Consider the following 43,707-nt stretch of genomic DNA (forward strand, 5'->3'; position numbering starts at 1 on the left):
CAGCAATCGTTTGGGGGTTTTGTGTTGCCGAATCTATCTTCCTTTCTCTCTGCTTAAATATCTGCGGAATGTGGGTTGTAAGTATTTCTCCTCGTTTAACGCCTAGTCTTTATTCAAAGAAAAGCCCTGATTTTATCAGGGCTTCCAATGAGTAGAAGGGCTAAAAAGGCTTAACCAGCTTGCGGTTGCCACTTACCACGCTCTGCTAAGGCAATAGTAATGATGTTGTAGCAACCACGATAAGCAGCTTCCTTGCGTCCAACCTCCGCAGGTTTTCCCTTATTATCGGAATACTCCTGTTTAACAACAGCAGCTAGCTCCTTACCGTACTCTTTCAACAAACTCTCTGGATCTTCAAGCCATTCAAATTGTCCATTTTTCCATGCTTCAGGACAAACATTTGCCCTGAAAGATGCAACAAGGGGGTACGTAAATCCCAAAGGCAGTTCTGCTAATTCCCCTGAGATGAAATAGCCGTCTCGCTTGTTGATCTCGGAACCAATCCGCTTGTCCTTCGGGCGATTGCTTTTTTTGATTCTGCCCAAGTCTGGAGCCAAAAACTGTTGTACCCGTTCAGAAAATGCCAGAATCTCATGCAGTTTGGGCAAAATCCTCCCAAATGCAGAATCAGAACTGTTAATGTCATCTAGAAAGGTATCAAGAACTGCCTTTCGATGTCCAAACAACCCATAAGGATGTGTGCGTCGGTTAGGATACTTGTTGAGATTGAACAAACTGCACAGAGTCAGGACTTCAACAACATCTACATTGCCAGTATGACCTTGTTGATATGCGATTTGATCGGCCCCGCGCTTATCCTTCAAGACTTCCTTGATCTGATCAAAGGAGCCTTTCAGGTTTTCTAGGCTAGGATCGTCAACTTGAAGGCTGCGGTTTAACCCCTCTGCCATGTCTGCAATCATGTCAATATCAACTTCATCTTTAAGCTGATAGATATGAAGGCGTACATAGGCAGCACTTGCAGAGGAACTGCTGTCTCGCGCTTCGCTCGCTTCGAGGATAGCCCTGAGAGTGTGTCCTCCATTTATGACCCCGTGGCGCTTCTTATCAGTCAGAATTAGAGTCAATAGCCCATTGCCACCAGGCTGCTTTTGGTGTATAGCCGAATCCACACTGATATAGATTCCTTGATTCTTTAGGGCAAACCTCTCAGGTTCTTCTTGCAGCGTCTTGACAATCGCTTTAGCTACAGTTCCGGCTAGCTTGTTTTTGCTGGTAAACTTTGGAATCCTTGGATTAACCTCAAGCCATTCCCGCAATTCACCAGGAAGAGAATTAACATCAACGAAACAGTCTGAAAGCACAACAGCCTTCCTGTCAAGACCTTGAACAGGAACGGGCTGCGAACGAAACTCTTCTAGCGGAAGAGAGAATTCAAAAGTCTCTTTCATTTTTTTACTTGTGTAGTGGGCACAACCCGCTACCTAAAAAACCGGCGCTGAACGTCTGCTCAGAACCTTATGTAGGGGTATAGCACAATCTCAGCAAAGATGTCAAGCACTCATTGTCCTCCCCTAGAAAGCCTAGCCTGTGCTAATCCAGACTGCGTTCTCTACACTCAAGTCGGTCAATCCAACCTCACCGACCTGGAAATTTACTCTCGACTCTTAGACTGGGAGAAACGCCCCATCCTCATTTTCTACGAAAACGCGATCGCCGCTACCCAAGGTTTTAGCCAAACTTTTCTGGATGCCCTCACACGCTTTGACGCTACAATCTGCCTCATCACCGACTCACCCCATCCCATCATTCCCACTTTCTCAACTCAACACCCCCACCCGATCCAATCTATACTTACCTGGCTGCAACGCACCATATTACAAAACTAGCCGATAAAAGTTACTCTTCAGATTTGATATTACTCCCAGTAATTTGCCCAATCCTCCTTAAAAGCTTCCCGTAATCTCTGCATATACGCATCAGTCTTAATCTTCACCATCCACAGATTATTAGAAGTGCGGCCTCCCTTGCACACAACACCTTCATCCACACCGTATTTCCCCTTGCGAAGGTCATCCATAAACTTGCCCGTCAGTTTGCCGCGATAAATCACTCGCGCAATATTTAATTTACCAAAATCCTGAATAAATCGATCGGGAACAACCATACCGCCCTCAGTTTCCACATCAAAAAGCACCAGTTGTTTGCGATCGCCCTTTTTGTGCATTCCGGCCAACGAATTAGCACCCAAAAACTCTGTAAACACAGTAATTTCAGCACAGTCATACTGTTCGTTCTCTCGAAATTTTGAAGGGGTAAAAAGTTAAGCTTTTAAACTTAACTTTTTACTGACTGATATCTAAGCAACCTCTACGAACACACCGCTGCGAGCAAACTCCTCTTCTTCAGGACTAAAGACTGGAGCTTGATCCACAAGGTCAGGGTCAAAGTAATATGTCTCTTGTAGGAATTGTCCGGTGACGATCGCCTCCTCCAACTCCTTGATGTAATCTTGGGCAACTAAGCACGCCTCCTTGATGCCTTCCTCATCCCTCTTATCCAACAGCTTTTGCAATGTTGCTCTCACCCCTGTCAGTCGTGCCGCGGGCTTGAGCATACCGTAGAGGCGGTACATCCGATCGGTGGCAATGCTAATGTGTTTGAGGGCTTTGGCTCGTGCTAGCTCAGAGTCAATGCTGGGCCAATAACGAGTGGTATAAAATGCTTTCTCATCCTTGTGATACCACTCCTCCGATCGCGCAATTGATGAGGAGACAGTATTGTGCAGCTTCCAGAAGAATAAGCGCAAGGAAGCGCCATCTACTACGGTGGACAACTTCGCCTCCATTGATACCTCAAAGTTATTCAGACGCGGATCGCGCCCAAGCACGAGGTACTCCACAGGGTACATTTCCACCTCTTTATTCTGCACCACGTAGGCGTTGAGGTGGTGGCGGCAGTAGGGGCAGGGATACATAGTGGCAAACAGCTTGAAGAAGTCCTTGAAGACGGCCACCAGACTTTTTTGCTGTTGGGAGGTCTTGGTAGAGACGATTTCAGCCGTAGTGTGGAAGAAACGCCACACCGCAGGGCCAATATAGTAAGGGAAGCTGACGCGCATTTGTGAATTCTTTATTTCACTGCGATCAATATAAACGTCAATGAACGATACATATTGCGAGAGTTCGCCAGACTCGCGCCCAAACTCCAAGCGTTCCCGCCGTTTCTGTACCCCATTCAGGTAGTTGTGCGTCAAGCGCCATGCCTGTTGAAGCATCAACTTCTGTTTTGGAGCGCATTTGGGAAAGCCTTCTGCAACATCCGCCCCATAGCGCCCAAATTCCCCTGACGCCTTGGTGGCTTCGTACCACTGGTTTAAAGCCGCTTCGTCAGGCACCGTGTTGAAGGGGATGTCTGCTGCTGTGCTGACGCTGAAGGCAGCTAGCAGCTTCGGCATAAAGTCTTCATACCAATAGGCGACTGGCATCATCGCACCATCGATTTCTTCTGAGGCATCCGAGAGGATGACGCGGTTCCACTTCTTCAGGTACTCTTTGGGATCTCCCTCAGATTTGGCTGGTGGCGGTGCCATTTCCTCACTCAGTTCCATTTTTCTCAATCGGTTGAGTTCGTTGATGGCAAGCACACCCTCGGCGATGTCACGCAAGTTGAGACTTTTCTTCTTGATGGTGATGGCAAACTCGACTCCTGCGGCAAACTTTTCCTTGGCAGTTGCAGACTTACCCCGCGCCTCCAACATGGCTTTTTGTTCTGCCAACATTTCTGGAGTTTTTTCTATAGTCTTCCAGTTTTTGATGCGATCTTGCAGTCGGGCATATTCATCTTCGAGCGATTTAACTACTGCATCCAGTACAGGGTTGCACGCCGACTCTACTACACCCAATCCTTTATAAAGCCCGATCGCACATCTGACAAATTGCACAAAATCAGCGATTCTGTATGGCAAGTTTCTCACGCGCAGGTGAGTCTCGTGGTTGGCCGAGAAACTCTCGCGGAAGCAGCGGTAGGCTGCTCCCTGGATCAGACGAAACAAACCAATCTGCATCTGCAAGCGGGACGTACCGCGCTTCTTCTCAGCTTGTGGGTGTTGGGCGAGTAGTTCTTTTAGGCGCGCTATTTCTGGATTGCTATCGGTGGGTGCTTCTTCTAGATTAGGTTCAATAGTGGCAGAAGCTGCCTCATTGATAGCAGTTGCTGTAGTTGCGATCGCAGCCGCTGTACTGTCTGAAATCTCCGTTGTCTGTGTACTGACAACCGGAACCGGCGAGTCTTGATATCCTGTTGCGATCTCGGACTCATCCGGTACCAGTTTGCAGAATTCCTTAAAGTCAATTGAGGCATCGCCGTCATGGTCTACCTCTTTGATGATCTCATCGAGTTCTTGGTCTGTCAGCCCAAATTGGCTCATCACGCCGTGCAGCTCGTCTCTGGTGATTTGACCGCTACCGTTTTCATCAAATACACTAAATGCCAGTTTGAGACGACTCTGGCGATCGCCCTGCTGGGACACCATCAGCATTTTGAATTCATCAAAATCGATACTGCCCGACAAGTCTACGTCCACTTCTTTGATCATGTCGCGCAGCTCGGTTTCGTTAGGACTCTGGCCTAGCGATCGCATCACTTGACCCAGTTCTTCTGATGAAATAGCACCGCTCCCGTCCGCGTCAAATACTTTGAAGGCTTCCCATAACTTTGCCACATCTTCTTCAGTCATGGCTTTTTTTTCAAGCTGCACAGATGTCATAACTAAATTTTCCTTGAGTTTTTTATTGGCTGTCTATTGATATGACCAATATACTTTAATTCCTCATGACTTACGCAACGGTATTGTCAACCCAAGGGGATTGCCGATATCTTCCACTTTGGCTTGTGACAGTTGATCTATAAGTTTGATATTACTCCCAGTATTTTTCCCAATCATCCTTAAAAGCTTCCTGCAATCTCTGCATATATGCATCAGTCTTAATCTTCACCATCCACAGATTATTACCATTGCTGCCTCCCTTGCACACAACACCTTCATCCACACCGTATTTCCCCTGGCGAATATCATCCATAAACTTCCCCGTCAGTTTGCCGCGATAAATCACTCGCGCAATATTTAATTTACCAAAATCTTGAATAAACCGATCGGGAACAACCATACCGCCCTCGGTTTCCACATCAAAAATCACCAGTTGTTTGCGATCGTCCTTTTGGTGCATTCCGGCAAACGAGTTAGCACCAAAAAACTCTGTAAACACAGTAATTTCAGCGCAGTGATACTGTTCGTTCTCTCGAAATATAGACTCTAAGGGACTAGCCAAGTCTCTTTTAAATATTTCCGGTGCTGCTTCTAAACCTGGATGTGCAGCATTAAATTCTGCAATTCCCATCTCATCCAAATCAAATCTATTGCGGCGCGTACCAAAAGCATACCAACCAAGTTCAACTTCCCAAACCCAATGCAAATTATTGCCATCGTATTTCTCAAAAGCTATACATTGTTCATTAGGGCAATTTTTACTATCGGGAATTTTGGGATAGGCAAGTTGAACACGTGTCATATAAATCACCAATAATAAAACTGGTTTGTAGTGAGGATTTTAGTCGCTATTAAGCTGTGCTTTAAATTGCATGGTAAAAGAGTTTTTTACTCTTGTGAGGTGGGCAGGAGAGCCCGCACTCAACATACAATTTAATTGCACAAAAGCTTACCTAAAAATATTAAGATTTGACTAAAATCCTCACTACAAACTTTATGTGGTTTTTAACAGTTTCCCCCCTTCCCCTTCACTTTTAAAAATCCATAAGTTGAGCAGTTTGAACGGCTACTTCTTTAATCTGGGAACCGCGGCGCACTTTCAGTTTCAGAATTTGACCGATTTCGCTGTTGTCCACCAAACTTTGCAACTGTTCGGCCTCAGTCACTCCCTCACCGTCAATTTGAACTATCACATCGCCTTTGCGAAGGCCTGCTTTCTCAGCAGGGGTGTTGGGCACAACTCGCATTACTAACACTCCCTTAACTTCCGGGACAATCAAAGGAGCATTGGGGTCAGAATTATTCTCTCTGGCCATTTCAGGAGTCAAAGCAATCATCTGAATTCCCAAAAACGGATGGCTGACTTGTTCTCCCTTGGCTAACTGCGCGTAGATGGCCTTAGCTTTGTCGATCGGAATCGCAAAGCCTATACCCATTGCATCAGCTCGAATCGCCGTGTTGATGCCAATCACTTCTCCTCTGCTGTTTAACAGCGGGCCGCCGGAATTGCCGGGATTGATGGCGGCGTCGGTTTGAATGAAATCGAGCCGCTTGTCGGGAATGCCGACGGCTGCACTGGAGCGTTTGAGGGTGCTGATAATGCCCAAGGTGACGGTGTTGTCAAATCCCAGGGGGTTCCCCACGGCGATCGCCCAATCTCCCACTTTCACCGCGTCGGAATCTCCCAAGGTGGCAGTCGGCAAGTCTAATTGCTTAGTATTAATTTTGACAACAGCCAAATCTGTTACTTCGTCAGTACCTTGCACTTCTCCTGGAAATGTCCTGCCGTCGTTTAAGGTGACAGTCACTCGATCGGCTTTGTCAACTACGTGAGCGTTGGTTAAAACAATCCCGCTTTTGTCAATGATGAAGCCGGAACCTTGACCGCGTAAGTGTTCTTGTCTGGGGGTCATGCTGCGTAAATCTTCTCCCAAAAATCTACGGAAGAAGGGGTCTTCCATTAAGGGGTCAAGGTTGCGACTGACAGTGCGCTCGGTATCAATGCGGACAACTGCCGGCCCAACTCGATCGACAGCCGCCGTCACAAAACTGCCGGTATCCCCTGGGAGTTCAGGACTCCGCAGCGCTAACAGTTGCGGATTCGCAGCGGTGGCTGTGGAATTCTGGAACTGTAAGTTGGGCGGATTGCTGCCATCAACGGCGGCAGCGGGTGCAGCATTGATTGTTAAAGCACTCAGGGCGATCGTCATTCCTAAAATTAGTGCGAACCAACGAGCACCAGTTCGAGGTGCGGGGCGAAAAAACTTAAATAGTCGCATAGCGTCAATCTTTGTTAGTCTGGGTTAGTCTGGTAAACGTGTGCGATCGTGTGGACTCAATAATCTGCCACTATGAAGATCCTAAATATATTTTGACAGTTACAATACATGAGTCACCAGCCCGCACCAACTCAACATATTCTGAATTCTAACTTTTAAATTTCCTTCGTAACCCCAATGATTCTATCTGATACTTCTACTGACAAATCCTTGCCCTCAAATTCCCACCACCATCACGACGATAAATCAGCCCACCCTCACCATCACGATGAAGAATCGATGCGGCGGCTGGTAAATCGCTTGTCTCGGATTGAGGGACACGTCCGCGGCATTAAAACAATGGTACAAGAAAACCGTCCCTGTCCAGAAGTTCTCGTGCAAGTTGCTGCGGTTCGAGGCGCGCTCGATCGCGTGGCGAGAATCATTCTTGACGAACATTTAACTGAGTGCATTGCCAGAGCTGCTAAAGAAGGCAATATCGATACGGAAATCGAAGAGTTGAAAGCGGCTTTGGATCGGTTTTTACCTTAGCCTCTGCCAATTTTTACATCCATATAACAAAACCTGCAAATTAGACAAAAGTTGCAAGCTATGATTTATGCCTCCTTTTTTAAGCTAAGCATCTTTCAAAAACGTGGGAAAAAAATCAAATTTTCTCCCCCTCATCCTCATTGCCACAACACATAATTTAGATGCTCTGCAGTTTATGAGAGCGAGTTTTGTTAAAAAAGAATGAGTCTGGTTGGTCGTGACTGCGCAAGTCCTCCAAATCTTCAAAGGCTGATTGCAAACCATTAGATGAGCGGTGATTAATCCGACGTGTTATGAACTGTCTAGACTTTCGTCAGCTTGGCTTTGAGGTGGTATCTGACTGTTGCATAAACCGCTTTATAAGAAGCTTCAATGCTGTATTCCTGCTGCAACCATTCTTGAATTTCTCCATAGCTTTTAAAGCCTTTCTGGGGATCGCTGAGGCGCATTGCCAAACTAGCGCGGGCCAGAGGAGGAATGGCCGGCTTGCGGCCGCCGCTGTGCTTTGTTTCGAGGAGTCCTTCGAGTCCGTCAGAGCGGTACTTTCTCAGCCACCGCTGCACTGTAATTCGATTGACCCCGATTGTCATTGCCAATTCTTTAACTGTTTTAACATGACAAATTTTGAACAGGTAAAGTGCTTGAATTTTTTGAAAGCCGCTTGCCGTTTTTTGTTCAGTTAACAGGTTTTTTAGCTCTTCACTTGTCTCTGTGATGCTAAGTTTACATACTCCAGCCATATCAATTACCTCACGATTCGCGTTCTACAATACATTTTTTTGACAAGGGAGCAAAAGCTGCTCCTATCCTAAATGCTGACCTTTTGTTTGCCCTGAAGCAATACAAAAGTGATCGTTCTCATTAAACTTTTTCCTTCCTGGAGGCACTGGGACGCTCAGAAACCGGATTATTTTAACCTGGAGCAAGGTTGCAACGATTTTTTTTGTAAAAAACCCGGTTTCTGGGTCAGTTTTGTATTTGATGGACAAGCGTCATTGCTAATACTGATAGCCGTTAACCGATCGACAACATTAGCGGCAGTAGGTGACTCTTAAGGAATACCATTTATTCTCTTATTGTTAAACATCTATCATGGTTTTCCTGGTATTTATTGGTATTTTTTGCGAACGTATGAGCGATTTTTAGTCATTAGGTGCTAGCAAACAAGCGAATGTCTGTACACCAGCGATCGCATTTTTATACAGACATTCCCCTATTCCCCGAAGTGCATTTTTGGCATTCGCTTTGCGAAAAATCCTTAGATATCAGCACTCTCATCGGTCAGAGCGGGTAGCGCCGAGTGACGTTGCCACCGACTTTCTTGCGGCGGGCAAGTATCTGTGAAACTACTGGCTTTATCGCCAATTGAGTAAAACACGACGAGAGTGGCATTGTCAATTTCTCAGCATTACAGTATAAGTATCGGCTATTTTTGCCCGCCTGCTGTGATCGAAAGGGTGGTTTCTATGTGATCGTACTAACAGTGCCTTGTGATCTTGGTCACATTGCTACTCAGTAAGCTCAACTACCCACAAAAAGTTATGGGTTTGAGCGGAGTTTCCACGTAGAATCTTGGGGATTTAGTTACGAAGTGCGCTCAAACTTGCTGTTAAAATTTTTAAATATTATTTTTTTCCCAATGGGAAAAATAATGCAGCTTTGTGCTTCACCCTCACCAAACCATCTAATTTGTACTCAAACCTTGCATATTGAGGGAAGTTTCAGGCTGGGTGTGAATATTTCAGAATCTAAAATTGCAGAACATCCGGTGCAACCAGCTTGCTGACAGTATTCTTCATTTAAAAGGTGTAGAGAAGCCACAATGAACGTTGACGAACTGCTCAAGCTATACGCAATAGGAGAAAGAAATTTTAGCGGGGTCTACCTGCACGAGGTCTACCTCTACGAAGCAGAATTGATTGGAGCCAATCTGTATGAAGCCGACCTGATTGGAGCCAATCTCAGCAAAGCGAAACTCAACAGAGTCAACTTTGGCAAAGCCAATTTGTGCAAAATTAATTTGAGAAGAGCAGACTTAGGTGGAGCGGACCTCACAGAAGCACTTTTAGTTGAAGCTAACCTGAATCGAGCTGAGTTGATGGGAGCAAACCTCAGCAAAGCAGACTTGAGCGGAGCTTCCCTGATCCAAGCAACTTTAATTGGAGCCAACATATCTCGCGCCACACTTAGCCGTGCAGACTTGCACGGAGTAAATCTTTACGGGGTAAACTTGCGTAGGGCGGTGCTCACAGAATGCGATTTAATTGGCGCAAACTTGAGCAAAGTAGACCTTAGCGGAGCCGACTTAATGGGGGCGAGTTTAATTAGGGCAGACTTGACTGAAGCGATTTTAAGTGCGTCAGACTTAAGCGGAGCAAACCTGTTGGGAGCAAACCTTACAAAAGTTAACCTGAGCGGAGTATATCTTAAGGGTACAACGATGCCCGACGGCACGATTCACGACTAATTTATTTGTTAATTTTTATGGTTGCCGAGAACAGCGGCTAAAGGGTAATGAAGTTTTCATTACCCTAATTTATTGGCAGCGAAGTGTTTATTTGACACTCAGGTAAGGCCGAGAACTTCAATGTAGGGTGCTGATGGCGTACAGAACTCCTAGATAGGGCGAGTCAAAAGATTTGTTGGGTGAACTTGTGTTATGGTGATTTTCAATTGCTTCGAGAAAAGCTATTTTAGATTTAATATTTTGGATTTTGGACGGTTAAAATGAAACTCAGAATCCTCGCTGCTGTAACGCTGCTGAGCTCGATCGCCCCGATCGCTCCTGCACCCGCCGAGAACATCCAACACACGCAACAATTACTCGCCACCCGACAGTGCCCCAACTGCGAACTCAGCAGTGCAGGCTTGGTTTTAGCCAATTTAACAGGAGCCAATCTCAAAGGTGCTGACTTGAGGTTGGCTAACCTCAGCCGAGCCAACCTGACCGGGGCTGACCTCAGCGGTGCGAACCTCAGCGGCACCAGCCTGTTTGGCGTCAACCTGACAGGGGCAAACCTCAGCGGAGCTAACCTCAGCGGTGCTGACTTGAGAAGTGCCTATCTCAGCGACGCCAATTTGCAAGGCGCCAATTTAAATAACGCGCAACTGCTCGGAGTTAGAGGAATGCCAACCAATATAGGCACCGCTGAAGACTTCTACCGCTTGGGAGTGCTGGAAGCTCAAGCAGGAAACTACAGAAACGCCATTGATTATTACAATCAAGCGCTGAATCTGAAATCGGATTTAGCAGCCGTTTATTTTGCGCGCAGTATGTCTCGCGCTGACTTGGGAGACTTCACCGGCGCGACTCAAGACGCCGATCGAGCAAACAAACTCTTTGCAGCTCAAGGAAATCCCCAAGGTCAGGATTTGTCAAAGCAGTTAGCCGAAGCCATTGTTGCGCGTCAAAAGCCTACGGAACCCCGCACGGGCGGCGGTGGCAACTTTATGAGTCTTCTCGGCTCGATCGGTTCTGTGCTGGTGAAGCTAATCTTGCCTTAAAGGCTTGTGAACGACATCGGTCTGCTCCAACGACTTTTCATGCTGCGTCAACCCAAGGGATGCAGACCGTTTCATACACCCATCTGGCTTTACTAAACCTCTAAAGTATCTAAGGCAGATATACTTAGCCTAGTCTCAATATATGTGTCTAGGCTAGTTTCACTATTTAAGGACAGAATATGAATAGATTTGAAAATATATCAGTAAGGGGTTTTCGGCGTCTTCAAAATATTGAGCTTGAGATGAGAAATCTCATCGTCATGATTGGTGCAAACGGAGCCGGAAAAACTTCTTTTTTAGATGTTCTTTCAATACTAGCCGCTTCAGCAAGTGGAAATTTACAGAATTTATTGCAACTTAAAGGTGGCTTAAATGAAATTTTGACCAGAGGTAAAGTACAAGAACTTGAAATTGAAATTTCAATGCAAGTGCCAAAGGAACAACCTTTGAAGTACAGCTTAACATTGTCACCTAAAGGTTTATCTTATGAAGTTAGAGACGAATCTTTAACACAGCAGAGAAATCCCCACAGAGCTGAACCATTCAAGTATATTGAATCACAAGGTTTGGATATTAAATATTCTCAAGAAGAAAGCAGAGGATTTGTGAGACCGAGTTGGGATCACAATCCTCTTGAAACATCCCTTTCTCAAGTTCCTAAAATGTATCGCGAACCAGAGAACCTGAGAAAGAGCCTTGCTTCTTGCACATATTATGGAGCACTCGATGTTTCAGAGAAAAGTCCAATTCGTCTACCTCAAGCAATGCGCCCTGCAAAGTTGCCTGGAGCAAGCGGTGAAAACCTGGTTTCCTGTCTTTATGACCTTCGGGAAACCGATCGAGACAGTTTTGAAATGGTTGAAAATATCATTTCTGCTGCCTTTCCAGATTTCGAGCGATTAAACTTTCCTCCGGTTGCCGCAGGAACTATGTCTATGACTTGGACAGATAGGAATTTTCCTCAGCCTTTCTATGTCCATGAGCTATCAGAAGGAACGCTGCGCTTCCTCTGGTTAGTTGCGCTCCTGCAAAGTCAAACTTTAACAACTATTACGTTGCTAGATGAACCCGAAGTTAGCCTACACCCGGAACTCTTAAGACACTTAGTTTATCTAATGAGAGAAGCTTCAAAACACACTCAACTGATAGTTGCCACACACTCAGATAGACTCATCAGATTTCTCGATCCAAGCGAGATTTTGGTCTGCGATTTGGAAGAAGGGGAGGCAAAAATGAGGTGGGGTGACACTTTTAACCTGGATAAATGGTTAGAAGATTACAGTCTTGACCAGGTTTGGGAAATGAATGTGATGGGTGGCCGTCCATGAGAATTGCTATTTTGGTTGAAGGTGCTACTGAAATGGCATTTAGAAAGAAGCTTCATGAGTTTCTGCAAAGTCGTTTAGAGCAAAAAATGCCCAGACTAGACTTTAAACCACAACATGGTGGAATTCCCAAGGAAGGGAAACTCAAGAAAATAGTTGAAACTCTCCTCGATAATGATGGCTATGATGCTGTAATTGCACTTACAGACGTTTATACCGGAAAACCGGACTTTAAAGACGCCAATGATGCTAAAGAGAAAATGAGGACATGGGTAGGTAAAAACCCAAAATTCTATCCTCACACAGCATCACATGATTTTGAAGCATGGCTTCTTCCCTACTGGACAACTATCCAGAAGCTAGCGAAACACAACCTTTCTGCTCCTAGCGGTTCGCCTGAAACAGTGAATCATCAAAAGCCACCTTACTATTGGATTAAGGAGATTTTTAGCTCTGGAAAACGCGGAAAAGACTATAACAAAGTGATTGATGGAATGGCTATTTTGAAAAACAACGATCTGATGATTGCGATTCAAGCTTGTCCAGAGCTAAAAGCTTTTGTGAATCGAATTATCTCTCTCTGCGATGAAGAGAAAATAATTTCTTGATGCCCGATGTTATAGTCCCGACTTATTAAAGAAGTCGGGACTCTGGGTGGTGAGTTTTTTAGGTTGTTCTACCTAATTCAGGGGAATCTCGATCCAGAACTCTGTACCATGACCGGGTACAGAAACACACTTTAGTACGCCTTGGTGTTTCTCAACTACAATTTGGTAACTGATAGACAGTCCTAAACCCGTGCCCCGACCTACGGGTTTAGTAGTAAAAAACGGATTAAATATGTGAGAGATTAACTCTTGTGGGATGCCGTGACCATTGTCGGCAATGCAAATTCCTACCGTTTTTTCATTGATTAATTCAGTGCGAATCCGGATGCAAGGGGATGGAAAATCAGGAATCAAACACTCGGTGGTCGCATTTATATCTCCTGACTCGATAGGCAGTATTTGTGAGCTTAAATGTGTTGCCGCTGCACTTGTCGCTTTCAAGGGAAGATTCATCCCTAGATCTTTTTTTCCCATTTCTAGGGCGTCAAGGGCATTACCGATCAGATTCATAAATACTTGATTGAGCGAGCTGGCATAGCATTCTATTAAGGGTAAATTGGCGTATTCTTTAATAATTTCTACGGTGTTGCGATCGGAATTGGCTTTGATCCGGTGCTGCAAAATCAACAGGGTACTGTCGATGCCCTCGTGAATGTCAACGGCTTTTTTCTCGGCTTGATCCGTCCTGGAAAAATTACGCAAAGATACAACTAACTGGCGGATTCGCTCAACTCCGACTGTCATGGAACCCAAAATTTTTGGCAAATCTTCGGCAAGAAATTCGATGTCGATTGCTTCGGAGCACTCGCTAATTTCTGGGTTGGGATTGGGGTAGTGCTGGCGGTAGAGTTCCACCAAGCAGAGCAAATCTTTGGTGTATTCGCTGGCGTGGGACAGATTGCCGTAGATAAAGTTAACGGGGTTATTGATTTCGTGGGCGACTCCGGCCAGAAGTTGTCCGAGACTGGACATTTTTTCGGTTTGAATCAGTTGGGCTTGGGTATTGTGCAGTTCTGTGACTGTTTTAGCTAGCTGTTCGGCTTTTAATCGATCGGCAGTTGCTGCATTGAGACTTTGTTGATAAAGTTCTGCTTGGTGAATGGCTATCGCAGCTTGAGCAGCTAAATGTTGCACCAATTCCTGTTCTGCTGTTTGCCAAACTCTCGGCCCCGAACACTGATGGGCAATCAACAACCCCCACAATTGGGAATCTTTGCCTCTCATCGGCACAATTAAACTTCCTCTCACCTGCAACTCTTCCAAAAATTCGCGGTGACAGGGTGTTAAATCCTCAGTATAAATATCATTAATTGCTCGCACCCGTCCGGCTCCATAAAAGCAGTCTGAGCCTTCGGGAAAGCATTCTTGTGGAGATGTGATACCTAAAATCGACCGCCACTGGCCGCAAACAGCTTCGACAACTACCTCGCCCTGTTTATCTGCTGCAAATTGGTAGATTACCGTGCGATCGGTATCCAACAAAACTCTGACTTCTCGCACAATAGTTTGCAGTATGATTTTTAAATCTAAGGTGCTGCGAATCTGGTCTCTAACTCGCGTCAATACTTTGGCAAAGTCCAAGGATTGTTGCAATTGAGCGGTGCGTTCTTGAACTTGGCGCTCCAAGTTGGCATTCAGGGTTTGCACTTCTTTATAAAGAACGTACTGCCCAATTGCCGAACAAAATTGGCTGCCTATAGCTAAAGCTTGCTCAATTTCATCGTACTTCCACTCGGGCGACTGACCTTTTTTTATTTCTCGCCAGAGTTCAAAGGATTGTCTGGGAAGGGTTTGTGCCACGCTGCTGTCAAACCGCCCCGCCCACATCTTTTCGGTATCTATTGCATTGCGAAAAATGGTCAAACAGCCGACTACTTGTTGTTGATAGTGGAGGGGAATTACCAGCAAACCCCTAATTTTCGTAGATTGGAAAGCGGGAATTAAAACTCTAAATAGAGGTTCTTTGTATAAGTCAATAATTATCAAAACTGGGAATTGACCCTTAGTAAAAGTTGAAATTTTGGGAAGTTCTTCACTATTTTTAAATCCTTTGGTTAGCCATTCCTGCCAGAGGGGATGAGCTTCGATAGCCTTAACTTTTTCCCAATTGGGAAGTGTCGGTTGTTCTCCTGTGGTGAACAGTTCAAACGTAGCATTACTGTGGGCGGGAGCAGTTGGCAATCCTCCCTCAATCTGGGGAGCGGATAACTTTTCACCGTTGATTTTCGGCAGGTTGAGATAGAGTCTGCCACCGCTGCCACCCAAAGCGGTGACGGTGGCTTCTAAACCTTGCTGCAGTTGAATGTTGACGTGACCGTACAACAGGCCTGCTATGCGGCTCACGGTAGCTTCGCGGGCGGCTTGAGAGCGGGTTTGCTGCAGGAGGAGCGCGTGGGCTATAGCGCTAGACAATTGATCTGATACGAGCTGAACTACTTCTAAATCTGCTGGTGAAATATTGAGGGTCGCAGAGTGGTGAGACACTAAAAGTCCCCACAGTTCGATGTGAATTTTTTGATTATTTCCTGGTTCGTATCGAGTCAGACACGTAGCCGCCTCGCAAATATCTGTTTTGCTGTTTTCCGACGCGATCCTGCGGTGCAAAATCGGCACGACTAAAGAAGATTGCACTCCCATTGCCATCAGGTAAGCTGTGTGGCAAGGATCGAGCGATCGGTAGTGCATCTCTTCCTTTACTAAAGGTTGACCGGTCTCTGCAGCATCTAGGGGACTCGTGACGATCGTTCCTGAGTTAACATCTATTATTGTCCGCTGGCGCAAAGCGACATACATCTCCCTGGCGCTCGCGGGAATGTCGTCTGCTGGAAAGTGCAGTCCTTTCAATGAAGGGAGACGGTTGTTATTAATTGACTCAGCGACAACTTCTCCACTTCCGTCGGCACTAAACCTATAAATCATAATGCGATCTGTTTTCAAAAAAGACCGCACTTCTGCTACCGTACTGGTTAAAATATCTTCTAATTCTAGAGATTGGCGAATGCGTTCTGTTATTCGCCGTATCAAAACTTCTCTGTCTAATTTATAATGTAATTCTTGCGTATTTTCTCTGAGTTGCATAAATCTCCTTTTGTACTTAATACAATGATCGTAAGAAGTTTTGAGGTGCTGCGGTCGCGAGCAAACTCAAATGCCTCACCCTGAGTTTTTGAGTCAACCGATCTGTACAATTAATGGGTAGCGCACTGTTGAGAGGCGACGGTGTATCGCCTCTGGCGCACTGGCGTAAGTAAAATCTGCGATCGCACCGGTTTAATCCTTGCCTTCAACAGGCAGAGCGAGTTAAGCAAATAATAATTATTATTTTAAGGCTCTTATAAATTTCTCGCAATCTTAAACTCTCACTATAAGAATTATTCATTGTTAGGATAACTTGACATTTGTTGTATAACTTCATATAATGATAATTAACGAAAGAATTTGACTCTCTATCAGCGCGCAAGGCGCTGACTAATTTCTTGGCGCACGCTCATCAGAATTTTACCCAAATTATTTTGACCGGTTCGATCGCAGCCACACCCCCAGTAGTAATCCGTTGGCGAATCCTCAACAATCACTCGATCCCCTGTGGCGAGGAGAATCGCTTGAATGTCTGTATGAGTGAGAAACTTAGTTAAAACTGCTTCGCGCATAATGGGAATTTTCACGGCTTCCCAATCAGCGCGAATCCGGTGGTTGGGATCGCGACCTAATTTAGCGGCTTCTTGAGGAGTTGCTACGGCTTGAATCGCCGCCACTAATCTTTTATCAGTGCTGACAAATTTTTGAGCTTGATAGTAATGTTCCACAGTCAACCAATATTGACCGTGCAGAGAAATGTCGTGTAGTGAAAAATTAGAAAAGCAGCCGTAAGGCTCCTCTACTTTATAAAAATAAATTATCATTAGATTTGAGATTTTATATTTTACAGGATGTAAGTAGAATGTAATTATTTAAGCTCGGCCTCAAGCACCTTACCGCGCTCTTAGTAACGTGTAAAACCACTTTTTGCCTCCAAGAGTATTTGAGATTGATTCTATAAGCAGCGCGGGGCTTGTATTAACAAATCCTCGTATCGACTTTATTTAAAATAGCATTTACGCTTTTGAAGCGAGTTTATTGGAAAAAATCGGGTTAAGGAACGAAAAATCTAGGAATCAACTGGCTTTCTGACGAATAGTGCGTAATGCCTATTTTTAAGTTAACGATTAAGAATTGGAAATCAAGAACAAGCAATGGGGATGTAAGAATATTTATTATTCCCTCTTCCTTCCTTCCAACACGGCATCAGCTTTTTAAAAGCGCGGTTAGCGAGAGCGGCATCAAGCAGTTCGCCACAGAAAGTTTTGCTCATCAACTGAGTAGGCCTCGGAAATTGGACGCCCGCTCTATAAGCAGCTCCTGTAAACTGATAAAAGGCTCTGGCCAAGCGACTGACCCAAACCATATCAGTGTTGCATTCTTGGGCGATCGATTGAGTGTACGGCTCCTTAGCGTTGTCGGCACCTGCCCGAGCTAGATCGAGCGCCTCAGCAGCCTTAAATCCGCTAACAATGGCAGGACAAATTACCTCACCGGACAGGGGGTCGGCGAGAGTGGCTGTGTCTCCGGCCAGCAGAGAATTTTGCTACAGAACGTCCCTGCTTTGCTAGGCGATAAGCTGCTGTGCTTCCTGCCGGGTCTGCACCGACAATAATGCAATCAAACATTTTGGGTAATGGGTAGCTGGTAATGGGTGATTGGTCATGGGACAGGAGGAATTGGTAAGTTAATGAGTGTTAAATCTTGAGTTTTTAACTCAGAACTCACAAATCATTAAGCGTCTGCTCGTTGTTCGCGGCCGGTTCTCGGCAACCTCAAAACTATTCCTATTCCCCCTGCCAAATTTCCGATTCCCTAAACAGTCGTGATATCTTTCTCTTTCGCTGCCAGAACTTCTTCTATTTTGCCAATGTACTTGTCCGTCAGCTTTTGAATTTTATCTTGCAAGTCCCGGGATTCATCTTTAGAGATATCGCTGCTTTTTTCCTGCTTGCGAATTGAGTCAACGGCATCGCGGCGGATATTGCGAATTGCAACTTTACCTTCTTCAGCAAACTTCCCGGCCATCTTGACAAATTCTTGGCGTCTGTCGCTCGTCAGCGGCGGAATGTTCAAGCGAATAACTGAACCGTCGTTGTTGGGAACGAGTCCTACATCGGACAGGGAAATTGCTTTTTCGATCGAGTTGAGCGCTGTACGATCGAACGGTTGAATGGTAATCGTAGTCGCATCCGGGGTGCCGATGTTGGCAAGGGATTTGATCGGAGTTGGAGAGCCGTAGTAGTCTACCATGACTCGATCGAGGAGAGAGGCGTTGGCCCGTCCCGTCCGAATAGTATTAAAAGACCGTTGAGTAGCCTCAACTGCCTTTTGCATATGATCTTCTGCGTCAGCTAACTTCACAAAAACCTCCGACAAGAGTTCCAATAGATTCTCCCATTACAGCTCGGTAGATGTTGCCCGACACCGAGAGGTCAAATACCATAATAGGAATATTATTTTCTTTGCAAAGGGCGATCGCCGTACTGTCCATCACCCGCAAATCTTGATTCAAGACGTGGGCATAGGTGAGGGTTTGATACCTGCGCGCGTTGGGGTTGAGGTGGGGGTCGGAATCGTACACCCCATCTACCTTAGTAGCTTTAAAAATCACCTCTGCATCAATTTCAGCCGCCCGCAAAGCGGCTGTAGTATCAGTAGTAAAAAAAGGGTTGCCAGAACCGGCACCAAAAATCACTACTCGTTTTTTTTCGAGGTGGCGAATTGCCCGCCGCCGGATGTAGGGTTCAGCTACTTCTTGCATGGCGATCGCCGATTGCACCCTCGTTGGCACTCCTGCTTGTTCCAGGGCATCCTGCAAAGTGATAGCATTCATCACCGTAGCAATCATGCCCACATAATCAGCCGTTGCCCGATCCATCCCTGCCGAAGCAGCTTTCACCCCGCGAAAAATGTTGCCGCCACCGACAACAATCGCGATTTGAATGCCTTGGGACACGACTTTGGCCACTTCCTGGGCGATCGACTGAACGACTACCGGATCGATGCCGTAGCCCAAGCTGCCCATCAGCGCTTCACCGCTGAGCTTCAGCAAAACTCGCTGATAAACCATCCCCATGCCGCCACTATTTTTTTACTCTTTTTGCCTCCACCATAAGATAGCAGTACGGGTGCATTTTGAACATCAATTACCCAGAACAGACCCAAAAGCCTGTTCCAGAACACTTGACTGAGAACGGTAGACTAAATTTAATCTTTGGGGACGAAATTAAGAGCTGCAGAATTCATGCAGTAACGTTGACCAGTAGGTTTGGGCCCGTCGTTAAATACGTGACCGAGATGAGCGTCGCAAACAGCGCACAGTACCTCTGTTCGGCGCATGAACAAGGTGTTATCCGACTCGCACTTGACATTTTCTTCGCTAACGGGAGCGTAGAAACTCGGCCAACCGGTACCGGAATCGTACTTTGTTTCTGATTTAAATAGCTCAGTGCCGCAGCAAATACACTTATAAGTTCCTGGTTTTTTGTTGTCGTGATATTCGCCGCTAAAAGCTCTTTCTGTTCCTTTTTTGCGGGTGACTTTAAACTGTTCTGGCGTGAGTTGTTGTTGCCATTCAGCGTCGGTTTTTTTAACTTTTTCAGTCATGATTAGAGGTGGGGTTAAGATGTATTTAGCTGTTGAGTGTTGACGGTTAACTGTTGAGTGTTGACGGTTAACGGTATATAGCTAGTTAACTCAGGCTTCCATTAATATTAACCTAATTGGCTCGAAATGAACATACCAGGGAAAAGGATTGTCCTTAATAGCCCTCCACTTTTCCTTGAAAACTTCGGCTTGTAAGTGATAATCTTGGGAATCATTGGGAGGCGAGTGCAATTTGAGATATAATGTCACCCGGTGCGGAGTTTCAACAGTTGAGGCCATCCAACAAGCAAAAGTATTTTCTCGATCGCACCCGCTAACAAAACTCAGTTGATGAGCCCGAATTCCCACAGAAACTAGAGATTTGGGAATTGGTTCGACTACAGTCAGAGTACAGCCCCAGTCGATCGCCTCCACGAGAGTTACGGAGATCGGTTTAGCTGCTGAGAAATTCTTGCAGCCCGTCAACTGGGCGACAGTGAAATTGCCAGGGCGATCGAAAATGTTCTGTTTTGTATCAAAGGCGATCGGTCTTCCCTCGGCCAACACCAACAGATTTTTGCACACCCGGTAAACTTCCTCTAAATTGTGGCTGACAAACAAAGTAATGCCGCGATAATTAGCCAGAGTCTGCATTAACTCGCGTTCCAGTTGACTGCGTAAGTGAGTATCCAAAGCAGAAAACGGTTCGTCTAACAGCAGCAAATCGGGAGAAGGGGCGATCGCCCTCGCCAAAGCCACCCGCTGCTGTTGGCCCCCCGAAAGTTCGTGCGGGTAGCGGTTTTCCAGTCCCGACATTTGCACCGAAATTAGTTGTTCTTTTACCCGAAGTTTTTGCTCGCTTTCAGATAAATGCTGCAAACCAAACGCAATATTTTGAGCAACAGTCAGGTGAGGAAATAAAGCATAGTTTTGAAACAAAAAACCGATGCGGCGGTCTTTAGAAGGTACATTAATGGCTTGTGCTGAGTCAAATAAAACCCTGCCATTGACTGCAATTTTACCGCTCCTGGGAGTTTCCAAACCAGCGATGCAGCGCAGAGTCATGCTTTTGCCGGAACCCGACGCGCCCAAAATTCCCAGCACTTCCGGGCCGATATCGAAGCCGACATCCAAGGCAAAGCTGGAGAGAGGTTTAAAAATGCTTAAACAAAGTCCGCGTTTCGGTTGTTGTTTTTGGGGTTTTGTGGTGAAAGTAGACGCGACTTTAGGAAGATTTGATTGCAGTCTTTGGCTCGAATTCGGTTTGGGCGATCTCTTTTGTAAATCAGTCCAAAAATTAACAGCAGTTAGCACGCTCAAAGAAAGACTAAGAATAATCAAAACCCAAATAGCAGCTTGCCTCATATCCCCTGCTTCCACAGCAAAATAAATTGCCATCGGGATAGTTTGAGTTTGTCCGGGAATATTCCCCGCTAACATCAACGTCGCGCCAAATTCACCCAAAGCGCGAGCAAATGCGAGAATAGTTCCTGCTAAAATTCCCGGCCATGCTAGCGGCAACATAATGCGCCAAAAAACTTGCCACTCCGATGCTCCCAAAGTGCGGGCTGCATTGAGAAGATTGGCATCAATTTGCTCAAAAGCTCCCAAAGCAGTTTTGTACATGAGGGGAAAGGATACAACTGTGGCAGTAATGGCGGCGGCTTGCCAAGTGAAAATTATAGTTAAGTCGAATTGTAGCAAAAATTGCCCGATCGGCCCATTTCTCCCAAACAGCAGCAGCAGCAAAAATCCCACTACTGTCGGCGGCAAAACTAAGGGAGAAATGAAAATGCCTTCAATCAAAGCTTTACTTCTGATGCGAGTTGAAAGCATCCACCGGGCGGCGGCTATTCCCATGAAAAAGGTGATAAATGTCGCAATAGCGGAGGATTTTAGAGATATCCAGAGCGGAGAAATATCAAATTCCATCTATAAATACATCCGCGTTAATCAGCGCTTATCTGCTTTCATCAGCGGTAAAAAATCCCGAATTAGTTAGTTATCGAACTATGCCAAATCCATATTTCTGAAATACTATTTTAGCCCGATCGCCCGCCAAAAAGTCAACAAACGCTTTCGCAGCAGCCGGATTGCGGCTGTTTCTGATAACTGCCAGCGGATAAACAATGGGCGAGTGTAAATTTTCAGCAGCCGTTAGCCGCACAGTTACTTTGTCCGATGCTTTGGCATCAGTCGTGTAAACTATACCAGCCTCAACGTTACCGCTTTCAACAAATGTCAGCACTTGGCGGACGTTATTTCCTAGCACTAATTTTGGCTGGAGTTGCTGCCACAATCCAAGCTTAGTTAGCATTTCTTGAGCGTATTGCCCCACAGGTACGCTTTTCGGTTCGCCGATCGCAATTTTCTTGATTCTGGCATCTGTCAACTCTTTAAAATCGCTCAAAGCAACACCGTTGTTGGGAGTAATCAAAACCAGGCGATTTGTCAGCAAATTGCGGCGCGTCTCGTTAATCAGCAGGTTAGATTGCTGCAAATCGTTCATTTGCCTGGTAGCGGCGCTGAAAAATACATCTACCGGTGCTCCTTGCTGAATTTGCTGTGCGAGAGCGCCGGAAGCACCAAAATTATAAGTAATAGTAACGTTGGGATTTCTGGTCTGATAAACTGTTTTGAGTTCTTGTAAAGCTGGTGAGAGGCTGATAGCGGCGGATACTGTTAAGGATGTTTGCTGCTGTGCTATGACTGGAGGAATGCTTTGAAACAAGTTGCAAGTAATTAGTAGTGTCAGTGCCACGACGGCTACTACAATTAAGTTAAGGATGCGTTTTGTTTTCATAGGGCTATGTTCTAATTTTTCATAGGGCGATCGAGAAGTCTAGCTTACAGCAGCTTCCGATAAATGGTGCGTCAGGACTCGACTTTTCGTGCAAATTGAGAATGTAAAACCTGACGCACCCTACCATAATGAAGTAGGGTGCGTCAGTTACTATTATTTTCGATACAAACCAACAATCTCACAACAGACGCACCTTTCAACTAATGACTAATGACTACGATCGCCATTTGATAGAACAGCCTATTGCCTCTGTAGTTGAAGGCTCAACGGGTTGACTGTTGAGCAATTGGTCGATCGCACTCCGCAGATAAGAAACCTGCACCGCCGCCGGATCGTCAGCGTTGTCGTCAATTAAACCTTTATAGCGCAGTTTGCCGTCTTGGTCTAACAAAAAAACCTCCGGCGTTTTAGAAGCCCCAAAACTTTCAGCAACATCTTGAGCAACATCTCGGATGTAAGGGAAGTTGAGTTGATTGTTGGCTGCAAAAATTTTCATGTTTTCAAAACTGTCGTCGGGATACTGGTTTGCATCATTAGCATTAATCCCGATTAAAGTAACATCTCGATCTTGAAAATCTGCTTGAAGTTCTTTCATACGAGTGAGATACAACTGCACGTAAGGGCAATGATTGCACATAAATATGACCGCTATCGCCCGAAATTTTTCTAAATATCGAGCTAAATGGTGAACTTCGTCGTCAACTCCCGGCAGTTCAAAATCGGGAGCGTAGCCGTTAATGGGAGTACCGGTTGTATCGATTAGTAAACTCATGTTTTCAGGAGGTGAAGAGCAGTATTTGCCAGCATGAAAGATGAAACTGTCAGCACGAATAAAATTGGCTGTTGTTTGGCTTTAGCTTAATTCTAGCCTTGCCAACAGCCTATTGTGATTCGTACTTCGCGATTTATTCCTCGTCTGGCTTTAGCCAACCTTGAGCCAGAGCTTGGTATCCAATAAGTTTGTATGCTAATTTGGCGGCGGTAAATTCTGAGACGACAGAATCTACAATAGGTGCTAATTCCATAATGTCACACCCGATTACTTCGTAGGACTCGAAGATGCGGCGCAAAAATGCGGTGAGGGAATACCAATTTAACCCGCCCGGTTCGGGTGTTCCCACTCCTGGAATTAAAGTCGGATCGATGCCGTCTAAGTCGATCGTCAAAAATACTCGCTTAGTTGTGATGCTGGCAATTGCCCGATCGGCCCAATCCGGTTGAGTAGCGATTTCCCTAGCTCGAATCACGTTTAGCTGTTTTGCTTTAATCAAGTCTGCTTCTTCCTTGCAGATAGCGCGAATCCCGATTTGCAGTGTGGGTAAGCCCATATCGACAATACGCCGCATCACGCAGGCGTGGTTGTGAATGGAACCTTCGTATTCGTGTCGCAAGTCGCCGTGGGCATCGATTTGCACGACTGTGAAAGGTTCGTTTGGGTATGCTTGGCGATAACCTTCGACAACGCCTGCAGTGATGCTGTGTTCGCCTCCGAGGGAGATGACAAATTTATTTTCGGTAACTAGCTGATGCACTGCTGCTTGGGTGACTCGCAGCATTTCTGAGGATGAAACTGGTTGGCGGTTGCGGGTATCGGCGATCGGCTCTTGTGTATAAATTCCGACATCGTAGCAAACTTCCGAATCCAATTCTTCGTCGTAGCACTCGAGTTGATGAGAAGCTTCTAGAAGTTTGGCCGGCCCGTTTTCGCACCCCCGGCGGTAAGTGGTGGTAGCTTCGTAGGGAATTGGCAAAATTACTACTTTGGCGGTGTCGTAGTCTGGTACAATTTCTGACCCCAGAAACGGTACGACAGCAGTGGAAACGATCGTTGGCATAAGGGAAATTTTAATACAGCAAAGAAGTCAGCAGGTTTAATCGTGACATAATATCGGCTCTAACTGCAAAGTCAGAAGGAAGAGGAATTAACCGCAGAGGGCACAGAGGGCACAGAGGGAGGAGGGAAGGGATGTTTGGGATTTATGTCCTAGCGGTTGCCTCGAATTGCGATACGGTTTTTAGTATTGACTTGAGTTCTTTGCAGCCTTGCATTCATCTAAAATCTAAAATCTAAAATCTAAAATCTAAAATCGCATGACATCTTCTACTCCCACTTTGTCAACACTTATTTCGCCTCAAACTTGGCTGTGGAAAGGCTTTCCCATTTGCTACCAGGCTGCGGGTTCCCAGGGGCCTGCGGTGGTGTTTGTCCACGGTTTTGGTGCGTCTTGGGGCCACTGGCGCAAGAATTTGCCGGCGCTGGCTGCTGATTGCCGCTGTTATGCGATCGACCTCATCGGTTTTGGCGGTTCTGCTAAACCCGCGCCCAAACTTGAGATTGACTATACTTTTGAAACTTGGGGACAGCTAATTGCTGATTTTTGTCGGGAAGTTGCGGGCGGGCCGGCTTTTTTGGTGGGAAATTCGATCGGCTGCGTGGCAATTATGCAAGCTGCAGTGGATTTTCCCGACATTGCTTCTGGCGTAATTTTACTCAATTGTTCCCTACGCTTGCTGCACGATCGCAAACGCGCCGAATTGCCTTGGTATCGCAGTTTGGGAGCGCCAATCGCACAAAAAGTTTTAAATGTCAAGTGGATAAGTCAATTATTTTTTAAACAATTAGCAACGCCAAAAACAGTAAAAAAAGTGCTTTTGCAAGCATATCGCCGTCCTGAAGCTGTCAGCGATGAACTGGTAAATATGCTGCTGGAACCTGCCAAAGACAGCGGCGCAGTCGAAGTATTTGTAGCATTTATCAGTTATTCTCAAGGGCCGCTACCGGAGGATTTGTTGCCGCGTTTGAGCTGTCCTGCTTTGATTTTGTGGGGTACGGACGACCCTTGGGAGCCGATCGCATTGGGGCGAGAATTGGCAAAGTTTCCGGCTGTTGAAAAGTTTATTCCTTTGGAGGGAGTGGGGCACTGCCCGCAAGATGAAGCCCCGGAATTGGTCAATCCTATTTTACTCGATTGGATTAAAGAGCGATCGGTATTTGCAGAAAATTAGGGCTTTTACTTATTTCCGGCAGGAATAATTGGTTTGATTGAAACGCTTCGAGGTGCGTTAGCGAAGTGGCGCATAAGCGCTCTGATCGCGAAGGAATAAGTAGGAAGAATAAATTAGGACACGGCACTGCCGTGTCCTCGGTATCCTAATGATTGCAGCCGGAATTGATATTAGACAAACAGGAAACTATCAGGAGTAAAGCCGCCTTGAATTACAGCAATTTGGTCAGATGTACCAGCCAAATTGATGGAGTTACCAACAATATTGTAGTCAGAGAGACTCCCACGTAACTGAATGCGATCGATTCCCTGTTGGAAATCCTGAATCAGTGCAACTCCTGTTCCCTGATAGTAGCTAATTGCGGCATCACCGAGAACAAAAACATCTCTACCTCGACCGCCAATCAGCACATCCGTTTCATTGCTTCCCGGTGTAGCACTTGATGGATTTACTCCAATCAGGGTATCATTGCCGCGCAAACCTGAGAGTGTATCGTTACCATCTCCTCCAACTAAAGAATTGTTTTGGATGTTTCCGGTAAGGACATCTACATTCGGAGTTCCTGTGACATTAACAAAATTCTCTACAGTAAAATTCAGAGTGCTGATACCCGGTAGATTGTTAACCGCCAAACGATTCTGCGACAAATCCACATTAATAGAAGCTGTGCCGCTACCTGTAGAAGCATCGATGGTATTAATCTGTCCTAAAGGAGCAATTATTTGTTCTATATTTTGCAGGGTATCTGTACCTGCTGCGCCTTTATCTACAATACCTTTAGCCTCAATGGTAATGCCGCTGCCCAGGGAAAGATAGCTAATTGTATCCGTGCCTAATCCTCCAGTTATGGTATCTGTGCCGCTACTGCCTAAGATAAAGTTATCTAAACTATCTCCGGTAATATTGTCGTTTCCTGCTGTGGTGCTAATACTGTTAGCTGGCGGAGGGGGTGGAGTTTGGTTTTGGGGAGGTAAAGCAGAATTCGTAAGTTGTGCGCCTTGATTTTGCCCTGGAGGATTGCCCGGTGCGCCTTGATTTTGGGGAGGTTGGTTGCCTACTGCTGCTTGATTTTGCCCTGGAGGATTGCCCGGTGCGCCTTGATTTTGGGGAGGTTGGTTGCCCGGTGCGCCTTGATTTTGGGGAGGTTGGTTGCCCGGTGCGCCTTGATTTTGGGGAGGATTGCCCGGGGCATTGATTGGATTAGGAAATAGTGCTGGCATGATGTAATTACCTGGATTATTTTTCTAAGTTTGAATCAGTTGTCAGGCTAAAGAAATGAATTCTCAATCGGCCTTTGATTTAGTCTCTACAATCATTAAGTTGGTTGAATATGACATTTATCCCTGTCCTAGGATTACAGTTTTGTAATGTGGAGAAATTAGCGTTTTTCCGAATTTTGAGGTAAATTACGATCGCCCGGTGGGCGCGGTGGAATGCCCAGAATTTTAATCAACTCTGCTTCGGTGACTCCCAACTTTTTCGCTGCACCGGGAATATCTAAACGAGGAGGGGGCGGTGGGTTGGGCGGGCGATTATTTTCACTTGGTGGTTCCGGCGGTTTGGGGGGTAGGCCCAAAGCTTCGATTAACTCGGCTTCGGTAACTCCTAATTGTTTGGCAGCAGCGGCAAAATCTATACGGGGCGGATGTCTGCGCTCTTGATTGGGATCGGGCTGGCTCTGGGCTAGTACAGTATTAGAATTAGTGGTAGTTCGATCGGGAAAAGTCAAGTTGCTAAATCCCAGCAGCAAGGCTGTAGCAGGTAATGCCAGCAGTGAAGTAATTTTCATGATAGTTACGATCGCCGACCTAAAAATGTTTATAACTACATCAAACTCCCACAACATTACCTGCAACATTCCGAATAGATTACAGTTTTGTAATTTAAGTAAAGGCCTGATGGCGGTATAATCGCAACCGAATAGGTAAATCTATGAATGTTCTATACGTTGAAGATGAAGAAAAAATTGCCAATTTTGTTTGTATGGGCTTGAAAGAACAAGGCTTTGTGGTGGATTATTGCGATAATGGCAATGATGGCTATGGGCGGGCGATGGATAATGAATACGATGCGATCGTACTTGATATTGTTTTGCCGGGAAAAGACGGATTATCTATTCTCAAACATCTGCGAAAGGCTGGACGCAACGTACCTGTGATTTTATTAACTGCTCGCAATGAACTAGACGATCGCATTGAAGGGTTACATCTCGGTGCTGATGACTATTTGGCTAAACCGTTTTTTGTTGAGGAGTTAGTTGCTCGGATTTATGCTGTAGTGCGGCGTGCTTCGGGCGGTGGGCAAAATATTCTGAGTGTTGGCCCTGTTAAGCTCGATCGCATTCTGCGAGAAGTCACTTGCGATCGCCATGCGGTAGAACTTACAAGCCGCGAGTTTAATCTTTTGGAATATCTGATGCGATCGCCCGGTAGGGTACTCACCCGCACACAAATCCTCGAACATATTTGGGGTTATGATTTTAATCCGAATACGAATGTGGTAGATGTATGTATTCAACGCATTCGCAAGAAAATTGAACCGATCGGCGGTACAGGATGGGTTGAGAGCGTGCGCGGCGTTGGCTATCGGTTTCGCAAACCCGATTCCCCATCGTGAAATTGCAATCTTTTCGCTTTCGCATTGCTCTATCATCTGCTGTTCTAGCAAGTATTGCTTTGATTGGCTTTAGTATTGTTTCGTGGTGGTTGATTTACGATGCTAAAGTCAAACGTCTTGATGCTGAAATCAAGAATCAGTTAATCCAATCTACCCGCCCGCAATCGACCCAATGGGGTGCTTATAGTGATTCTTTGCCATCAGTTTTGGGCATGAATGATGGGGAAACAACCGCAGCTTTGCTGGTGACTGATAGAGATGGTAATTTGCTCTACCGATCGAGCCAGTGGCAAGATGGAATTGATGCTAATTCATTATGGCGATCGCTGCCCCAACCCCCTCCCGATCGTGCCAGAATACCTTTTCAATTAGAACCTCCTCCTCCACCCTATCCACCACCTCCCTATCCACCACCTCCCGATCGACCCGATTCATTTTCACCGAGAGAAAGAAGACCCCCGCGCGATCGACCTCCTCAATTCGAGCGACCTGATTTTCCTCGAATTTTCAAAGCTAAACTAGCAACCCAGCGTACTAGCACGGCAGTTTGGCGTGTGGGCGCGATTCATTCTCCTCAGACTCAAATAGCAATCGCTGTTAACTTACAAGGGATCGATCGGGAAATGGCATCAATTGGTAATATCTTCCTAATTGCTATTCCCGTAGTGCTGTTACTCGTGGCGGGTGGAGCGTGGGTGATATCTCGGAGTATTCTATATCCAATTGGGCGGCTCACGATGGCAATTCGCAATGTCACCGTACAAGGACTCGATCGGCGCGTCCCTGACGGAGCAACCGATATAGAGTTTGTAGAATTAATTTTTGTGTTCAATCAGATGTTAGAACGTCTAGAACGAAGTTTTAAACAAGCTTCTCGTTTTAGTGGAGATGCCGCCCACGAATTAAAGACTCCGCTGGCGATTTTGCAAGGCCAACTAGAACGGGCTTTGCATCAAGTTGAATCTGGTTCTGAGGTGCAGCAGACGCTGAGTAATTTATTGGATGAAGTGCGCCGTTTGAGTGAAATAACCCGTAAACTTCTCTTACTTTCTCACGCCGATGCCGGACGTATGGGTTTACATTTGGTTGAGGTGAATATGTCGGCTTTGCTATCGGAAATTGCAGAAGATATGGAACTGCTAGCACCGCATTTAGATGTGGAAATGGCAATTGCTCCTAATTTATATATCAAGGGCGATCGCGATTTGCTGGTGCAGGTTGTGCAAAATCTGGTTGGTAATGCGATTAAATATAATTTACCGGAGGGTTGGCTCAGGTTACAGGCTAACTGTCAGGGAAAAAGAGTAATTGTGAAAATTGTCAATAGTTCTCAGGATATTTCTTTGAGCGAGCGCGATCGTATTTTTGAGCGATTCCATCGCGGTGACTCCACTCAGATCCAAAAAATCGAAGGATCCGGATTGGGGCTAAGTTTAGCAAGAGAAATTGCATGGGCTCACGGCGGCGATATCAAACTAGATGCTGCCATACGTGGTCAAACAGCGTTTATACTGAGCTTACCTGTGGGTGATCGCCATTAACCTTATAGCAGTGAAGCAGCTTTGCTAAGACTTTGGCTAATTCTGATTTTAACATTAATAGCTCCCTAGTCAATCATAGGGCTGTTTAGGATTAATGATCTTGCTGATAAGTACAGCAACATACCATTACAAAGATGCCAAATAAAATGGGTGCCAGTTGAAAAGTAAGGACAAACCGCCTGATCGAGAGTTCGGAATGTAAGGGCTAACAGGAATACCCCCGATGCTGCTAATAGAACAAATCGCTCACGCTTTTGCTGCTGATAGTGATATACTCCAAGCCCTAATAGCACCAAAAATGCAGGAGCATAAGAGAGAGAACCGTTGATAACATTTGTAAATTTATTGCTGAAGTTGCTGGTCAAGAAAAATCCTACGAGCAATCCTCCTGCATATCCATATTTCATTCTAACTACTTGACGGCTATAGAGCCATAAAAACCCAAGCTGAAACAGCATAATAGGAATCACATCTAGTAATCTTGCCCATTCTGTCGCAAATGTATGAAATAGCGCACTTCCAATACCAATACTGGTGGCTAAAGTAATCAATATCCAAATACCCGTGGCTACTTTTTGCTGTCGCCGAGCCAATTAAAAAATAGCCCATGCTGCAATGAGGAAAGAAATATTAGATATAGCATTTAGTGGTTCACTCCATAAACCCGCCATGTTACGTTCACAGTAAATATCGATGTAATCATTCATCTCATGTCACTGTTGGGAGAGTTGAAGCCATACTACAGCAAAAGCGTTAAAGTGAACGAAACAACCTGTCTCAAAGTTAATGAATTCCCCAATTTCTCCCGATCGCCGTTTTTTTAAATATCGAATTGCCCTGCTCATCAGTATAATCGTGATTATCCCTTTAGGTTACGTAGTGAGATTTTCTCGCGGCCCTGCACCGGAATGGTTCAACGACTCTTTTGGGAGCATAGCTTATGAGGTATTTTGGATTTTGCTGGTAGTTCTGATCTTGCCGCGATTTTCGCAAATTAGGGCGGCTGTAGCTGTGTGTCTAGCTACCTGCGGAGTAGAGTTTCTCCAACTGTGGACACCTCTGTTTTTACAAGCAATGCGAGCTACTTTACCCGGAAGGCTGATTTTGGGAAATCACTTTAGTTGGTCAGATTTTATCTCTTATTTTGTGGGGAGTTTTTTAGGTTGGTTGTGGGTGCGATGGCTTCATTTCACTTGCTTTCGCTTGTAATTTGTACTGCATTTAAATTTTGTATATTTATCAAAAAAAACCAAAATTGTCAACTCCTCTCCCCATCAGAATCTCTCCCCATCTCTCGAACACCATAGACAATCTAGATGCACAAAAGCTTGATGATATGGTTGCGGTTATTTTAACTTTAGCTAAGCGATAGGGTTAACTTAGAATTGAGAGTTTTTAGGAGTTGAAGTGGGAGCTATATTTCCGCGATCGCGCCATAGCAACAACGGAATGCTTAACGTTCCTAAAATCATTACAACTCCAGTCAGAATCCCAACTAGCACACGATTTGGGCGATAATCACCTCGCTCAATTTGCCAGAAAACTCGATTATAACGCCATGCTGCTAAGGCAATGACCGCAATTCCAAAAACGACCAGACTCAGCCCTAAAGTTTCTGAGTTGAAGAAGGGAGGGGAGGAAACTTCTTGCTGAGTCACTGTAGCTTGAAATTGACGGAGAAATAAACTGAACCGACTGATCGCCAACCCAAAACCAATTAAAGAGAGTGAAGTTCGTAACCATGCAAGAAAGGTGCGTTCATTTGCCTGATGTTCTCGCTGTCGGTCTATTTTAGGACTCTTGTGCATCAACTCTACCTTTATAAAATATTTTAAGCTTTCCCTCGTTGATTATTGTTTCAGTTCAGATTGCGGAGGGAAGTATCGGTATTGGGATCGCGATCCATCATCACCAAAAAAGATAGTATCAGTAAATCGACAAAAAAGCGATCGCCTCCATTTCTATCAACACAAAATAAGAGGACACAGCATTGCTGTGTCCCTACAAATACCCCAGTTAAAATCCAGTTTAAAAAGACTTAGCCGCCCCGCCGGACTGAGCCTTTTTCTCCAACCAATCCTTACCCAATCTGATTGTCACGTCTGACTGCAAAGCACCGGTACTCTCAACCAGCACATCTCCAAAACCCAAAAACTGGCGAATTGCTTGAGCACCTTTAATATCGCCCTGTTGAGCTACTAGAGTAGTTACCTCCAGCGGTTCGGGCCAAGCTTTATAAACCTGAACATTCCGATAACCGGCTTGAGTCAAATTATTGACAAAAGCTTCAACAGCAGATCGATCGCCGGTACTATCTTGAATCGCCACCTTCAGAAAAGTCGCATCAGCATTCTCAATTGTCCAAGTATTCTGGCCGAAGTCAAAATGTTCCGCCACCATAGTTTCGATGCCATATTGGTCTGGCAACCAAAAACTCGCCTTGTAATCTTTCGCATCGCTGAACTTGCCGGGAACCATCAACATCTGCACGCTAGCGCGATCGGTTTGAGTAGCAAAACCAGCTAAAGCCACCAATTCTTCTATACTCAAATTGGTATCAAGGTGAGACTGAATCACCGACAAAATCTTCGGCAAGCGTGACAGCAAACCTACATTAACTTCCTGTTCCACAAAAGCCCGCATCAACAATTGCTGGCGCTGCACCCGCCCAATATCGCCCAAATCGTCGTGCCTATAAAGCAAGTATTGCACGATTTGTTCGCCGTTGAGTTTCTGCTTGCCAGCCTTTAAATTTATATATAAATGCTGGCTTTCATCGGTATACTTCATGTCTTTAGGGACATTAATAGTAATGCCACCAAGTGCATCGACCAAGCTTTTGATGCCTTGAATATTGACTGTGACATAGCGGTCAATTCCCACCCCGCCCAAGAGTGCGCTGACTGACTTGGCTGACGAAGCCGGGCCACCGTAGTAATTAGCTTCGTTTATTTTCACCTCGCCCCTACCTTCCACATAGGTGCGGGTATCTCGCGGAATGGAAAGCACGCTTAACTTTTTATTTTGAGGGTCAAACCTGACCAACAGCATGGTATCGGTTAACCCCTTGAAAGAGTTCTGCCACACCTCGTATCCCTGCTCCTTATCGGCATGACCGTCAATGTCTGAACTCAGAACTTTAAGTCCTAAAACTAAAATATTAACTGGGCGAGTCAGCTCCGGCATCTTCATGTTGAGCTTTGCCATGTCGCCTTGAGAAAATACTGCTGCTTCTTCAGGGCTCAACTTTTGTTGCTGAAGCGGCGTTGTGGAAAGGGACACCGCTAGCAACGCTCCGGCTGTGGCTGAGAGCATGGCTACTCCAGCCAAACCAAAACCAAAACCCAGCCAGCGGCCTCGATGGGGCTGGGAAGATTTTTTGGTTGAAGGTTGAGCAGTTGATTGTTGGATAGGGTCTTGATTAGGAATTTTTTGAGCTGGCACTGGCTTCCTCACACACAACAAAAATAAAAAAAGATAATGGCAATATGTAGTATCAAGCTGAAGACGCAATCAATCAATACCGTAGGGGCTTAAAAGAACCCTAAATTATGATAAATGTTTGCCCACTACTTGCTCGGCTACGCGGCTAATTCCGGGCAACCATAGGGGTTGACGCTTCCAGAGGCGAACCATCAGTCCCAGAGCAACGATGAAATAGCTGGTTGTTAGCAGGCTACTCATTAATAACATGGGAAGTGTCGGAGATTCCGCAGAAATCGCTCCAGCTTCTAAAAGAATATGTCCTAAAAGCCAACTAAAAGCAAGGGCAATTGCCAAGCGGCTGACCGCTTTGCGTTCGGGGCTGCCCTGACGGCGGTAAAGAGTCCACAGGGCCGGGAAAAAGCCGATGACTGGGATCATTAATACAAACAGACTGGCACGATCGAGTTCAGGATTTTCTAAGGGATCTGTTTTTTTCATAATTCGCTACTCAAAATTTGCAGAAGGTCAGATTTTGCACACAAGTTATTTGTTAGAGGGAAAATTTATATCCTAAACCAAAATTCCCAGAGCTGGGCTGGGGCGCGATCGCAAAACTTGTCTGTCAGAGGCAAAATTTTTCTGCCCTCCCAATCTCGCGACCGATCGTTGGCAACTTTTCGACCCGGAGACCCGTATTTTGATAAACTGGATACAGCACAGCAGACAGGAGAACAGACTTAGCCATGACCCAATCCCAAAAATCAATTGTTATTGCTCCATCCATATTATCAGCCGATTTTAGCCGTCTTGGAGAAGAGATTCAGGCGGTCGATCGAGCTGGGGCTGACTGGATTCACGTAGATGTGATGGACGGTCGCTTTGTTCCTAATATTACTATCGGGCCGCTGATTGTTGAGGCAATTCGCCCGGTTACTACCAAGGTGATCGATGTCCACTTGATGATTGTGGAGCCGGAGAAGTACGTCGAGGACTTCGCTAAGGCTGGTGCTGACATTATTTCGGTTCACGCCGAGCATAATGCTTCCCCTCACTTGCACCGCACCCTCGGCCAAATTCGGGAATTGGGCAAAATGGCTGGTGTGGTTCTGAATCCTTCTACGCCGCTGGAGTTGATCGAGTACGTGCTGGAACTTTGCGATTTGGTGCTGATTATGAGCGTCAATCCCGGCTTTGGCGGTCAAAGTTTTATCCCGGCTGTTTTGCCGAAAATTCGTCAGTTACGCAAAATGTGCGACGACAAGGGCCTCGATCCTTGGATTGAAGTAGATGGCGGTTTGAAGGGGAACAATACTTGGCAGGTTCTGGAGGCGGGCGCAAATGCGATCGTCGCTGGTTCTGCTGTGTTTAAGGCGAATGATTACGCAGCGGCGATCGAGGGTATCCGCCACAGCAAGCGCCCGACTCCAGAGTTGGCGGCTGTTTAATCAAAAAATCGATCGTGTCCGGTGAATTACCCATAATCAAAGTGGTTTGTAGTGATGACTTTAGTCCTTATTGGCTCAAAGATTTAAGAAAGGACTGAACCTCACTACAAACTTATGATGGTTAGATCAGCCCACTTAATAAGTAAGCTCATCTAGTTCAGAAAAAATTAAATTTTGAAAAAGGCGATCGTATATTTTGACTCATATCAAGTCCGATTGCATCTTGCATCGGACTTGATATCATTTGGTTGAACTACTTACAGGATTGCAAAATCTGCAACATTAATCAGGCCTGTTGACACATTGCTGAGAGTTGCTAACAGTTGACCGGAACTGGTAACTCGGATCGAAGTAGAATTATTTTCTACAGTAATGCTCAGTTGGGAGAAACTTAAACCGCCTGTCAAGCCGATCGCATCGCGACCATCTTGAAAGTCTAAAATAATCTCGGGGCCGTTGTCGATACCTAAGATAAATCGATCGTCCCCAGTACCTCCAATCAAAGTATCATTCCCCTCATCTCCAAATAACCAATCGTCCCCAGCACTACCCAGTAAACTGTCTTCATCCTTGCCGCCATACAGAGTATCGTTTCCAGCATCACCGTTGACGGTATCCTGACCTTCATTGCCAAACAACAAATCGTTGCCCAAACCACCACACATCTGGTCTTGAGCGCCAGCGGAGCCGATCGCCAAAGGGCTGCCAATATCCCCGTACATAGTATCTTCTCCGTCGCCACCACAGAGAGTATCGCTGCCCTCATCCCCAAACAGTACGTCGTTGCCCAAGTCTCCTAGGGCCAAATCATCACCCTTGCCGCCACGCACTGTATCGTTTCCATTACCGCCAGAAAGCGAATCTTCGGCTTCTTGCCCGTTCAGGTAATCATCGCCACTGAGGCCAAATAGCAAATCGCGACCTGTAGAATCGATATCTAAAGAGTTAAGAGTACCACCGTATAATGTGTCGTTACCCTCATCCCCAATTAAAGTATCGCTCTGTTTGTCTCCAAAAATTATGTCATCATCTTTGCCACCGTAAGCAACATCTTCGTTCTCGCCCGCAAAAATTAAATCATCTTTAGCACCCCCGTTGAGGTAATCATCGCCCTCATTGCCAAACAGCACGTCGCTATCTTTGGCAGAGGGAAGAATGGTTGTATTTCCTAGATCGATGCTGAGGTAAGATCCGCCATAAATATTGTCATTGCCAGTGAAGCCAACCTCCAAGTCGTTACCATTTAAGCCGTCGATATTGTCATTGGTAATCGAACCCTCCAGAATGTCGTCGCTTTCTGTACCGTTGGTGGTGGTATTTGTTTGGTTGGGGCCGCGAATACCAGTCTGGCTGGGAAAGGTTATCTGCTTGCAAATGCAATCTTCGTCTTGAGTTTCTGGAGTTGGCGTCGGAGTTGGAGTCGGAGTTGGCGTCGGAGTTGGCGTCGGAGTTGGCGTCGGAGTCGGAGTCGGAGTCGGAGTTGGAGTTGGCGTCGGAGTCGGAGTCGGAGTTGGCGTCGGAGTCGGAGTCGGAGTTGGCGTCGGAGTTGGAGTTTCCGTTGGAGTTTCCGTTGGAGTCGGAGTCGGAGTTGGAGTCGGAGTTGGAGTCGGAGTTTCCGTTGGAGTTGGCGTCGGAGTCGGTGTTTCCGTTGGAGTCGGAGTCGGAGTCGGAGTCGGAGTTTCCGTTGGAGTTGGAGTCGGAGTCGGAGTCGGAGTTTCCGTTGGAGTTGGAGTCGGAGTCGGTGTCGGAGTTTCCGTTGGAGTTGGAGTCGGAGTCGGAGTCGGAGTTTCCGTTGGAGTTGGAGTCGGAGTTTCCGTTGGAGTCGGAGTCGGAGTTTCCGTTGGAGTCGGAGTCGGAGTCGGTGTCGGAGTTTCCGTTGGAGTTGGAGTCGGAGTCGGAGTCGGTGTCGGAGTTTCCGTTGGAGTCGGCGTCGGAGTCGGCGTCGGAGTCGGCGTTGGAGTCGGCGTTGGAGTCGGTGTCGGTGTTGGTGTCGGAGTTGGTGACTCCAAGTCGTCATTTACGATCGTACCTATGCCCGTCGCTTTAGTGATAGTCGCATTGACAGCGGTGCTGAGGTTGACGTTAAATGTTTCGTCAGTTTCAAACTTAGAATCGCCGTTGACAGCAACAGTAATGGTTTTTGTCGTTTCCCCGGCATTGAAGATGACGCTGCCTGTGGTCGCCGCGTAATCGCTATCAGCAGTGTTAGCAGTACCGTCTGAGGTGACGTAATTGACGGTGACGGGCAAGCTAGAAGCTGCTGAGAGAGTGGCAGTAAAGGTGGCGCTAGCAGTACCCGTATTGCCCTCGGTAACAACTACATCACCGATCGAGATACTAGGGCTGTCATCATTGGCGATCGTAGCAGTGGCGGTGCTGGTGGTGATAGTCGAACTTTCCGGCGCTGCGGTCAAATTTGGGTTGCTGAGGGTGACGGTAATTGTCTCGTCAGGTTCAACTGCGGTTTCGCCCAAGACATCCACAGCAATAGTTTTAGTTGTTTCGTTGGCGGCAAAGGCGATCGTCCCTGTAGCGGTAGTACCCCCGGCAGCATTGATATTATTGTAGTCTGCGCCGTTGCTCGCGGTACCAGCGATCGCATAATTTACTGTACTCGCTACCCCCGTGCCGCCGCTGCGAGTTACGGTGAAAGTGACGGGTTGAGTGCCGGAGTTGCCTTCAGTTAAGGAACCTGTGGCTGGAGTTGTGAGTGCGATCGCATAAGCAATCGAGTCATTGGCTGCAATAGTCACCGTAGCATTGCTGCTGGCCGGTGCGATCGCATAATTCCCATTTCCCAAATTCAACCGCAGCGTTTCTGCAACCTCCGGTATTGCGTCATCAACCGGAGTCAGAATCACATCCACAAAGCTTTGCCCGTTGGGAATAGTGACGGGAAAGGTACTGCCCAGATTGTAGTCAGCAGCAACAGCGGTACTACTGCCATCAATGGCGAGATTCACCGTCAAATTACCGACTGTGCTATCACTGCGGCTGACACGGAAAGTGCCTGGATCGATAGGAGTTTCAGCGGCTGAATTATCCGGCGCGGTGATGCTGACAATCTGCTGTACTTCAAAAGCGCCGATGTCAACAGCACTGCCAGAAGGCCGAGTTAAGCCACGCTGATCCGTAGCAGGTGCGATCGCGCTGTTACCCGCCTCGATCGCGGGACTACCTACATTCAGCGCGTGGGTTTGCGTGGGGCCGCCGTTATTTGCCAGCGCGGCGAGATTCGGATTGATGGGAGTGCCAGCAGTGCCTACTAGATCGCCCTTAACACCGTTTGTGAAGCCAGCACCAGTACCGTTGCCAATTAAGTTATTGCCCTCACTTGTAAATGTGCCGTCTACATCGGGGTTTAACGGAGCCGTATTCCCAGCAATGATGGTGTTGCGGACATTTGCCGTCAAGGTATTGAAGATGCCGCCGCCTTGGTTCGTTGCACTATTGAGAGTAAGAGTGCTGCTTCTCAGATCCAGCGTGCCACCATTTCTGATCGCGCCAAAGTTAGTTGCCGTGTTCGCAGAAAACGTGCTGTTGGTAATCGTTGCCGCGCCGCTGTTGACAATGCCGCCGCCATTTTGTGCAGCCCGATTGCTGTTAAACGTGCTGCTGGAGACACTTAATGGCTGGGCATCGTTTCTGATCGCACCGCCATCAGCCGCCGAAATGTTGTTAGTGAAAGTGCTGTCAGCAATGCTCAAGAGTTCGCTCCCGCCTCGGTGGTAGATCGCGCCGCCACCGTCGGTGTTTTGAGAACTATTGCCATTAAACGTGCTGCCAGTAATGTTTACTGTACCGCTATCGATCAGGATGGCACCACCGCCTTGGCTAGCTGCCGTCGCTGTGTTTTCGGTGAAAGTGCTGCCAACAATGTTTAAAATACCGCCACCCTGCCTGATCGCGCCGCCGCCGAAAGCAGTAGCGGTATTGGCAGTAAACGTAGAACTCGTGATGGTCACCGTGCCGCCATTGTTGAAGAGAGCACCTCCTGCCCCAGCGACATTGGCGGAGAAGGTAACGTTTGTAAGGTTCAGGGTGACACCAAAGGCGTTATTAATGCCACCAGTCCCGTTAGCAAAGATGAGGTTAGAAATGCTAACAGGGCCGGTATTAGTGTTAAGTATCTGCACTGCGCTGTTACCGCTGACTGTCAGGTTGGCTGCCCCAGGGCCGTTCAGACTCAGGCTTTCATTAATAGTTGGCAGTGTCGTAGCAAGGGTAATTGTGCCAGTAATGCCAGTCAGGTCAATAATATCTGGGCCTGCAGTAGCATTCGCTTGGGTAATGGCATCTCGCAGCGATCCTAAGCCGGAGTCGTTGGTGCTGGTGACTGCGAAAGTATTTAAAACACGATCGTAACTTGCGATCGCCTCTTGGGTGAATGCCAAAGGTGTTTCAATCGAACCAATTGTTACTTCTAAATCCCAGTCACCGCCTAATGCAGCACTTCCTGTCAGGTTTTTGGAGGCGGCAATGTCTGCACCTGTGAGTTGATTGAGGCGCTGCAAGAACGATCGCCCTGCTATCGGTGGGGCGATTTCTGCAGCCACGTTGCAACCGTACAGGAGGATATCGGCGTTAGGGGCTAAAGCCTTTTTCCACTGCTGAAGTCGATCGCCGTATTCGTCTAGGTTGTCAGAATTTAGCTGAATTGACCCCAGTTGCAAATTTCCAGGCCCGCCGTGAGAAACAATGTGAACGGCGTCCAGATCGGTGTAGCTAGCTAATAACTCTGTAATTTGCTCGACTCCATCCCCCGCCCGATCGAGTATAAATATCTCTTTCCTTGGTTCGGGGCTTGGTGCAAGGCTTTGATAATCTTCAACGGTTGGGTCAATGACAACTATTTGCGTAATTTTTTCCATGATCGATTTTCCTCGTAGATGCAAAGGAAATGGAGCTTAAAAGCGACGATCGTCTTGCCAAAAGAATTCAAATTAGTATTGACAAATAATTATTTGAATCCACTAGCTAGGTTTGGGAAAGCTTGTAAAAGGCAAGATATAAGGCTTAAGTCATAAGCAGCTTAGAGTCTTACTAAGACAACACAAGGAGCAAATTTGTTCCCAATCGCAAAAATTAGTCAGTAAATATAGCTATCAACCCGATCGCGCATTCGAGCCCCGACTTCTTTAAGAAATCGGGGCTCTGTTCTGTTTATTCAGGTGGGCTTTCTTATTTCGAGACAGAGGCGAGAATGCTTTCCATCTCAGAAAGCTCGATCGCCCCGGAGAAAGTTTGGCCGTTCATAATAAAAAATGGAGTGCCTTCAATGCCCAGTTGTTGAGCGAGTTGCACGTCTTTGGCAATGGCGGCTTCGGCGGCGGGGCTGTTGCGATCTGTGTTGAATTTATCTAATTTTAGATTGAGCTTTTGGGCGATCGATCCGTACAATGGTTCGCCTAACTCTTTCTGCCCTTCAAACAAAGCGCTGTAATATTCCCAAAATTTCCCCTGTTGTTGGGCAGCCCAAGCTGCTTTAGCTGCTGGCAGGGCTTGAGGGTGAATTGAAGTCAAGGGAAAATGCTTGTAAGCTAAAGTAACTTTGTCTTGGTGTTTTGCCATAAACTGCTTGACAGTATCGTGAGCGCGCGCGCAAAACGGACATTGAAAGTCAGAGAACTCTAAAAGTACAATTTGCTGGGAAGGTGAGCCCGTACTCGGAGAATCTCCAATAGCAGATTTGGGATTAGTTTTCATCTCCTGCAAAAATGACTGCTGCGCTGCTTTGAGAGACTGCTGCTGCTGTTGCTGGTACGCTTGTACCGACTCTAAAATTACTTGCGGGTTTTCGCGGATAATCTGCAAGACTTGCTCTTTCAACTTGGGATCGACTGAATTGCCAGCCGCTGACTGGGCGGGGGAACAACCGATAAATACCAGGCAACCTACTAGGAGTGCAGCAAAGCACAGGGCTTGCTGGCTGCGGAGTTTTCGCCAAATAGTGGATACGTTCATCTTTTTTTTCTGATTCACGGCAACACTTAATCGTACATTTAATTTTGCGGAGTGTCAGGTATACTGCTGTTGACTGCTGTCGAGCTATTTTTAGCTTTGACCAATAATTAGGCATTGGCACTCGGTAATTCGTAGTCGGTAATTACCAAGGGATGTTAATCTCTCTAACAGCTACGAGTGCAATAATTAAGATTTCAATCATCGGGATTTATTAAGTATTATGTCTCCTCGAACTACCGCAATCAAAAAGGTTTGTAATGAGGAATTGAGTCCTCAGCATCTTATGAGAACTAAATTCCTCACTAGAAACGCGATCGCGGTTATTTTACAGGAGTAGATATATATAAAAGATAAAAGGACGAGCGCCTGGGCGCTCGTCCTTTTATTTGCTGCAGGTATTATCCGCTTTTAGGCTTGGCTGAACCGGAGATTATTTGCGGTTGTTGAGCCATTTAGCCGCAACTATTCCCAAAATACCAGCAACAATTGGATTTCCCAAAAACTTCATCAAACTCGGCTGTTCTGCCAGCACTTCTCGGAAAATATCTGGGTGATTATGATAGGTAAACGAGGCCAGCTTGGTAACATCGTCAGCATTCATGCGGCTGGCGTGGTGGGTAGAAAGTCCTAGCTGCTTTTCCAATTGGCGATCGTCCAATCCTCTCTTGCCCAAATGCTTGAAGAATTCCCGCGCTACATCGTCGCGTTCGTTTGGCTTAATTTGGGCGATCGCCTTTTGCAATTCCGGTTCCAACTGCGCCGGCGGGAGGGAGTCGTGATTCAGGGAACGCCCGAATAATTGTTTGCGCTGAGCAGGCGAAGTTCTCTGAGCAAAATCGTCAAAGTTTTCGTAATCTTCACCAGTTGTCTCCGGCATCATTTCTCGATCGCCCTGGGCTAAATCGTTCATGATTTGACGCTTGTAATTATCGCTGCTACTCATGGTAACTCTCTTCCAATCTACACAACAGTTCAGTATTAAATTGAGATGGTTTCGCTTTCAAAAAACTGCGGAATATTAAACCGCCATGCTGCTATCATTTAAGCTTGCTAACCCGGTCAAGACTTGTATTCAATCTGATTTGATTGTTGGTCGTACTTAGCGGTCAAAATCAGTTTTTTATCAGGAGCATAAACTAAAACACTTATATCCTGATTTGGGAAATTGCGGTGAAAACCTTGTGCTAAAGATTTCGCCAAATCTTTCACTTCATTAGGGCGGACTTGCGGGGTGATTACAACTCCCAATTTGTTATTGTCGCGCACGTAAGCATCCTGAACCAAGCCATGAGCCGTCTTTGTTACCCATTGACCAAAATCTTGACCTGCTGCAGTATTGCCACGTTCTAGCTGGGCGTAATAACCCTGACTGCCACCAATTGCTCCAGGTACATCACTCGGTTTTTGGGCTGAAACGCTGGGCGCGCAGGCAGTAGTAATAGCCAGCATTAATACTAATAGCACGCCCGCAATTATTTTGCGACTCTGCTGCAATAAACTCACCTTTTTTCCTCCGTTCTGAAAACAAGTTGAATACTTGAAAGGGTCAGGTTTCTCGACCCTTTCAATTAGTATGAAGCTTAGTCTAGTTTCTTTTTGAGCTCATCTTTTACATCTTCGATCGCGTGACCAGCTTCAGCTTTGGCCTGCTTGGCTTTGCCTTCTGCTTTATCCTTCGGGTCGCCAGTAACATTGCCTATGGCTTCTTGAGCAGCGCCTGCGATGTTGTTGCCAGTTGCCTTTGCTCTATCTTCAACGCTCATGGTTTTGTACCTATGTGTATCTAATTTGACATTTTTTACTTAAACTCATCATAGGTAACCAGGAACTGCATTGCACTCTACCTCTAGGAAGAAACAACGAATAACAAATGGAATAGGGAATATGGAATAGGGAATATGGAACAGATATTTTCCGTCTTGAAGCAACTGCCACTTTCCTACTTATTTTTTTTGTACCTTTTATGCTGGTTGTAATGAAGTAGTTATGTTAAAAAAAATCTTGGGTGTACCGGTTACCATACACCCAAAAATTTTTAAGTAATAAAAAAATCTTTTAATTTTTTTTATTTAATTCTGCCTTCTGCGTTCCCAAGGCGAGTGTGGGCAACACCACATTTTACCCACACCCTCAAAAAAACCTATTAGTTTTAATCTACCTTGTGATGACATTCTTCATCTATTTTGTGCTGAAGTTCTTCTTTTAACTGTTCTACAGCGCGCATAGTTTGAGCATCTTCTTTTTTTTGCTGACCGAGGGCTTTTTCTGTTTCCTCACTGAGCAATATTTCCCTAGATTTTGGTAGCGTGACTTGATTTTTGCTGTCCGTGTGGTTCGCGTTTTCTTGACTATTCATTAGTTTTTCCCCTATTGTTTGCAAAATTTATTTTTAACAAGGGTACTTAGAAGTTAACCTTATATATATTATAAGGGACATCACGAAGGCTTTCCTCTGTCTGAAGGGAGATAGGGGCTGGTGAAGAGTTTTGAGTTTTGAGTTTTATAGTTAAGATAAATTACGGAAACTTCCATTAGCCCCAAAGGATATAGCTGAAGGAGAATAGTGCGTGAGATTGCTTGCTCAGTCGCAAGGCCCGGACAGTGAAGGACTTGGGGAAAGGGGAGGAGGGGGGAGAATTTTTCTGTGGCGCGATCGTCATAAGTACCTTTTGTAGTTTGTTTGATGAGGCTATTTCGACAGCTTTGACATACTCCCCGACCGTCGCGGATGGAAATTCTAATTCATGGTTCATCGAAATCCACTTGCTATCTCAAGGTGCATCGTCAATAGTAGAGGGGGCATTCTCCCCACGCTTTCCCTCTTTAGGGGCGGATTCCCCTTGCCCAGAAATACCGTTTTGCTGCTCCATCCCTAGCACCTTCAATCCCTTGTTCACAATAGTTAAAGTCAGTGAAGGAGTCGCCTCCTCCACTGCTCTCCAAACCAGAACGTGATAGTTGCCCATCATTCCGATCCTCAATAAAACGGCTGTTGTCATCAGTACGTCATTACCAACATATCATTTTCCCACGCCCAAAGGCTTGGTTCCAGCAGTGGCTTAGGTTTAGCACTTTTGCAGCTAGATTTGTGGCTCTTTCGTACTTACTAGGCTAAAATTTTAGTAAATAGTTTGTATCAAAGTTAATTCTGAAAACATAATGACCAAACTGCTAAACCTACCCGGAGTTACAGCACTTCCGGATGTTATGAGGTACAATAGAATCGACTAAAAATAATATACCAATGAAAGCATACTCAGTAGA

General features: G+C 46.1%; 41 protein-coding genes. 12 read left to right on the forward strand and 29 right to left on the reverse strand.

Annotated features, from left to right (window positions below):
- Positions 1–170: 170 nt before the first annotated feature.
- A complete protein-coding gene (locus tag QUA53_RS21775) occupies positions 171–1,412 on the reverse strand; it encodes an AIPR family protein (RefSeq protein ID WP_333099800.1) in 1,242 nt (413 codons plus the stop codon).
- Between the two features lie 99 nt (positions 1,413–1,511).
- Between QUA53_RS21775 and QUA53_RS21780 the strand changes: the two genes are divergently transcribed.
- Positions 1,512–1,850, forward strand: a complete 339-nt coding sequence (locus tag QUA53_RS21780; RefSeq protein ID WP_333099799.1) for an NACHT C-terminal alpha/beta 1 domain-containing protein — start codon at positions 1,512–1,514, stop codon at positions 1,848–1,850.
- A 29-nt stretch (positions 1,851–1,879) separates the two neighbouring features.
- On the opposite strand, the gene QUA53_RS21785 is transcribed toward QUA53_RS21780, so the two are convergent.
- The 4 genes from QUA53_RS21785 to QUA53_RS21800 form a co-directional block, all read right to left on the reverse strand.
- A complete protein-coding gene (locus tag QUA53_RS21785; protein WP_333099798.1) occupies positions 1,880–2,227 on the reverse strand; it encodes a hypothetical protein in 348 nt (115 codons plus the stop codon).
- 93 nt (positions 2,228–2,320) lie between these two features.
- The gene (locus QUA53_RS21790; protein WP_333099796.1) at positions 2,321–4,729 is read right to left on the reverse strand and encodes an EF-hand domain-containing protein; all 2,409 of its coding nucleotides are present in this window, start codon (positions 4,727–4,729) and stop codon (positions 2,321–2,323) included.
- 151 nt (positions 4,730–4,880) lie between these two features.
- A complete protein-coding gene (locus QUA53_RS21795; protein WP_333099794.1) occupies positions 4,881–5,531 on the reverse strand; it encodes an RNA ligase family protein in 651 nt (216 codons plus the stop codon).
- 232 nt (positions 5,532–5,763) lie between these two features.
- Entirely contained in the window at positions 5,764–7,008 is a 1,245-nt protein-coding gene (locus QUA53_RS21800; RefSeq protein WP_333099793.1) for an HhoA/HhoB/HtrA family serine endopeptidase, read from the reverse strand.
- A 177-nt stretch (positions 7,009–7,185) separates the two neighbouring features.
- Between QUA53_RS21800 and QUA53_RS21805 the strand changes: the two genes are divergently transcribed.
- Positions 7,186–7,539, forward strand: coding sequence for a metal-sensing transcriptional repressor (locus tag QUA53_RS21805; RefSeq protein ID WP_242723064.1), 354 nt, complete (start codon positions 7,186–7,188; stop codon positions 7,537–7,539).
- 302 nt (positions 7,540–7,841) lie between these two features.
- On the opposite strand, the gene QUA53_RS21810 is transcribed toward QUA53_RS21805, so the two are convergent.
- Entirely contained in the window at positions 7,842–8,279 is a 438-nt protein-coding gene (locus tag QUA53_RS21810) for a helix-turn-helix domain-containing protein (protein ID WP_333056815.1), read from the reverse strand.
- Between the two features lie 431 nt (positions 8,280–8,710).
- Here QUA53_RS21810 and QUA53_RS21815 point away from each other — a divergent pair, with 431 nt between their 5' ends.
- From QUA53_RS21815 to QUA53_RS21835, 5 genes are all read left to right on the forward strand, one after another.
- A complete protein-coding gene (locus QUA53_RS21815; protein WP_333099792.1) occupies positions 8,711–8,833 on the forward strand; it encodes a hypothetical protein in 123 nt (40 codons plus the stop codon).
- 528 nt (positions 8,834–9,361) lie between these two features.
- Positions 9,362–10,006, forward strand: coding sequence for a pentapeptide repeat-containing protein (locus tag QUA53_RS21820; RefSeq protein ID WP_190734746.1), 645 nt, complete (start codon positions 9,362–9,364; stop codon positions 10,004–10,006).
- A gap of 260 nt (positions 10,007–10,266) precedes the next feature.
- On the forward strand, positions 10,267–11,043 hold the full coding sequence (locus tag QUA53_RS21825) for a pentapeptide repeat-containing protein (RefSeq protein ID WP_333099791.1): 777 nt from the start codon (positions 10,267–10,269) through the stop codon (positions 11,041–11,043).
- A gap of 179 nt (positions 11,044–11,222) precedes the next feature.
- On the forward strand, positions 11,223–12,371 hold the full coding sequence (locus tag QUA53_RS21830) for an AAA family ATPase (protein WP_333099790.1): 1,149 nt from the start codon (positions 11,223–11,225) through the stop codon (positions 12,369–12,371).
- Positions 12,368–12,976, forward strand: coding sequence for a DUF4276 family protein (locus tag QUA53_RS21835; protein ID WP_333099789.1), 609 nt, complete (start codon positions 12,368–12,370; stop codon positions 12,974–12,976). Before QUA53_RS21830 ends, QUA53_RS21835 begins: the two co-directional genes overlap by 4 nt.
- 72 nt (positions 12,977–13,048) lie before the next feature.
- Here the strand turns inward: QUA53_RS21835 and QUA53_RS21840 are convergent, their stop codons facing one another.
- The 10 genes from QUA53_RS21840 to speB form a co-directional block, all read right to left on the reverse strand.
- Positions 13,049–16,054: a GAF domain-containing protein gene (locus tag QUA53_RS21840; RefSeq protein ID WP_333099788.1), complete on the reverse strand. Its 3,006-nt coding sequence runs from the start codon at positions 16,052–16,054 to the stop codon at positions 13,049–13,051.
- 371 nt (positions 16,055–16,425) lie between these two features.
- Entirely contained in the window at positions 16,426–16,878 is a 453-nt protein-coding gene (locus QUA53_RS21845) for an NADAR family protein (protein WP_333076366.1), read from the reverse strand.
- Positions 16,879–17,544: 666 nt separating this feature from the next.
- Positions 17,545–17,682 (reverse strand): NAD(P)-binding protein, encoded by a 138-nt coding sequence (locus tag QUA53_RS29320; RefSeq protein WP_445304977.1) that lies wholly within the window; start codon positions 17,680–17,682, stop codon positions 17,545–17,547.
- Positions 17,683–17,869: 187 nt separating this feature from the next.
- A complete protein-coding gene (frr, locus tag QUA53_RS21850; protein ID WP_333034638.1) occupies positions 17,870–18,418 on the reverse strand; it encodes a ribosome recycling factor in 549 nt (182 codons plus the stop codon).
- On the reverse strand, positions 18,405–19,133 hold the full coding sequence (gene pyrH, locus QUA53_RS21855; RefSeq protein WP_071884014.1) for a UMP kinase: 729 nt from the start codon (positions 19,131–19,133) through the stop codon (positions 18,405–18,407). The genes frr and pyrH overlap by 14 nt, the downstream gene beginning before the upstream one ends.
- Positions 19,134–19,264: 131 nt before the next feature.
- Positions 19,265–19,663 carry a peptide-methionine (R)-S-oxide reductase MsrB gene (gene msrB / locus QUA53_RS21860; protein ID WP_333099787.1) on the reverse strand — a complete coding sequence of 133 codons (399 nt, stop codon included), beginning with the start codon at positions 19,661–19,663 and terminating at the stop codon, positions 19,265–19,267.
- Positions 19,664–19,753: 90 nt separating this feature from the next.
- On the reverse strand, positions 19,754–21,574 hold the full coding sequence (modB, locus tag QUA53_RS21865) for a molybdate ABC transporter permease subunit (protein ID WP_333099786.1): 1,821 nt from the start codon (positions 21,572–21,574) through the stop codon (positions 19,754–19,756).
- A 70-nt stretch (positions 21,575–21,644) separates the two neighbouring features.
- Complete coding sequence (gene modA / locus QUA53_RS21870; protein WP_333099785.1) at positions 21,645–22,445, reverse strand: molybdate ABC transporter substrate-binding protein; 801 nt, start codon at positions 22,443–22,445, stop codon at positions 21,645–21,647.
- 214 nt (positions 22,446–22,659) lie between these two features.
- The gene (locus tag QUA53_RS21875; protein WP_333099784.1) at positions 22,660–23,217 is read right to left on the reverse strand and encodes a thioredoxin family protein; all 558 of its coding nucleotides are present in this window, start codon (positions 23,215–23,217) and stop codon (positions 22,660–22,662) included.
- A 133-nt stretch (positions 23,218–23,350) separates the two neighbouring features.
- Positions 23,351–24,280, reverse strand: coding sequence for an agmatinase (speB, locus tag QUA53_RS21880; protein WP_333099782.1), 930 nt, complete (start codon positions 24,278–24,280; stop codon positions 23,351–23,353).
- 256 nt (positions 24,281–24,536) lie between these two features.
- Here speB and QUA53_RS21885 point away from each other — a divergent pair, with 256 nt between their 5' ends.
- Positions 24,537–25,451 carry an alpha/beta fold hydrolase gene (locus QUA53_RS21885; protein WP_333099781.1) on the forward strand — a complete coding sequence of 305 codons (915 nt, stop codon included), beginning with the start codon at positions 24,537–24,539 and terminating at the stop codon, positions 25,449–25,451.
- 170 nt (positions 25,452–25,621) lie between these two features.
- Here the strand turns inward: QUA53_RS21885 and QUA53_RS21890 are convergent, their stop codons facing one another.
- Positions 25,622–26,671: a M10 family metallopeptidase C-terminal domain-containing protein gene (locus tag QUA53_RS21890; protein ID WP_333099780.1), complete on the reverse strand. Its 1,050-nt coding sequence runs from the start codon at positions 26,669–26,671 to the stop codon at positions 25,622–25,624.
- 158 nt (positions 26,672–26,829) lie between these two features.
- A complete protein-coding gene (locus tag QUA53_RS21895; RefSeq protein ID WP_333099778.1) occupies positions 26,830–27,240 on the reverse strand; it encodes a hypothetical protein in 411 nt (136 codons plus the stop codon).
- A 143-nt stretch (positions 27,241–27,383) separates the two neighbouring features.
- Here QUA53_RS21895 and QUA53_RS21900 point away from each other — a divergent pair, with 143 nt between their 5' ends.
- Both QUA53_RS21900 and QUA53_RS21905 read left to right on the forward strand, forming a co-directional pair.
- Entirely contained in the window at positions 27,384–28,067 is a 684-nt protein-coding gene (locus tag QUA53_RS21900; protein ID WP_333034626.1) for a response regulator transcription factor, read from the forward strand.
- On the forward strand, positions 28,064–29,608 hold the full coding sequence (locus tag QUA53_RS21905; protein WP_333099776.1) for an ATP-binding protein: 1,545 nt from the start codon (positions 28,064–28,066) through the stop codon (positions 29,606–29,608). Before QUA53_RS21900 ends, QUA53_RS21905 begins: the two co-directional genes overlap by 4 nt.
- Positions 29,609–29,673: 65 nt before the next feature.
- Here QUA53_RS21905 and QUA53_RS21910 read toward each other — a convergent pair whose 3' ends face one another.
- Positions 29,674–30,201 (reverse strand): hypothetical protein, encoded by a 528-nt coding sequence (locus QUA53_RS21910; protein ID WP_333099774.1) that lies wholly within the window; start codon positions 30,199–30,201, stop codon positions 29,674–29,676.
- Positions 30,202–30,394: 193 nt separating this feature from the next.
- Between QUA53_RS21910 and QUA53_RS21915 the strand changes: the two genes are divergently transcribed.
- Positions 30,395–30,817 carry a DUF2809 domain-containing protein gene (locus QUA53_RS21915; protein ID WP_333099773.1) on the forward strand — a complete coding sequence of 141 codons (423 nt, stop codon included), beginning with the start codon at positions 30,395–30,397 and terminating at the stop codon, positions 30,815–30,817.
- 170 nt (positions 30,818–30,987) lie between these two features.
- Here the strand turns inward: QUA53_RS21915 and QUA53_RS21920 are convergent, their stop codons facing one another.
- The 3 genes from QUA53_RS21920 to QUA53_RS21930 all read right to left on the reverse strand — a co-directional run bounded on the left by QUA53_RS21920 (position 30,988) and on the right by QUA53_RS21930 (position 33,532).
- Positions 30,988–31,416 carry a DUF202 domain-containing protein gene (locus QUA53_RS21920; RefSeq protein WP_333099771.1) on the reverse strand — a complete coding sequence of 143 codons (429 nt, stop codon included), beginning with the start codon at positions 31,414–31,416 and terminating at the stop codon, positions 30,988–30,990.
- 220 nt (positions 31,417–31,636) lie between these two features.
- Positions 31,637–33,052: an LCP family protein gene (locus QUA53_RS21925; RefSeq protein WP_333099769.1), complete on the reverse strand. Its 1,416-nt coding sequence runs from the start codon at positions 33,050–33,052 to the stop codon at positions 31,637–31,639.
- A gap of 105 nt (positions 33,053–33,157) precedes the next feature.
- Positions 33,158–33,532, reverse strand: coding sequence for a hypothetical protein (locus tag QUA53_RS21930; protein WP_015179569.1), 375 nt, complete (start codon positions 33,530–33,532; stop codon positions 33,158–33,160).
- Positions 33,533–33,777: 245 nt separating this feature from the next.
- Here QUA53_RS21930 and rpe point away from each other — a divergent pair, with 245 nt between their 5' ends.
- On the forward strand, positions 33,778–34,479 hold the full coding sequence (gene rpe, locus QUA53_RS21935; protein ID WP_015179568.1) for a ribulose-phosphate 3-epimerase: 702 nt from the start codon (positions 33,778–33,780) through the stop codon (positions 34,477–34,479).
- A gap of 257 nt (positions 34,480–34,736) precedes the next feature.
- Here the strand turns inward: rpe and QUA53_RS21940 are convergent, their stop codons facing one another.
- The 7 genes from QUA53_RS21940 to QUA53_RS21970 form a co-directional block, all read right to left on the reverse strand.
- On the reverse strand, positions 34,737–39,350 hold the full coding sequence (locus QUA53_RS21940) for a DUF4347 domain-containing protein (protein ID WP_333099768.1): 4,614 nt from the start codon (positions 39,348–39,350) through the stop codon (positions 34,737–34,739).
- 310 nt (positions 39,351–39,660) lie between these two features.
- The gene (locus QUA53_RS21945) at positions 39,661–40,443 is read right to left on the reverse strand and encodes a DsbA family protein (protein WP_333099766.1); all 783 of its coding nucleotides are present in this window, start codon (positions 40,441–40,443) and stop codon (positions 39,661–39,663) included.
- Between the two features lie 430 nt (positions 40,444–40,873).
- Entirely contained in the window at positions 40,874–41,386 is a 513-nt protein-coding gene (locus QUA53_RS21950) for a hypothetical protein (protein ID WP_333099765.1), read from the reverse strand.
- Between the two features lie 116 nt (positions 41,387–41,502).
- Entirely contained in the window at positions 41,503–41,946 is a 444-nt protein-coding gene (locus QUA53_RS21955) for a hypothetical protein (RefSeq protein ID WP_333099763.1), read from the reverse strand.
- Positions 41,947–42,023: 77 nt separating this feature from the next.
- The gene (locus tag QUA53_RS21960) at positions 42,024–42,206 is read right to left on the reverse strand and encodes a CsbD family protein (RefSeq protein WP_333099762.1); all 183 of its coding nucleotides are present in this window, start codon (positions 42,204–42,206) and stop codon (positions 42,024–42,026) included.
- A gap of 386 nt (positions 42,207–42,592) precedes the next feature.
- The gene (locus QUA53_RS21965; protein WP_333068742.1) at positions 42,593–42,799 is read right to left on the reverse strand and encodes a hypothetical protein; all 207 of its coding nucleotides are present in this window, start codon (positions 42,797–42,799) and stop codon (positions 42,593–42,595) included.
- A gap of 415 nt (positions 42,800–43,214) precedes the next feature.
- Positions 43,215–43,442 carry a hypothetical protein gene (locus tag QUA53_RS21970; RefSeq protein WP_333099761.1) on the reverse strand — a complete coding sequence of 76 codons (228 nt, stop codon included), beginning with the start codon at positions 43,440–43,442 and terminating at the stop codon, positions 43,215–43,217.
- Between the last annotated feature and the right edge of the window lie 265 nt (positions 43,443–43,707).

Source organism: Microcoleus sp. Pol12B3 (assembly GCF_036701355.1).
Lineage (GTDB): Bacteria > Cyanobacteriota > Cyanobacteriia > Cyanobacteriales > Microcoleaceae > Microcoleus.

What these genes read in the sequence shown, in the direction of transcription:
- QUA53_RS21825 (WP_333099791.1), top strand. Translation starts at nt 10,267, where the DNA reads ATGAAACTCAGAATCCTCGCTGCTGTAACGCTGCTGAGCTCGATCGCC.
- QUA53_RS21895 (WP_333099778.1), bottom strand. Translation starts at nt 27,240, where the DNA reads ATGAAAATTACTTCACTGCTGGCATTACCTGCTACAGCCTTGCTGCTG.
- QUA53_RS21965 (WP_333068742.1), bottom strand. Translation starts at nt 42,799, where the DNA reads ATGAATAGTCAAGAAAACGCGAACCACACGGACAGCAAAAATCAAGTC.
- QUA53_RS21840 (WP_333099788.1), bottom strand. Translation starts at nt 16,054, where the DNA reads ATGCAACTCAGAGAAAATACGCAAGAATTACATTATAAATTAGACAGA.
- QUA53_RS21890 (WP_333099780.1), bottom strand. Translation starts at nt 26,671, where the DNA reads ATGCCAGCACTATTTCCTAATCCAATCAATGCCCCGGGCAATCCTCCC.
- QUA53_RS21790 (WP_333099796.1), bottom strand. Translation starts at nt 4,729, where the DNA reads ATGACATCTGTGCAGCTTGAAAAAAAAGCCATGACTGAAGAAGATGTG.
- QUA53_RS21815 (WP_333099792.1), top strand. Translation starts at nt 8,711, where the DNA reads ATGTCTGTACACCAGCGATCGCATTTTTATACAGACATTCCCCTATTC.
- QUA53_RS21780 (WP_333099799.1), top strand. Translation starts at nt 1,512, where the DNA reads ATGTCAAGCACTCATTGTCCTCCCCTAGAAAGCCTAGCCTGTGCTAAT.
- QUA53_RS21930 (WP_015179569.1), bottom strand. Translation starts at nt 33,532, where the DNA reads ATGAAAAAAACAGATCCCTTAGAAAATCCTGAACTCGATCGTGCCAGT.
- QUA53_RS21800 (WP_333099793.1), bottom strand. Translation starts at nt 7,008, where the DNA reads ATGCGACTATTTAAGTTTTTTCGCCCCGCACCTCGAACTGGTGCTCGT.
- rpe (WP_015179568.1), top strand. Translation starts at nt 33,778, where the DNA reads ATGACCCAATCCCAAAAATCAATTGTTATTGCTCCATCCATATTATCA.
- QUA53_RS21845 (WP_333076366.1), bottom strand. Translation starts at nt 16,878, where the DNA reads ATGATAATTTATTTTTATAAAGTAGAGGAGCCTTACGGCTGCTTTTCT.
- QUA53_RS21795 (WP_333099794.1), bottom strand. Translation starts at nt 5,531, where the DNA reads ATGACACGTGTTCAACTTGCCTATCCCAAAATTCCCGATAGTAAAAAT.
- QUA53_RS21775 (WP_333099800.1), bottom strand. Translation starts at nt 1,412, where the DNA reads ATGAAAGAGACTTTTGAATTCTCTCTTCCGCTAGAAGAGTTTCGTTCG.
- modB (WP_333099786.1), bottom strand. Translation starts at nt 21,574, where the DNA reads ATGGAATTTGATATTTCTCCGCTCTGGATATCTCTAAAATCCTCCGCT.
- QUA53_RS21915 (WP_333099773.1), top strand. Translation starts at nt 30,395, where the DNA reads ATGAATTCCCCAATTTCTCCCGATCGCCGTTTTTTTAAATATCGAATT.
- QUA53_RS21835 (WP_333099789.1), top strand. Translation starts at nt 12,368, where the DNA reads ATGAGAATTGCTATTTTGGTTGAAGGTGCTACTGAAATGGCATTTAGA.
- QUA53_RS21950 (WP_333099765.1), bottom strand. Translation starts at nt 41,386, where the DNA reads ATGAGTAGCAGCGATAATTACAAGCGTCAAATCATGAACGATTTAGCC.
- QUA53_RS21945 (WP_333099766.1), bottom strand. Translation starts at nt 40,443, where the DNA reads ATGAACGTATCCACTATTTGGCGAAAACTCCGCAGCCAGCAAGCCCTG.
- QUA53_RS29320 (WP_445304977.1), bottom strand. Translation starts at nt 17,682, where the DNA reads ATGTTTGATTGCATTATTGTCGGTGCAGACCCGGCAGGAAGCACAGCA.
- QUA53_RS21940 (WP_333099768.1), bottom strand. Translation starts at nt 39,350, where the DNA reads ATGGAAAAAATTACGCAAATAGTTGTCATTGACCCAACCGTTGAAGAT.
- QUA53_RS21960 (WP_333099762.1), bottom strand. Translation starts at nt 42,206, where the DNA reads ATGAGCGTTGAAGATAGAGCAAAGGCAACTGGCAACAACATCGCAGGC.
- msrB (WP_333099787.1), bottom strand. Translation starts at nt 19,663, where the DNA reads ATGACTGAAAAAGTTAAAAAAACCGACGCTGAATGGCAACAACAACTC.
- modA (WP_333099785.1), bottom strand. Translation starts at nt 22,445, where the DNA reads ATGAAAACAAAACGCATCCTTAACTTAATTGTAGTAGCCGTCGTGGCA.
- QUA53_RS21810 (WP_333056815.1), bottom strand. Translation starts at nt 8,279, where the DNA reads ATGGCTGGAGTATGTAAACTTAGCATCACAGAGACAAGTGAAGAGCTA.
- QUA53_RS21900 (WP_333034626.1), top strand. Translation starts at nt 27,384, where the DNA reads ATGAATGTTCTATACGTTGAAGATGAAGAAAAAATTGCCAATTTTGTT.
- QUA53_RS21920 (WP_333099771.1), bottom strand. Translation starts at nt 31,416, where the DNA reads ATGCACAAGAGTCCTAAAATAGACCGACAGCGAGAACATCAGGCAAAT.
- speB (WP_333099782.1), bottom strand. Translation starts at nt 24,280, where the DNA reads ATGCCAACGATCGTTTCCACTGCTGTCGTACCGTTTCTGGGGTCAGAA.
- QUA53_RS21970 (WP_333099761.1), bottom strand. Translation starts at nt 43,442, where the DNA reads ATGACAACAGCCGTTTTATTGAGGATCGGAATGATGGGCAACTATCAC.
- QUA53_RS21820 (WP_190734746.1), top strand. Translation starts at nt 9,362, where the DNA reads ATGAACGTTGACGAACTGCTCAAGCTATACGCAATAGGAGAAAGAAAT.
- QUA53_RS21830 (WP_333099790.1), top strand. Translation starts at nt 11,223, where the DNA reads ATGAATAGATTTGAAAATATATCAGTAAGGGGTTTTCGGCGTCTTCAA.
- QUA53_RS21875 (WP_333099784.1), bottom strand. Translation starts at nt 23,217, where the DNA reads ATGAGTTTACTAATCGATACAACCGGTACTCCCATTAACGGCTACGCT.
- QUA53_RS21805 (WP_242723064.1), top strand. Translation starts at nt 7,186, where the DNA reads ATGATTCTATCTGATACTTCTACTGACAAATCCTTGCCCTCAAATTCC.
- pyrH (WP_071884014.1), bottom strand. Translation starts at nt 19,133, where the DNA reads ATGGGGATGGTTTATCAGCGAGTTTTGCTGAAGCTCAGCGGTGAAGCG.
- QUA53_RS21885 (WP_333099781.1), top strand. Translation starts at nt 24,537, where the DNA reads ATGACATCTTCTACTCCCACTTTGTCAACACTTATTTCGCCTCAAACT.